This window comes from Bradyrhizobium ingae (genome assembly GCF_055791185.1).
Window position 1 is genome coordinate 57,672 of the sequence record NZ_JBVUBB010000032.1, and the last position, 46,052, is coordinate 103,723.

The window sequence follows — 46,052 nt, forward strand, 5'->3', positions numbered from 1 at the left end:
GGTCGGCATCTCCTTCATTGCGGCGACGACGGCCTTGCCGTCCTTGGCGCCGCCGGCCTTGTCGACCGCCTTGAGGTAGTGAATGACCGAGACATAGACGCCGGCCTGCATGTCGTTCGGATAGGCCTTCGAGGGAATCCGCTCGGCGAAGCGCTTGGCGAACGCGCGCGTGCCGTCGTTCAGGTCCCAGTAGAACGGATTCATGATCTGCGCGCCCTGCGCAAAGTTCAGGCCGAGCGAGGGAAGGCCGTTCATGCCCAGGATCAATCCGACCAGTCTGTGGTCCTTGGTCAGCCCGAACTCGGCGGCTTGCTTCATCGAGGTGATAGTGTCGTCGCCGGCATTGGCGAAGCCGATCACGTTCGCGCCCGAAGCCTGCGCCTGCAGCAGAAACGAGGCGTAGTCGGCCGTTCCGAGCGGATGCCGCACGCTGCCGAGCACCTCGCCGCCGGAGGCTTTCACGGCCTCCGCGGCCTGCTTCTCCAGATCATGACCGAAGGCATAGTCGGCGGTGATGAAGAACCATTTCTTGCCGCCCTGCTGCACGATCGCTTTCCCGAGGCCGCGCCCATAGGCATAGGTGTCGTAGGTCCAGTGCACTGTGTTCGGCGTGCACTTCTCGCCGGTCAGCAGGACCGTACCGGCGCCAGATCCGACGAACACCTTGTTTTTCTCGGCGCTCATGCCGGCGACCGCGAGCGCGATCGACGAGTTCGGAATGTCGAAGATCGCATCGACGCTCTCGTTCTCGTACCAGCGCCGGGCGATGCCGATCCCGATGTCGGTCTTGTTCTGATGGTCGGCCGCGACGACCTCGACCGGCTTGCCGGCGGCCTTTCCGCCGAAATCCTCGACGGCCATCTTGGCTGCGACGACCGAGCCGGTGCCCTGATAGCTTGCAAACGGACCCGACTGGTCGTTCAGGATGCCGATCTTGACGACATCCTGCGCGAAGGCTGGTACCGCGACGACCAGCATCAGGGCCAAAATGCACAATTTGTGCAGGAATTTACTGTTCATTGTGTCCCTCCCATGTGCGCTCTTGCATATGCGGTCTTGGCGCCGCTGAATAATAGTTATATTTTATAGCTATTTTTGAGAGTGTCAATTCGCCCCGTCCTGGATTGAGGATCATGAGCTCGAAACCGGTAAGATCCGGAGCTAAGTCGGCCCCGCAGTCGGAGAGGTCGCTGGATTTGCACGCGCTGCAGCGGACCCCCGGCTTCATGCTGCGCCTTGCGCAGCTGAAATTCTTCGAGGGCTTCTACGAGGAATTTGCTGCCCTCGGCCTGACGCCGGCGACCTATGCGATCTTCGCCGTCGTCCGCGATAATCCCGGCGTGCCGCCGAGCAGCCTCGCCAGCCTGCTCCGGCTGCGTTTGCCGAACCTGATCAAGATCCTGAACGAGCTGGAATCGTCCGGCTTCATCAGGCGCAACCGCTCGAAATCCGATCGCCGCGCGGTCGAGCTCATGCTGACGCCGAAGGGGGCAAAACTCATTGCCGAGGGGGCAAGGCTGACGCAGCCCTACAATGAAAGGATGCTGGCGCCGCTCAGCGAGGTCGAGCAGCGCACGCTGCTCGATCTGCTGAACCGCATCCTGCCGCTTTAGGACGGGTCCAGCAAGCTGGATGTAGCGATGCCCCGCCGTCGATACGGGGCCGCCGGGCTCGGGCCTTACGGGGTGGTCCAGGGCTTTCGTTTGCAGGCACGCGGGTGGCCGAACTCCTCGACGCCCGATGCGACGTCTGACGTCGTGGCCGTTCCGCGCGCTGAGAGTGCCTCCGTTTCCTTCGCGGTGCGCTCCCCAGTGAATTGAGCTCTTTGCAGTTCAATGCTTGCTGAGCGCTCTTGCCGTGACGTCCTCGGGACGAATGCCCACAAGCTTCCGATAGAGCACCGGATCAGTCGCCCCCTCGGTATTGATCAGGAAGACGGATGAATCTGGGCCGAGCCCGATCTCGGCACGCAGCGCCGGCTCACCCGCCACCTTTGCCAATCCAGCGAGACCGACGCCGCCGCTTTCGCCGGCGACGATTGCCGGATCGCCGTCGACGGGATACGCGAGATCCTTCATCGTCGCGATCGCCTCATCGTCCTCAACGGTCATGAAAGCATCGGCAACGCGGGAGAGAATTCGCCAGGCAACCAGGGATGGCTCGTAGCATTCGAGCATCGCCATGACCGTCGGCTTGTCATGCGGAATCTTTAAGATGTGGCCGGCCTTGGCACTCTCAAAAAGGCAGGCGGCTCGCGCCGGGTCCACCACAGTGAGGAAAGGTCTGTCATTCCCGAAGACGAGTGCAAAATGTGCCGCAACTGCCGCAGCAATCCCGCCGACACCTGCTTGAACAAACACGTGGGTTGGAGGCTTCGGTAGCGTTGCAAGCGCCTCACGAAGCAGTGCCGTGTAGCCCTGCATGACAAGGTGCGGGATGCGTTCATAACCTGGCCACGATGTGTCGGAGACCACGATCCAGCCCCGCTCGCTGGCGACACTCGAAGCCGTCGCAACGGAATCATCGTAGTTGCCCTCAACATGCTCGATGCGAGCACCATAGCGGGCGATCGCTCGGCATCGCTCGTCACTAACGCCCGCATGGACAAAGATGACGCAGTTTGCGCCGACCAGTTGCGCGCCTTGTGCCACCGACCGGCCGTGGTTGCCGTCGGTAGCACAGGTCACCGTTAGTCCCGCGGCGACTGCGGCCACCTCAGGTGAGCGCCACTCGGAAACGTCGACCGGACGGCCGAGTTGTTTAGACGCTAACTCGAGGACAAGCTGGATGACGGCATAAGCTCCTCCGAGCGCTTTGAAGCTGCCGAGACCAAGGCGGTGTCCCTCGTCCTTGAGGTATACGGACTCGACACCCAAGCGACGCGCAAGAGCCGGAAGGGAAACCAGTGGGGTCGGGGTCGCCCCCTCTCGATGTTGGAGAAAGCGCTCCACCGCTTGAGCCGCCTCAATGCCGAGAGCGTCGGCATCGGAAGGATCGAGTGCAGAACGATAGTCACTGAGAGTATTGCGGAGCAACATGGCGTCATCTTCCGTTGAGCAAGTTCATCATAGATACCGTCCTCAATGTGATCACGGCGCTACAATTTCACCCGGATATCGCAGAAATCCCTCTCGCTCACGCCCTCAAATGAGCGTTTCGCGTCGGCGACGTTCGAGGCGTGCGTCGGGTCAAGCGTTGAACCCTCTTACTCATTGGCTCAGCTTCCTCGCGACATCGAGAAGGACGTTTGCGCCCGCGATCAGCTCATGATCGGCCGTGAACTCTGCGGGGTTATGACTAATCCCGCCCTTCGATGGCACGAATATCATTGCCGCCGGCGCAACGCGCGCTATCATTTGCGCGTCGTGACCTGCGCCTGACGTCATTCGCCGGCAGAGTAGCTGCCGCTGGCCAGCGGACTCCTCAACGGCGCTCACAATTTCAGGCGCGAATATCACCGGCTCAAAGCGAGCCAAACGCTCGGTCCTTACCTCGTAGCCTTCGATGACAAGTCCGTCCAAGAACCTCTGAAGCGCCGCCTCCTGAGATTTCAGCCGATCCTCGTCGGGATTCCTCAGGTCGACGGTGAAAATAGCGGCTGACGGAATCACGTTGATCGCGTTCGGTTCGAATCGGATGGTGCCGACCGTCGCCACGGCGTCCTGCGTTCTTCGCGCTAGGTCATCAAGGAAGGCGATAACTCGTCCCGCTGCAACACCGGCATCGCGACGCATCACCATGGGCGTGGTTCCTGCGTGGTTCGCCGTGCCGGTTATTGACACCCTTTGCCACGAAATGCCCTGGAGGTTTTCGACAGCACCGATAGGCAGGCCTTCGGCTTCCAAGACAGGGCCCTGTTCTATGTGAAGTTCGACGTAAGCATGGGGTCGCAGGAATCCCGGTTCTCGGGATCCGGCGTAGCCGATACGAGCAAGCTCTGCACCAAGGGTGGTTCCGTCGGTCCCGATGGCAGAAAGAGCATCGTCGGTAGCGAGTCCTCCGGCCGCGACGAGGCTGCCCATCATGTCAGGAGCGAAGCGTACGCCCTCTTCGTTGGTGTAGGCGACTACGGCGAGAGGCCGGGCCGGTCGAAGGCTCGCTTGCTGCATTGCTTCGATCACTGCCAAACCCGCCAGCACGCCAAAGCAGCCATCGTAGATGCCGGCGTCGATGACCGTATCGATATGGGATCCCATCACGACCGGCTCACCTGAAGCATCTTCCGGCTCCCAGATGCCATAGATGTTACCAATGCGGTCGACTTCGATCCGCAGGCCTGCCTGCTTCAACCATTCACAAAGAAGGTCTCGCCCCTCGCGATCGGCATCGGTGCCGGCAACACGGCAGAGGCGACCAGCTTCGTCTCGGCCGGTCGAGCCCAGTTCTTTGATACGCTCGGTGAGGCGAGCTGCGTCAATCGCAATAGTCATTGTCACCCATCCATGGAGGCCGCCTTCAGGCAGGTTTGTCAGCTGCCGCGACCCGTTTTGATAATCAGATCTGATCGTTCGTCATGTCTCGAGTTGCTCGACAGAAGGTCAATGCTCTCTGAGAACTTGCCCCAAGAATAGCTTCAGGCGATCCCTCCTCGGCTGACCGTACACGGCATGCGGGCTGTCCGACCCGACGATTTGCCCGTGGTCCATGAAGACGACGCGATCGGCAACGGGAGCGAACGTGGTCGGCGCTCCACCAGCGCCACGCGGGCGTTGTAAGTGTTCATCAAAGATTGATCGAGGCAGGTTGCAGCTCCGCGTTATGTTGCTGGTAGTCGACGCCGCGTGATTGCGACATGGAGCTTGGTGCCGGTAAGAAGCCCCTCGTCGTTGAAGTCGTAGCTTGGGTTGTGCAAGGGAGCAGAGTTCGTGCCATTGCCTACGAACAGAAAGCAGCCCGGCACGTGCGCCAGAAATCGTGCGAAGTCTTCCGATCCAGTCATAGGTTCACGTGCGGTCGCGACATTCTCTGGCGGAGCGACGGTATGTGCGGCGGCAAACGCCTCCTCGACGAGGGCAGGGTCGTTCAGGAGCGGCACAAACTCGCGCGTATATGTAACCTCGACGGCAAGATTGTAGGTGCGGGCGGTTCCTTCAGCAATCGCACGCATCTGGGCCTCGATCTCCGCGCTGACTTCGGGGCGGAAGCTGCGTGCATCGCCCAGGATTCGTGCCAGTCCTGGTAGCGCGTTTCGGGTACCGTCGGTAATGAGCTCGGTCACCGAGACAACACCGATATCGGTCGGGCTCAGCCGCCGAGACACTATCGACTGAATATTCATGACGGTCGCGCAGGCGGCCACAAGGGTCTCTTTGCCTTGATGAGGACGGGCGGCGTGGCCGCCGATGCCCTTCAGTACAATTTCGAAGTTGTCCTCTGCCGACATAATGGGCCCGACACGGGTTTGCACGTGCCCGACCGCAAGACCTGGCATGTTATGGAGGCCATAAATTTCCTCGAACGGAAACCGTTTCATCAAACCATCATCGAGCATCGCGAGCGCGCCTCGGCCCCATTCCTCGGCGGGTTGGAAGACAAAGCGCACGGTGCCATCGAACCCACCTCCTTCGGACAGAAGCTTGGCGGCCCCAAGAAGCATCGCGGTATGACCATCATGCCCGCACGCATGCATAACACCGGGATTGAGCGACCGATGGTCAATCTCCCCTTGCTCAGAGATGCGCAGTGCGTCCATGTCGGCGCGCAGCGCGATGCAGCGATTGCCCGTTCCGCGCCTTAGCGTGCCAACCACTCCCGTACCGCCGACTCCCTCAGTAACGTCGTCCAAACCAAATTCACGGAGCTTTGCCGCCACGAAGGCTGCTGTGCGGCGCTCCTCGAACCCGAATTCTGGATGCCGATGGAGATCGCGTCTCCACTCCGTCATTTCGCGGTCCAGCGTCGCAAAGTGGGTCATTGGCGTGCCTCCTTGGAAAGTGCGTGCGTACGTGTTGCGCGTGGCATTCCGGGTGGAGATCCACCCGGAAAGTGATCATCGTGAAATGTATCTCGTTGCGATCAACGCATCGGCGGGGCGTATTGCGCGCCGCCATCTTTCACGAGGCGGTTGATGCCGCGGGGAATGCCCAGCGGTACAATATTGCGATCCCAGATCTCGGCGAAGTTTCCGACCGCCTTAACTGCGTTCACAGCCCACTGGGTGTCCAAGCCCAAAGCCGCACCGAGATTGTTCGTCTCGCCCATGAAACGCTGAATTTGGGGGTTGGCGCTCTTACGGAACGTTTCTATGTTTGATTGGGTAATGCCGAACTCCTCGGCGGTGAGCAGCGCGACATGCGTCCAGCGGACGATGTCGAAAAAGCGTTGGTCACCTTTGCGGACGAAGATTCCGAGAGGCTCTTTCGATATGATTTCGGGTAGCACGACATAGTTGTCGCCCGCGGGACCCAGCGTCGCCTTGAACGCACCCAGTTGCGCACTGTCATTCGTGTAGGCGTCGCAGCGGTCGCTCGTCAGCGCGTCGCGGATCTGTTCTAGCTTCTCAATGACAACAGGTTTTAGTTCAAGCTTATTGGCTCGAAAATAGTCGACGAGGTTCACCTCGCCGGTCGAGCCAGGCTCCACACAGACGGATGCGCCGTTGAGATCCAGCGCACTTTTTGCACCAATGCTTTTCTTTACGAGAAAACCTTGGCCATCATAGAAGTAGACTGCAGCGACCTCCAGACCGAGACTGGCCTCACGGGTGAGAGTCCAGGTCGTATATCGCGCAATGAGGTCGACTTCGCCAGACTGCAGTGCGGGGAAGCGTGTAAGACTAGTCAAAGAAGTGAAGCGCGCCTTCGCGGGATCGCCGAAGATTGCGGCTGCGACGGAACGGCAGAGGTCAACATCGAGCCCCTGCATGACGCCCTTGCTGTCGGCGAAACTAAAGCCGGGCTTGTCCCCCGAGATGCCACAGATCAGATATCCGCGGGCCTTGATGGCACCGAGCGTGTCTACTGTACCGGCTGCTGCGGGTGAGTTCTGTGCCTGAGCTTGAGCGGCCAACGGCGCGATCGCGAACGCTGCTGCGCAGATCGTCGTGCGCAGGGCCCGGCGCAACACGTCGTGGCGTTTCGCGAGCGTCGAACAGTACAAATCCGAATGTCGCATAGTGCAGTCCTCCTTCAAAGGCAGTGCGGTTGCTCGCGTTGATCGTTCCCGGTCTCTTCATCTTAGGACGGGATCTGCGCTGGCTAGGATGCGTTCGATCAGGCGAGTTGCGTCAATCGCAAGAGTCATTGCCATCCATCCATAGAGCCGCCTCCGGGACCAGCCCCTCGTCGAGCCGCGGCCTCCCGTTGTGCCAATCAAATCCGTCGATTCGGTATTTCCCGAGGTGGCCCATCGGAAGGTCAGTGCTCCCTAAGAACCTGACCTAAGAATAGCTTGAGACGATCGGTCCTTGGTTGGCCAAACACCGCCTGCGGACTTCCAGATTCGACGATCTGGCCGTGGTCCATGAACACGACGCGATCGGCAACTTCGCGGGCAAATCCCATCTCATGGGTGACGCAAATCATCGTCATGCCGTCCCTCGCGAGCGAAACCATCGTATCGAGCACCTCTTTGACCATCTCCGGATCGAGAGCCGACGTTGGTTCGTCGAACAGCATGATCTTAGGCTTCATGCACAGGGCGCGGGCGATGGCGACGCGCTGTTGCTGTCCGCCCGAAAGTTGTCCCGGAAACTTATTGGCTTGATCGGGAATGCGGACGCGCTCCAGGTAGGCTCTAGCTTGCGCATCGGCGTCTGCACGAGCGATGCCGCGCACGAGCATAGGTGCGAGTGTGCAGTTTTCGAGTACTGTCAGGTGCGGGAACAAATTGAAGCTTTGGAATACCATCCCGACTTCCCGTCGAATGGCATCCAGATGAGCGACATCGTTGTCGACCTGTATGCCGTCCACGAAGATCTTACCCTGCTGATGTTCCTCGAGATTGTTGATACAGCGGATAAGCGTGGACTTGCCCGAGCCCGAAGGCCCGCAGATCACGACCCGTTCGCCGGCTGCCACGTCCAGATCGACGTCCCGAAGTACGTGCAGGCTACCGTACCACTTGTTGACCTTCTGTATCGAAACGGCAGTCGCCTTTGTTGGCGAACTGGCCTCGGCGATCGCTGGCTCGATCACTTTAAGTCCCTTTCGAGTCATCTGGGGTCTCTCGCAGGAGGGGCGGTTCAAGAACTCGCCCGGGGTGATTAATGACTAGCGGTGTCTATGCATGTTGAGGCCGATCTCCAGCCATTGGCTGTATCTCGACATTGCGAAGCAGAAGGCGAAGTAGATCAGGCCGGCAAAGATGTAGGTTTCCACTCCGAATCCTTGCCAAGCTGGCTCGGCGACGGCGACCTGCGCCGAGTGCAGAAGGTCGTATAGACCGATGACCAGGACCAGCGAGGTGTCCTTAAAGAACCCGATGAAGTTGTTTACGAGCGGCGGAATGACGGTCCGCAAGGCCTGCGGGAGCACGATCCGTCTTGAAGTCTGCCAATAGGAAAGCCCCAACACGTACGCAGCCTCGTACTGCCCCTTCGGAAGCGCTTGCAGACCGCCGCGCACGACTTCCGCTAGATACGCGGCAAAGAACAGGATGATGGCAATCTGGGCTCGAAGTAGTTTGTCGAGATTGACGCCTTCGGGCATCAACAGCGGAAACATTACGCTCGCCATGAAAAGGAGGGTAATCAGGGGGACGCCGCGAATGACTTCGACATAGGCGACGCAGAGCCATTTGATGAACGGAAGGTCCGAGCGTCGGCCGAGCGCTACGAAGACTGACAACGGAAACGCGATCGCCACCCCGATAGTCGCAATGATAAGCGTGAGTGCCAGGCCGCCCCAGTTCACCTGGGAAACGAATGTGAGCCCGAAAATGCCGCCCCACATGAGAAGTCCAATCAGGAGGAGCGTAAGCATCCACACTGCTGCGAGTTCGATGCGCCAGAACCGCTTCATTGCTGACACGACGAACAATCCAACGAAGAGTGCAATAACGACCGTTGGTCGCCATTGCTGCTCGAACGGATATAGTCCGAAAAGGATGAAGCGGTACTTCTCCCCGATGACTGCCCAGCAAGCCCCACTTCCTAGCGCTCTGCAGCTATCCGTGATGGGACCCTGTGGACCGGATGGAACTTGCCAGACGGCATTCACGAAAGCCCATTGGAACAGCGAGAGGCCTGCCTTCGCCATGACCGCGAGCAAGATCAATGTCGTGAGCGAGGAAAGCCAGGAGTAGAAGAGATTTTCCCGCGCCCAAGCGAAGAACCCGCCACCGATCAATTCCGGGCGTTCGCGCGCTTCAATGAGGGTCGGATTGACGATGTGTTCAACGAAAGCGGCCATCATCAGCGCTCCACCAGGGCCACGCGTGCGTTGTAGATGTTCATCAGAAGACTGATCGAAAGACTGATCGTCAAATAGACCGCCATGATGATGCCCACGAGTTCGATGGACTGACCCGTTTGATTCATCGAGGTCGTCGCGACGGACACAATGTCCTGGTAACCGATCGCGACGGCGAGGGAGGAGCCTTTGGTCACATTTAGATATTGGCTGGTCAACGGAGGCACGATGACGCGCAACGCCTGCGGAAATACGATCCACGTCAGAATGTTTTTCGGATGGAGCCCAAGGGCGCGCGCCGCTTCGTGCTGCCCACGACCCACCGATTCGAGGCCCGATCGAACGATTTCGGCGATGAAGGCGGCATTGTAGACGACGAGACCTACAAGAAGTGCGAAGAATTCGGGAGATACAGTGACGCCGCCGCGAATGTTGAAACCCTTCGGCTGCGGCATGTCGATGTCTACGGATGCGCCGAGCGCGACTGCCACGACAAGGGGGATGACGACCAGAAGGAGCGTGGCTACGGGCCAGAGCGACCTTGCGCGGCCGTCCTCCAGTTGCCTGCGCGACGCTCTCTTCGCGTACAGCGTCGTTGCCACCAGGCCAAGCACAAAGGCGAGCAGCGTCCAACTATGCGCGGTTTGCCAATCGAGAACGGGGAAGCTCAATCCACGATTCGACAGAAAAACACCGACGACGGGATTTAGAGCTTGCCGCACCGGCGGCAATTTCTGGAGGATAGTGTACCAAAGAAAGAGCTGTAGCAGGAGCGGGACATCGCGGAATAAATCGACGTAAATGGAAGCAAGCTTGGCGAGCAGCCAATTCTTCGAAATGCGCGCGATGCCGATGGCGGTGCCGAGAATGGTCCCAAGAATGATAGCCCAGGACGCGACCCACAGCGTATTCAGCGTCCCTATGAGAAGCGCGCGGAAATAGCTGTCTGCCGGCGTGTAAGAGATCAAGTGTTCCGCAATAGGCAGGCCCGCTTCGCGAGTAAGGAAGCCGAAACCCGAGGAGATGTTGCGCGCTGCGAGATTGTGATGGAGGTTGCCTGCGAGCCAGAAGACGCTTCCAAACAAGGCGAGCGCCGCGAGCGCTTGCCAACCAAATCTACGAACGGCGACGTTTGAAACAAACGAGCCCAGCATTGTTGCCCGACGATTGTGCGTCTGTATGCCGTTGTTGAGTGCCGTCATGTCGCTCTGCCACGAACTGCAAGAAGTGGGTCAAATTGAGGGTACATCTCCCCAGGAGAAGACGAGAGGATCGCCGGAAGGCCTTCCTCTCGCCGCCGCTCGCGAGCGGTATCAACGCATCGGGGGAGCGTATTGAAGGCCACCATCCTTCGCGAGGCGGTTTACGCCGCGCTGAATTCCCAGGCTGGCGATGGTGCGGTCCCACAACTCGGCGGTATTGCCGACGGCCTTGACCACATTGACGGCCCATTGTGGATCCAGGCCTAGGGCGGCGCCCAGATCGCCGGTCTCGCCCATGAAGCGTTGATTTTGCGGATCGCGCGTCTTCCGGAAGGTGTCGATATTGCTTTTGGCGATACCGAGCTCCTCGGCGGTCAGCATGGCGATGTAAGTCCAGCGAACTATGTCGAAGAAGCGCTGGTCGCCCTTGCGCACGAAGATTCCCAGCGGTTCCTTTGAAATGATCTCGGGAAGAAGAATGTATTCGTCGCCGGCCGGTCCCATTGCAAGCTTCAGGGAGCCGAGTTGCGAGGCATCGTTCGTATAGGCGTCACATCGGTTGTTTGCCAACGCATCGCGAACCTGTTCGATCTTTTCGATGACGACAGGCTTCAGTCCGAGATTGTGGGCGCGGAAGAAGTCGACCATGTTGGCTTCGCTTGTCGTGCCCTGCGTCACGCAGACGGTCGCACCGTCGAGCTCCAGCGCGCCTTTTACGCCGAGGCTCTTCTTTGCCATGAACCCCTGGCCGTCATAGAAATAGACCGAGGCAACGTCTAGACCTAGGCTGGCTTCGCGAGTGAGTGTCCACGTGGTGAAGCGAGCCAACATGTCGACTTCGCCTGATTGGAGTGCAGGGAAGCGTGTCAAGCTGGTGAGGGAGGTGAAGCGAATCTTCTCCGGGTCGCCGAAGATCGCGGCCGCGACCGAGCGGCAGATGTCCGCATCCAGTCCTTGCATCACGCCTTTGCTGTCCGGGAAGCTGAAGCCCGGCCGATCGCCTGCCACTCCGCAGATCAAGTACCCGCGTGCCTTGATGGCTCCGAGCGTGTCGACCTTGTCTGAAGGAGGGGTACTCTGACCGCTCTGGGCTTGGGCTCGGGCGCAAAGCGGGGCGATTACCATCGCTGCTACCAGGGCAACAGCACTAAGCTCGACCGCGAGTTTTGAACGCGGCCTGCCAGCTCGAGCGTGAGCATATCCTAAAGTCACCATGGTCGTCCCTTCCTGTTTTGGATGATGTTTTGCTTTTATTGTCTTGGGCGACGCCTTGCGGCATCACCGTTTGTTCTACGAAGCTTGGCGAGGACCAGCTGGCGTCAGGCACTCGCCGACGCTACGGGGTGCCCGTCTTGCAATCGAGCCTCTCCGAGGTCCCAGAACAGACCGGTCATGATCTGCATTCCTTCTTCCACCACGGTGACGAGCATGTGCTCGTCCGGTGCGTGCTGAGAGCAGGAAGGATAGGAGTGCGGGATCCAGAGGGTCGGCATGCCGATGATCTCGGCAAAGACTTCGTTCGGCAGCGATCCGCCGAAGTTGGGCAGCAAAGATGCTTCACGACCGAGCGTCGTTTCCATCGACGAGAGAGCGAATTGAACCCAACCGTTGTCGAGGTCGGTCCGGGTCGCAAGGTAGAAGTCTTCTTTGATTTCCTCGATCGTCACGTCGGAGAAACCTCGCGCGTCCAAATGGGCGCGCAGTGCGGGGAGAACCTTCTCCGGATCGACGCCAACGACATAACGTAGTTGGCAGGTCGCGTTAGCAGTCCCCGGCACGGCGTTGACAGGGGCGTCAGGCCGGCCGCAGACGAAGGCCAGGACCTCGAAATTGCACCAGCCATAGACCTGTTCCGCGCCCTCCAAGCCCGGCTCACCCCAGTTATCGTCGATCTCCGGGTCATCGGGGCCGGTTTCGAGGACGATTTTTTTTAGGGCTGCGCGGACCTCGGGCGGCATGCCGTCCGGAGTCCATTCCGGAATCGCGATGCGGCCGGTCGGATCGGTAATGGTGGCAATCGCATGCGCAAGCCTGATGCCGGGATTCACGAGCAGGCCACCCCAGTTTCCGGAGTGATATGCTCCGTCGCGGATCTCGCAGGTCAGACGAAAGCCAACGCTGCCTCGACCGCCGAGAAACAGGGTCGGCGCGCCTGCGGCCAAGCGGGGGCCATCGGAAGCGATAAGGCAGTCTGACTTAAACAGATCGCGGTGGTTTCTCGCGAGGTCGGCCAGCCCGAGCGAGCCGGTCTCTTCGCCCATCTCGATGAGCACTTTCGTGTTGAACCCGAGATGACCGCGTCGCTCCAGCACGATGCGCAAGGCGGCCAGGTTGATTGAGTGCTGACCCTTGTTGTCCGCAGTGCCTCGGCCGTAGATGCGTCCTCCGGCTTCATCCAGTATCCAGGGATCGCGGTCGTCCTTCCAATCGCCACTCATGCCCCACAGAACGTCGCCGTGGCCGTAGATCAGAATGGTGGGGCGTCTCGGATCTTCGATCCGCTCGGCATACATCGCCGGTAGGCGCTGCTCGACCGGGTTCTCGAGGAGCTGGCATGCAAATCCCATCCGCTCCAGGAGCGGACGCATTTCCTTGTTCAAGTAGTGAAGGTTATCATTGCGGCAGTCGTCCCGAGGACTCTCGCTCCGGATGGCAATACGAGGGGCCATCTCGGCCGAGAATTTTCCATCTAGGACATAGCTTCGCGCGGCGGCGATCGCATTTTCCCTCATGGTCTGGGTAACGTTGGACATCAGAACTCCGGAAAGGAAAAACCGCCGACTTCGAGCCCAGGCCGCCGCTCTCTGCGTCGCGGTTCTTGTGCCTTAAGAATGTGCATATTCAGACGTGATCAGTATTGCGGCGTCGCCGAGTTGTGCGCTCGGATTCAAGCTGCCGAATGCAATCTTTCCTCGTTTTCTCGGCACCGGCCGAACGAATTGTGGTGGTTCACTCGAAACCGCTCGGAGCGCTATTTCGGGGGGAGTGCCGCAAGCTCGGGTCGGGGTTATCGACGAAAGGGGAGCGGCGAGAGGACTGAGATGCGGGAATTCTCGTCGAAAAGATATTGCGCGCGGGCTCAAAAAAGCTTTTAGCTTGAGAGGCTTACTGGACGATGGAGGCGTTGATGCCGAAGAAGCTCGGGGTGGACGACCTCGATCAATATGATCTAGCAATCCTCGAAATTCTTCAGCGCGACAACACGACTCCGCAACGCACTGTCGGAGACATGGTCAATCTGTCCGCTGCGGCCGTTCAACGCCGGATCAGCAGGCTTCAGAAGGGCGGTGTCATCGAAAGCAACGTCGCCATCCTCGATCCGGAGACCGTGGGTCTACCGATCACGCTCCTCGTGGAAGTCCACATCGAGAGCGAGCGTCTTGATCTACTCGAGGCTGCCAAGAAGGCGTTCATTGCCACCCCGGAAGTCCAGCAATGCTACTACATTACTGGCGACATGGATTTCGTGTTGGTAATTACCATTGCTTCGATGCGAGATTACGAAGACCTTACGAAGCGGCTGTTTTTCGAAAATCACAACGTCAAACATTTCAAGACCATGGTGGTCATGGATCGCGTCAAGGCGTCAATGGGCCTAAAGTTGCCCACCAACAAGACGACGACGTAGATCGCCCGCTTCGATCAATCGTCGAGCGCCATTGCCAGCACGCGCGCGACGTGAACGGCTTGTCGGGCGGCTCCGTCCCAGATCTGATGGCGACAACTTGTGCCGTCCGCGACGACGAGATCTTCCGGATCTGCCTGGCGAACGGCGGGGAAAAGAGACAATTCGCCCATGGCCATCGAGATATCGATCGTGGCTGCCGCGTAGCCGAATGCCCCGGACATGCCGCAACAACTGGACTCGATAGGCTTGACGTCGAGTCCCGGGACAGCCCGCAACGTTTTCTCCACCGCTCCCATCGCGTCGAACGCTTTTTGATGGCAATGACCATGCAGATGGACGGTCCGTCCGCCTTGGTCCCGGAAAGACAAGGTTGTAGCACCTGTGGCGAGATCGTCGGCCAGCAATTCTTCGATCAGCCTTGCCGCCTTGGCCAATGGCGCTACTTCGTCCTTCGGCAGAAGGGCGGCGAACTCATCGCGGAACGTCATCAGACATGAAGGTTCGAGCCCGACGATCTTCGCTCCCCTGGATACGAATGGCGCGAGGGCTTCCGCAGTCCGCCTCGCTTCCAGGCGGGCCTCCTCGACAAGGCCTGCCGAAAGGAAGGTTCGTCCGCAGCACAAGGGCCGGCCGCCGTCCTTTGCTGTGACATGATGCATCCGGTATCCGCCGGCCTGTAGCACTCTTTCAGCCGCTTCCAAGTTTTCGCGTTCGAAGTACCGGTTGAAGGTGTCGCCGAAGAGTACCACATCGCGCCCGTCTCCCACGACGTCCGATGGCGAAGCTCGATGACGCTTGTCGTGCCAGGGGGCGCGCCACACAGGCAATGTACGTCGCGCCGAAAACCCCAGCCAGCGTTCAGTTAGCCACGCCAAGCCAGGTATGCGGTCGCGCAAATTCATGAAAGGGGCGAGCTTTGCAGCAAGTGGTGCATAGCGCGGCAAATATGCGATCAGCCACTCCTTGAGCGGCAGACCGTGCCGACCATGGTAGTGGTGCAGAAATTCGATTTTCATCCGCGCCATATCGACGCCTGTGGGGCAGTCACGCTTGCAACCCTTGCAGGAGACGCAAAGGTCAAGCGTTTCCTTCATCTCTGGAGAGGTTAGGGCTTCCGGGCCAAGTTGTCCGGAGATCGCGAGCCGCAACGTATTTGCCCGGCCTCGGGTGAGGTGTTGCTCTTGCTGCGTGACTCGCCAGGACGGACACATCGTGCCTCCCGCCATCTTCCGGCATGTACCGTTGTTGTTGCACATCTCGACGGCGCCGCCGAAGCCGCCCCATTCGGACCAGTCGAGAGCCGTCTTCGCGGGAGCAAAGGCGCGATACTCCGGCGGAAAGCGCATCAAGCTGCGATCGTCCATATGATAAGGTCGGATGATCTTGCCCGGATTGAGCCGGTTTCCGGGGTCGAACGCGTCTTTGACCTCCTCGAAGGCGCGTGTGAGCGATCCGCCAAACATCGGCTCGACGAAATCTGAGCGGGAGATGCCATCTCCGTGTTCGCCTGAGAACGACCCTTTGAATCGTCTCACCAGTTCGCAAGCTTCTTCGGCGATGGCTCGCATCGCCTTGACGCCCTTTTCGGTCTTCATGTTCAAGATGGGACGCACATGGAGGCAGCCGACGGACGCGTGGGCATACCAAGTTCCGCGCGTGCCGTGCTTCTCGAATAGGGCCGTCACCGCATCCGTGTAATCGGCCAGGTGCTCCAGAGGAACGGCACAATCTTCGATGAACGAGACGGGTTTCCCGTCCCCTTTCATCGACATCATGATATTCAGACAAGCTTCTCGAACTTCCCAAACTCGCTTCTGTCGCTCTGGTTCGACGACCTCGACCACAGCACCCGCAAAGCCGTGGTCGGCCATGCATTGATCCAGGCGTTTCAGGTCGCTTTTCAGTTGGGAAAGATCATCCCCAGCAAACTCGACCAAGAGCAGGCAGTTCGGTTTTCCTCTGGTGATATCGTTGAGAGTGCGGATGAAGAGCGGGATGTCCGCGCCGAGAACCAGAACATTGTTGTCGACAAGCTCGACCGCCACGGGATTGAGCGCGACGAGATGTTGGGTTGTCTCCATGGCAGCACGAAAGCTCGGAAAATGGCAGACGCCCATGACGCGATGCCGGGGCAGCGGCGAGAGAAGCAGTGTCGCTTCCGTCGTGATTGCAAGAGTGCCTTCCGAGCCGACAAGCAGGTGCGAGAGGTTGGGCGGCACCGCCAGCAATTCATCGAGGTTATAGCCGCCGACGCGACGCTGGACCTTCGGAAAGATGGTCTCGATCTCGGATCGATGGCGCTCGGCCAGCGCAAGCATCCGGTTCATCAAATCGCGGGTGCGCGAAGATGAGTTATCGCCGATCGGTCGATCACTTAGCGTGAAGGATTCGCCGTCATCGAACATGGCCTTGAGTGCGATGATATTGTCGACGGTCTTGCCGTATCTGAGTGAGCGCGCTCCGGAAGAATTGTTGCCTGTCATCCCGCCGATCGTGCAGCGGCTCGCCGTCGACGGCTCGACGGGGAAGAACAGGCCGTCTTTCTTGACGAACGTGTTGAGTGCCTCGAGAACGATCCCGGGGGCGACTGAGATCGAACGGGCTGCGGGATCGTACTCGCGGATCGCATTGAAATAGCGGCTCAGGTCGAGCACGAGGCCATTGCCGATCGGTTGGCCATTCTGAGAAGTGCCGCCGCCACGCGCGATCACGGGGATTCCGTGTTCGGCTGAAATTGTCAGTGCCGCCGCGATGTCTGCCTCGGTTTTTGGGAAGGCGACGCCTTGGGGCATGATCTGATAGATCGAGGCGTCCGTCGCATACCGTCCGCGGGTGAATGCATCGAAGCGGACCTCACCCTCCAATGCGCGAGAGAGCTGCCTCTCGAAGGCGACATCGTACCGGTAGGGGCCTGCATAAGCGGTCTGGTTCATGTCGCGCCTTCATCATGGAGCCCCAGAGACGAAGGAATGGGTGATCACCGGCGGGATTGGCCTGTCTGGCCTCGGTCCCCCATCCGCGCTACCCGTGTCCGTCCCTGTTGGGTTCGGTTCCGCGCCGGCTTACGATCAGTCGGCGCGTCGGCAGGACACTAGAATGAAAAAATTTTGCATGCAATATTGAATTGGACTTCGCAAAATATGCCGACACAATGTCGGATATGGGCAAAATGCTCGACGCGAGGGCGCCCTAAACCTGCCCTTGGGCGGCGTTTCGCTTGTTTCTGAGGTGGGCGAACAGAATGTTGGCTAATTCGCCTCCGGAACGGCGGCGGAGCGCGTCCAAGATGGTCTCATGTTCGCGCATGGCCTCACCCCAGCGATCGCGATCTCTGGCCAGATTGGCTGTATAGCGTACCCGGCGGATCCGGCCAGACAGGTTGGCGTAGGTCGCCGTTAGGCTGGGATTTCGAGCGGCCGCCAAGATCTTTTGATGGATGGCCTGATTGCTCCGGAAGTATTCGTGCATGTCCCGCCGAAGATAATGGCGGTACATGTCGTGGTGAATCTGCTCGATTTCGGCGATTTCCTCGTCCGTTATGCGCTCGCAGGCCAGTCGACCTGCCAGCGCCTCGAGACCTCCCATAAGGTCGAAGAGGTTCCGGATATCGTCGGGGCTCAAGGCGCGGATGCGCGCGCCGCGGTTGGGGAGCAGCTCGATCAGACCTTCGGCGGCCAGCACCTTCAGGGCCTCGCGCAGCGGAGTCCGCGAGATGTTGAATTGCTCGCACAGCGCTCGTTCGGGAACGCGTGCTCCGTCGGCGAGATTGCCCTCGACGATGAAATCCCTAAGCTTACCAAGCAGTTCGTCGTGCAATGAGGCGGGGCCTTTGTCATCCCCGTGAGCTGCTGAGGTTGCCTGATCTTCGGAGCGTTCAAGCGCTGTGTCGGTCATCTCGTATCGGTAAGCCGACAGGGAGAAGTTGTCGAGGCTGCGCACTCATATTTTGAATACCAATACTGGATTGACTCTAATGAAAATGAATGCAAAAAGTGAGCGGCGTACCGCTAGGGAGCGTTCTAGCCCCGTTTGGAGGAAGTCATCATGCAGGGTCGCCACTTTTTGCAGATTCCCGGACCTAGCCCGATACCCGACCGCATCCTGCGCGCGATCGCGATGCCCATCATCGATCATCGGAGCGCCGAATTCGCCGAGTTGGGGAATCGCGTGATCGAGGGCTGCAAGGACGTTTTCAAGACGAGGCAGCCCGTCATCATTTTCCCCTCATCCGGCACGGGCGCCTGGGAAGCTGCTATCGTCAATACCTTGTCGCCGGGCGACAAGGTTCTCATGGTCGAGACGGGGCATTTCGCAACGCTTTGGAAGCAGATCGCTACGCGTTTCGGTGTTGAGGTCGACTTCGTTCCCGGCGACTGGCGCCATGGCGCCGAGCCAGCAGCAATCGAAGCAAAGCTGCTGGAGGACAAGTCGCACAGCATCAAAGCCGTGATGGTCGTGCATAACGAGACCTCCACGGGAGCGACCAGCCGTGTCGCCGAGATCCGCAAGTCCATCGATGCAGCGAAACATCCCGCATTGTTCATGGTCGACACCATCTCCTCGCTGGCCTCGGTCGACTACCGCCACGATGAATGGAAGGTCGACGTGACGGTCTCCGGATCTCAGAAGGGATTGATGCTTCCTCCTGGATTGGGCTTCAACGCGATCTCCGAAAAGGCGTTGACTGCGTCGAAGAACAACAAGATGCCACGGTCCTACTGGGACTGGCAGGAGATGTTGAAGAACAACAACACTGGGTTCTTTCCGTACACTCCCGCCACCAACTTGCTCTACGGCCTGAAAGAAGCGCTCGAGATGCTGAAGGAGGAGGGGTTGGACAACGTCTTCACCCGACACAAGCGTCTCGCGACGGCGTGTCGCGCCGCAGTCGAAGCGTGGGGACTTGAGGTGCTCTGCCAAGATTCCGCTGAACAGTCGCCCGTTCTGACCGGGGTCTTGATGCCTCCGGGCCATGACGCCGACCGCTTCCGCAAGATCACGCTCGAGAAATACAACGTCTCGCTCGGCTCCGGATTGGGCAAGGTCGCAGGCAAGGTTTTCCGCATCGGTCATCTCGGCGAATGCAACGAGCTCAGCCTGCTCGGGGCGTTGTCCGGAGTGGAGATGGGCCTGGCGGCTGCCGGCGTGCCCCACCGCGGCGGAGGTGTCGATGCTGCCATGGCCGTTTTCGAGGAAAAGCAGCGGATCAATCGAGCGCAGCAATAGTCGTCGGCACGCGCTTGCTTGCGGCAGAGATTCTCGCGCTCGTTTCCATAATCGAACCGCATCTCGCAAGGCGGCTTTGTGACTTGCGGCCCCATTTTGCAACATTCTTGCAAAATGGGCGCGCATTTAGACGCCTTTCTCACCATCAAACGCAATACCGATCGGTACGGATAGCAACGCGCTAGGCTGTTGAGAGAGCAAATGCAGGCGATCCTTGGTACCCAGGCGGCGTTTTCCTGGAGAGCTGTTTCCTCCCAAACTTGCCGGGGCTCGTGCCCCGGCGTCTTTTTTTGGGGACAGTCGAGGTGCGGCGGCCGCTGGTCAACGGATGGCAAGGAGCTAACTAGTCGGCTGCGATCACTCGGCTCGGATCTGAGAGATCCGAGGGAGATGGGGTGGGTAAAACTGCGAATCGTACCGGGCCGGTGCTGACATGAGAAGTTTCGAATTGCCGGGACGTTCTGAAGCATTCGGCGTCAATGGAATGGCCGCGACCCCGCACCCGTTGGCCACGCTGGCCGCAATCGACGTGCTGCGCGAAGGCGGCAACGCCATTGATGCAGCCGTGGCGGCTGGAGCTGTGCTTGCTGTCGTTGAGCCAACCCAGACCGGCGTGGGTGGAGATTGCTTCGTTCTGCTGAAACGGGAAGGGCAGCCGATCATCGCGCTCAACGGATCCGGAGCGGCGCCGTCGGCCGCGAGTGTCGAACGGCTCGCAGAAGCCGGCGTAACGACGCTCGACCCCGAGAGTGCGCACGCAGTTACTGTTCCGGGTGCCGTGCGAACGTGGGCCCGGCTGGCCGAGGATCACGGAACGCTTGATCTCGCGCGTCTCCTTTCACCTGCCATCGCCGCTGCGGAAAATGGCTATCCTGTCGCTGAGCGGCTGGCGAGGGACTGGGCGAGGCAGATGCCGAAGCTCTCTCGTCTGGCTGCTACGACTTCGGTCTTTCTCCCCCGCGGCGAAACGCCAGCCCCCGGCGATTTGCACACGCAGCCTATGCTGGCCCGCACCCTTCGGGATGTCGCCGCAAAGGGTGCCGACGTTTTCTACGAGGGATGGATTGCGGAGAGCATCGTAAAGGCTCTGCGCTCGCTCGGTGGTTTTCATACCGTCGAGGATTTTGCCGCCTTCCGGCCGCGCTACGAGAAGCCAATATCCGCGTCCTACCGTGGTTTTGAACTGTGGGAATGTCCCCCGAATGGCACAGGCGTTGCCGTTCTAGCCATGGCAAGTCTGCTCGACCGTTATAGCGTCGCGGACTTTGCTCCCGTATCGGTGGAGCGCTACCATCTCTTGGCCGAGATCGCGCGCATTGGCTATGCAGAGCGCGACGCCTTCGTCGGCGATCCTGATACCGGGCATGTGCCGGTCGAGCGCATGACTTCGTCTCCCCGTGCCGACATCCTCTCTCACCGGATATCATTGAGCGGGCGGCTGAGCGACGTCGCGCCGATCACAATGCCGGAACACAAAGATACGGTGTTCCTGTCAGTCGTGGACAAAGATCGCACCGCGGTTTCATTTATCAACTCCGTCTTCGATGATTTCGGCAGCGGCATCGTGGCACCCGAATGTGGTGTCTTGCTGCACAACCGCGGCTTCGGCTTTGTGCTCGACCCCGGCCATCCCAACGTGCTCGCGGGTGGCAAGCGACCAATGCACACCATCCTGCCTGCCATGCTGACGCGAGGCGGCGAATGCGTCTTGTCGTTCGGCGTGACAGGAGGGCATTTCCAGCCCATTGGACAGATCCAGGTCCTGTCGAACCTACTCGATCACAAAATGTCGGTGCAGGAAGCGATCGACCAACCGCGCATCTTCGCACGCGGCGACGTACTGGACGTCGAAGCGACCGTTCCGGCTAAGATCGTCGAGGGGCTTCGTGCGTTGGGGCACCTTCCTACGCGAGCGTCAAATCCACTCGGAACGGCCCAGGCGATATGGATCGACCGTAAACGTGGACTTCTCAGAGGTGGGGCTGATTCCCGTCGGGATGGCATCGCCCTTGGCTATTGAAATCAGATGCCGAAAATCTTCTTACACTGCTGATCAGGCAGGATAGGTCGGGTCAACAGAGGCGAGAAACTGGATATCTTTTGCAAAAGCGCGGCTGCGAGGCGGCGCGGAGATGTCCGTTTGCGGGAGACCGTTTGCAGCGGTGCGCCAATAAGAGTCAGCGGCGCCGATACGAGTTGCGCATGGTCTCCGAAGGAGATTCTCCGAACGCTTCTCGATAAAGTGCCGCGAAACGTCCCTTATTTGTGAATCCCCATTTTTCCGCGACGTCGGTCACCGAAAGCTGATTATCCGGCCGCGATAGCTCGATGCGAACAGTCTCCAACCGAAGATTTCGCAGATAGGCGAGCGGGGTAGTGTCATAGTGCTTACGAAAGCCATCCTGGAGAGATCTCCCGCTCACTCCAACCGCGTCGGAAATCGCGCCCAGTGTCAGCGGCTCGTGCAATTTCTCCCTCATTAGGTCGGCTGCGGCTTCGATGTAACGCGGTCCGACGTCGATAACCCGTCCCTCGCAAAGACCTCTCACTTCACGTGCATTGTTTCTCAGCACAATTCGCAGCATAGTCTCGGCGATCAGCGCTGCGGCGGTTGACGATCCATCCTGAGGAAAAGCTCCGCAGGATAACGACTTGGCGAGAAATTTGACGAGTTGGCCAGCATCGTCCTTGAGCTCGAAAAGCGAATTGAGCGGGAGGTGCTGCCGTGCCTGGACGCCATAGATACTGCGCATGCTGCTGCGAACATCGACTATGTCCCATTGTATCATGATGTGAGCGTATACGCCGTCCGTGCGGCCGATCATCTTCCTCACTTCGCGGTTTCCGACTAGCAGCGCGTGGTGCCCGCCTGCAACGAAATCTCCGCCATCCAGCGTCGCCTCGAGAACCCCGGCGGTGGGTATGAAGAGCGCCAGCCTTTCGCCTGCATAGTTCGACACGGCGCGCCAATTCTGGTCGCCTTCGACGTCAAGCAACTTCATTCCACCTACGAGAGCAAAATTGGAACGCAGCATGAGTCCATTGGGGCGCTCGACTTCGAGCCTTGCCGATGGATTGAGTTTCGCGAGCTGTGACAGATGCTCCTCGAAGGAGACCAGATCCGGCGCCCGCCGGGTGGCCCTCTGCTTCTCCAGATTCTCGGTCTGATCCCGCCTAGATTTCAAGGATTTGCTACAAGTGGTTGAGATGAGGTCTGATGCAATTTCGCCCGCCCTGGCCGACGGTGACGCGCAGCCAGTGCCGGTTAGTCGTTTCAGCCAGCCCGCTCGGCGAGTCCTGCCTCCTCGGAAGGCTTTGTTAGGCCAGCGACTACTACAGCAAATTACGCAAAAACGCTCCGGCTAACCTCTTTGCCGTCGGATCAATCAGGCGCGCCCGGTTGGGCAGCTTGTTGGCCGGGACCATCGTCTCTTGTAGAGCATTCCGCAATTATTTTCGCACGGCGTGGGGGATTTTGTACGAAATGCATCGGCATGCGCACGAGCTGCGTCAGGGGAGACCGCGAAGCGATCAGACTTACGCTTGGCTGGCGAGAAGACACGCGCTTGCCGCGACAAGGCGCTTATGTGCGGCGGAGGCCGATGCGGATTCTTCGAACCTCGAGTTATCCTCCTTCTAGGCGGTCGCATTAGGTTGATGCAAGTGACCCTCAGATTGTCGACGCGCGCCTTGGATCCATCGACGACGATGTGTCTCGACGCACAACATTCGCGCAGGGACTTGCTGCGGCTCGAAGACGACGGCTCTTATGCGCAAGTTGAGGAAAAGTCGGCTTCAGCATTGGTTTGCCTGTCCAGTTTGCGAAGAGGCTGTCCGGATTCCGCGAACGACGCATTGTGGGTAATACTTCGTTCAATTCCCTCCGTTTTTTTAGTTACATGGAACGTCCCACAACGTGACGACCAACAACGCTTCCTATGTATATGAAGAGAAATCGATGGGAACAGCTATTCAACTTGAGGGATACACGGGTCAAACTGCGAAAAAAACGCCTCTCCGGTCTAGACTCCGCACCGAAGCGGAAAAGCTCAAGGGAGCGACCTGGCACTGTGAAGTTCTGCTCGAGTCTATCGGCGCTCTGCAGCTTGGACTTGATGCGCTTGATCGTCTGCAATCTGTGTCTCCCCAGTCGATTGACCACGTGCTCGTAGAGCGTTTGATGTCACTAAAATCGCAGATCGCGACCCACCGCGTTTCGCTCTCGAACCTCCTTCCCGATCTTCATGGTGCCGCCGAGCAGATATCGGAATTAGAGATCTCCTTGGATGTGATCTGCCAAGTTGGATGACGAGGCATTCCGTCGGGTTTCACCCATTCGGCGCAAACCCGGCACATAAGGCACTAAGCCCGTAATTCCACGGGGCGCTCTCGTTCTTTACGGAAAACTAGGTCGGACCCGATAGGACTATTTCGTGGAGCGGGACAACGTCATTTCTACGGCACGGTGGCCGCCTTGGCTGAACGCGATCGTGATGCTGATCGCGAGCTCGACCACAATCGCGGCGCTGTCGTTGCAGGTTCGTCCAGGCACGGACGTTGTGGCGGTTGCCTTTCCTCCATGGTGGAGCGTCCAGCAGGTGTTCGCTGCTTCGGCGTCGGCAAATTCCGTCATTGTTAGGACGACAGCGTTCTCGTCGGTTCTGGTCGTGCGACCAGATGAACGAGACGGGCTGGCACGACTGCGTCAGGCTGGCGTCTGGCTCACCTTTGATCCACAGGCGATCGCCGCTTGCTCTTCGAATTAGCAACGAGTTCGCCGCGATTCACATTTGGGGGTATGAGAATGGATATCGAAAGCGACGACCTAGGACGTCTGCGCCACCTCACCAGCAAGATTTTAGTCGCGGTAGTCTGGCTGCATACACCGATTGTAGCACTCATCGGGCTAATGCGCGGCACAGATTGGCTGGCGTCGACCCTCGCCATGGCTGTCATGGCTATTGCCGTTACCATATCCTGGCGTGCCTCAGGCAACGGGCTTTCAACCCGCCTAACCTGCGCTGTCGCCCTGATGGGTGGGGTGTCAATGCTAGTGTTCGAGCTCTCAGGGCACGCTTGGCAGCTTGACCTACACATGTACTTCTTTGCGGCATTGGCCTTTCTAGTGGCCTATTGCGACTATCGGCCGATCGTCGCGGGCACGATCGCGGTCGCTCTGCATCATCTGGTACTGAATTTCCTGCTCCCAGCAGCGATCTATCCTGGCGGCGCCGACTTCGGTCGCGTGATTCTGCATGCTGCAATTCTATTGATCGAGGCAAGCGTGCTCGGCTGGTTGGCCCTTACCTTGTCGCATCTATTTGCGATGGCTACGCACAAGACGGCAGAGGCGGAAGCCGCGCGTGCGGCTCATACATGTGCCAACCAGGAGCGCGCGGAAGCCGCGCTGAGAGCCAAGAATGACAGCGATTCGGCCAGGCGCGATCTCGCTGCGGGATTCGAACGGAAAGTTGGCACCATCGTTGAGGCGGTCACGGTGGCAGCAAGCGAGATGCAGCGTCTGTCCGCCTCGATGAGCAGCAGCAACTCAGAGACAATGCAAAGGACTGTTGCCGCAGCCAACGCATCTCTCCGGACCTCATCGAACGTGGAAATGGTGGCATCGGCGACGGAAAAGTTGTCGGTTTCGATCAGCTGCATTTCGGAACAGGTGACGCGTTCGGCCGGGATCGCCGCTAAGGCCGCACAGGACGCTCGGCTCACGAATGCGGTCGTCGAGAGCCTCGCTGTTGGCATGCAGAAGATCGGCGAAGTCGTGACGCTCATTCAAAGCATTGCGAACCAAACCAATCTGTTGGCTCTCAACGCAACCATTGAGGCTGCTCGGGCCGGCGAGCATGGCAAGGGATTTGCTGTTGTCGCAAGCGAAGTTAAGGCGTTGGCCAACCAAACCGGGAGAGCCACGGAAGAGATATCAGCGCAAGTTCAGGACATTCAAAACGCGACGAATGAGGCGGTCGCCGCCATCCAGGTAATCGGCGGCACGATCGCGGAAATCGATCAGGTCTCCAACGAGATCGCAATTGCCGTCGACCAGCAGGGCGCCGCAACGCGCGAAATCGCGAGCAACGTGCAACAAGCCGCCAACGGAACACGCGAAGTCAATAGTAACATTGGCAGCGTCAACCAGGCCTCCGAGCAAGCGAGTGAATCGGTCGCAAGAGTACTTGATGGCGCAAGCAACCTTTCATCTCAGTCCGAACGACTGCGGGCCGAGGTGCATGACTTCCTTTCCTCTTTGAGCGCCGCATAATTTGCGAAGGGAGCCGCCGATCTGCGGCGGCTTTAGGGAAAATAGTCGAGCCGGTCGCCCTGTTGCCTGGAACATCAATCGGCTTCGTTCACCCTGACCAGATGCCCCTCCGACACTTCCCGGTACTGCCTTGCGGGTGGTTCATATCCGATCGGTCGGACCGGGCTTTTCAATTCGTCACCGGCGATGCCCCGCCGGATCCTGCGCCGCGCAGGGTCCGGCACTGGTGCCGCCGCCATGAGCTTTCTCGTGTAGGCATGTTGCGGGTCCTCGAATACAGCCGCGCGTGGCCCGATTTCAACGATCTCGCCGAGATACATGACCGCAACACGGTGGCTCACCCGCTCCACGACGGCCATGTCGTGGGAGATGAAGAGGAACGCCAAATTGAGGCTCTGCTGCAAATCGAGCAACAGGTTGCAGACCTGCGCCTTGATCGACACATCGAGTGCCGACACCGCTTCGTCGGCAACGATGACTTTCGGGTCCAGCATGAGCGCACGGGCGATCGCGATCCGCTGGCGTTGCCCGCCGGAGAATTCATGAGGAAATCGCCGCATCATATCTGGCGACAACCCAACCTTTTCCATCAAGGCTGCCGCCTTGTCGCGGGCTTGTACGCCCGTGCCAAGCCGATGTTGAATAAACGGCTCGACCAGCGCCGATCCGATGCTCAGACGTGGGTTGAGCGAGGCATACGGATCCTGAAACACCATCTGGATCGAGCGTCGCATTTTGCGAAGTGCGGAATGGTCAAGCTTCATTACGTCCTGACCATCGACCACGACACTTCCGCCGGTTGGCTTCACCAGTCGCGTAATTGATCTGCCGGCAGTGGATTTGCCGCATCCCGACTCCCCTACCAGCGACAGCGTCTCGCCCTCGAACAGGTTGAAAGACACGTTTTCAACGGCATGTACCGCCCCGGCTTTGCGGCTGAACAGCCCGGAGCGGATATTGAAGCGCATCGTCAGGTCTTTGACGTCGAGGATCGGCGCCTTGCTTCTAGCGACAGTATCGGCGACGTCCGGAAGCACCTGTTGTTCGCCAGTCTTCGTGTCCAGGATCGGGAAGCGCAGCGGCAGCTTCCGATCGCCCATCGAACCGAGGCGCGGTACGGCCGAAAGCAGCGCGCGCGTGTATGGATGCTTCCCACGGTGGAAGATGTCGGCCGTCGCGCCAGTTTCGACCGCATCTCCACGAAACATGACGATGGTTCTGTCAGCCAATTCCGCCACGACACCCATATCGTGGGTAATGAAAAGGACCGACGTTCCTTCCTCTTCCTGCAGGGTCTTGATCAGGTCGAGAATCTGGCCCTGGATGGTCACATCCAGCGCTGTCGTCGGCTCGTCGGCGATCAGGAGTTTCGGCTTCGACGCGAGCGCCATCGCGATCATCACGCGCTGGCGCATGCCTCCGGAAAACTGATGCGGATATTCGTCGTATCGACCCTTGGCGTTCGGAATCCGAACCTTTTCAAGCAGCCTGAGGACCTCGGCCCTGGCGTCGGCCTTGGAAATATCCTTATGGACAGTGAGTGCTTCAGCGATCTGCTTGCCGATGGGAATGATCGGGTTGAGCGAGGTCATCGGCTCCTGGAAGATCATCGAAATCTCGTTGCCGCGGATCTGGCGCATATCCTCTTCCGGAAGAGACAGCAAATTTCTTCCGGACAGCAGAACTTTGCCGTCCACGCGGCTCGATTGGGGCGCCAGCAAGCGCATGATCGAGAGGGACGTAACGGATTTACCCGAACCTGATTCACCGACGATCGCCATCGTCTCTCGTGGCGCGATGTCGAACGAAATATTGCGAATGACGGCTTTCCAGCCATCATCGACCTTGAACGAGGTCGTGAGATCGCAAACGGAAAGGACGGGGGTTGCGGATACTGCAATTTTCTCGGCGGCGGCCTCTTGAATGGGCGACGTCATTGCGCGCTCCTTGTTTTCGGGTCGATCGCATCGCGCAGCGCGTCACCAAGAATGTTCAGGGCGAGTACGGTCAGGAGGATCGCCAGCGAGGGAAAGACAACCAGCCACCAGGCACTCAGGATGTTCTCGAAACCCTCACGGATCATGCCACCCCATGTCGCGGTAGGCGGTCGAACGCCGAGCCCGATGAACGCCAATGACGCTTCGGTGCGAATGGCGGACGCCATCCACAGCGAAGCGACAACGACAATGTCGGACAGGATGTTCGGAAGGATATGAACCCCCATGATCCGGGACGGCGAAAAGCCAAGCGAGCGACCCGCCTCGACGAATTCGCGCCGCTTCACGGCGATCGTCGGAGCTCGCGCCACACGGGCAAATGGAGCGGTTTCCGTGATGGCAATCGCAATGATCAGATTTTCGAAGCTGGCGCCGAGCATTGCCGCGACCATCAGACCCAACAGCAGCGTCGGAAACGACAGCATCACGTCGACGATACCCATCACGATCTGATCGAACACACCGCCGATATAGCCCGCCAGGATCCCGAATGCTGACCCGACCACCATTGCGACCAGTACGGAAAAGAAACCGATCGACAGCGATATGCGTGCTCCGTAGAGCAGCCGCGAGAGGACATCGCGTCCGTAGCTGTCCGTTCCCAGCCAGAACTGGGCGGACGGCGGGCTTAGTCGATGAAGAATATTCTGCTTCAACGGATCGAAGGGTGAGACAAGCGGCGCGAAAACGGCGAGCAGAATGATCAGCGTCAGAAGGCCGATGCCGAGCCACGAAAAGCGGTTGCGACGAAATGCCGTCAAGATCGGATTCGGCTGCCGCTTCGGTGCGGCCTGAGAGACAGTAGCGTCGGTCATTGGGCAAGACCCACTCTGGGATCGACGAGGGCGTAGATGAGATCGGTGACGGTGTTTACGATGATGACGAAGGTTGCGAAGACCACCATCAGTCCTTGAAGCATCGTGTAATCACGGGACTGCAGAGCACCCAGGATGAGCTTGCCAAGTCCCGGACGCGTGAAAACGATCTCGGTGAGCACAGAATTGCCGATGAGGGTCCCGAAATAGAGGCCAACCACCGTCACGATGGGAATAAGAGCATTGCCAAGAGCATGCCGCAAAATGAGGTTTTGCGGGCGAACACCTTTTGCACGGGCCGTACGAATATAGTCTTCGCCCATGACGTCGAGCATCGAGGAGCGTGTTACGCGCGCGATATAAGCGGTCATGATCAGCCCCAGGTTCAAGGCGGGGAGCAATAGATTCCGAAGATGATCGATAGGGTCGCTGGTGGCGCGGCTCATGACGGGTAGCCAATGCAGCCAGACCGCAAACGCCAAAAGCATCAGGATCGCCGAGACGAAGCCAGGGAAGGACAGGCCTACGAGAGATAGAATGCGGCTGAGATAGTCGGGCCATTGGTCTCGACGGACAGCGGCCATCACGCCTAACGGAAGACCGAGTAGTGTTCCGATCAGCATCGCTGCTGCGGCGAGTTCTAATGTATAGGGAAGGACGAGGGCTACTTCTTCGAGCACTGTGCGACCGCTCACCATCGAGCGACCGAAATTTCCGGTCAGCATGTCCGACAGAAAATGTAGGTATTGGACCCCGATTGGTTGGTCGAGGCCCAGCTGCGCCCTCAGCGCCTGAAGCGCCGCGCCGCTTGCTCGGTCACCGAGCATGGCAACGGCGGCGTCGCCGGGAACCAGGCGCACCAGTACAAAAACCATGGTGAGCATGGCGATCAACGTGGGGATCGCGAGCAGAAGTCTTCGGATCGCATAACCTATCATGCGGCAACCCTTTCAACGGAGACGCGGCTTGCGCAGAAGGCGTCGAGATTGTGATTGGTGTGACCCTGACAGATCAGGTCGGCGACGACCCGTCCGACGGATGGAACGAGCTGAAACCCATGCCCGGAAAAACCGAAGACATGTATCAAGCCCTCAGCTCGCTGAGAAAAGCCGATAACTGGGCGGTGGTCTGGGGTCATCGCTTCCATACCCACCCATGTTCTGACGATCCGCACGCCTTCCAGTTCGGGAAATACGCGGACCGCCGCTTGCATTGATGCTGCCAGCGCGACGACGTCGACGGTGGCCGATTGCCGATCCGCTGCCAGTTTTCCTTGAGAGCCACCTCCAATGAGAAAAGTCCCCTGAGAGGTCTGTTTCAACGACAGCTTCTTGCCGAATGATCCAACGACGGGCTTGATTCTGGAGGCGGAACGTTCCGTTACCACCATCATAGAGGTGCGGATCTCATGCTGTAGCGGATCACCTGCAAGGTGAGAAACATGATCCGCCCAGGCACCCGCCGCGTTGACGACTATCTCAGCCTCGAAGACGCCACGTGACGTCTCGGCTCGCCAACCGGTTGCGGATCGGGTCAAGGCCGTCACGAGGCATTCTTCTATGATATCTACGCCGGCCCGGATGGCTGCGTCTCGAAAAGCCCTGATGGTTCGATGCGGATCGGCCGAACCGTCGCTGGACACCCATGCACCACCCAGGCAATGGGCGGATATACCTGGCAGAAGGTTTCGTATCTCATCGGGGCCGACCATCTGCTCACGGAAATGGCCCATGGCTTGGAGCCGCTTGATACGCATCTCAATCTTCGTCAGCGACAGCTCGTCTTCGGCAACTTGCAATTGGCCGCAGGCGACGAAGCCACAGTCGTCGCCGACGAGACTCTCCATGTCATGCCAGTCCCTGGCAGCCTCGAGGCTGAGAGGCAGTTCGGCAACGTCTCGACCGAGGGTGCGCACACCGGCGGCTGTTGCGCCCGAAGCATGCCGTCCGAGAAAGTGTCGCTCGACGAGCTGAACACTCGCACCCCGACGCGCGGCGTGAAGGGCGGCGGAAAGGCCGTGCAGTCCGCCTCCTATAATGAGGACATCAGCGTTCATCCCGCGCCCTCCGCGTTTTCCAGCGACGCGATCTCACCGAGAGTGACCGGCTTCAACGGCGGACGAATATGGAAGAAACGGACCTCGCTGACCGGAAGATCATGGACCTCCGCGAGCAGCGCCTGAACCGTGTAGCCGCACTGGCGCCCTTGGCACGGACCCATTCCGCAACGTGTCGCAGCCTTTACCGCGCTGGGATCGGCGGGGCAGTTGCGTGCGGCGGCACGAATGGCGCCAGCTGTGACTTCCTCGCAGCGACACGCGATGACGTCATCGGCGAGCCGGGTCCGCGGAGGGGGATACATGGCATCGAGGAACGGCCGCAATGCGAGCGCTCGCTCACGGCGTCGGTCGAGATGCGCCCTCTGTCGAAGCCTGTCCGTTTCGGAGGAAATCCCAAGGCGGCCGGCGATGCCGAGTGCCGCGATCTCTCCGGAAATGGTCGCTGCCAGCCAGCCGCCGATTCCGCTCGCATCACCGGCCACGAAAAGGCTTTCGCGACTGGTTTCTCCCCACCGGTCGACCTTCGCCGCCAGATATCCCTGTTCGTCATTCCAGTGATGGGCACAGCCGAGCGCCAGCGTTTCGTGAATGCGCGGCACGACACCCTCGTGAACCAACAGCAGGTCCGCTTCGACACGATGGCGTTTTCCCTCCACCTCCCAGGTTAGATGCTCGAGGCGCTCGTCGCCTTCAGCTCGCAGGTGTGAGAAGCCCCGCACGATCATGCCGCTGCGCTTGATCCCGCGAAGCCACCGCAGGCCTTTGAGCAAGCCGCCAAAGTCACGCCAGGCCCCGGGGAGACGGCTCAAGGCGGACAGGCGGGGAGGTGTCGAGGTGTCGAGAAAACCGGCAATGCGACCACCGAGGTTGAGGAGCTGGGTTGCATAGAGAAGCGGCAAGGGGCCTGCTCCGGCAATCCAGACCTTGCCCTCCGGCAACATCCCACCCGACTTGAGAAGGATTTGCGCCGCCCCCACGGTCATCACGCCCGGTAGGGTCCAGCCTGCGAATGGCACTGGCCGTTCCTGGGCGCCGTTGGCAAGCAATACCGCGCGAACTGCGATACGCCGGGCTTTGCCCTCGGCAGTCAGAAAAAGATTCCAGCCGTCTTCAATCTGCCAGACCTGTGTCGACGGCAGGTATTCAGCGCCGGACACCCGAAAGGCAGCCGCAAGTGCCTGTCCTTTCTGATAGTCTTTGCCGAGCGCCGGGAAGACGGGACTGCTGGTATTCCGCTCGATCCCCCTGAATATCTGCCCGCCCGGCGAAGGTTGTTCGTCGATGACAACCACCGAAGCGCCGAGCTCGCGCAGGCGAATAGCAGCGCTCATACCGGCCGGGCCCGCACCGACGATCGCGACATCGTAGCTCATCGTGAGATATCCCGCGGACCGCGCTGGGTTTCAATTCGCATCCCGGGGCGGACCGGAACCAGACATCCTTGAGTGGAAGCAATTCCGTCCACGATCGCCAGACACTCGAAGCAAACGCCCATCTGACAGTAAGGTAGCCTTGGCGTCCCGCTGACCGGCGACCTACGGCCAGCACCGGGAACGCGCAGAAGCACGCTGGCAACTGTCTCGCCGTCCCAGGCGGGCGTCTCCACGCCATTCACGAGCACGGTCATGTCGGACCGTTTGCCCAGCTTTTCACGCACACTTTTGAACATCGAATCTTCCATTTGAAAAAGCGGGCAGGTCGGTCGACAACCTCCCTTCAAGCATCGCTGGAGCGACGATCGCCGCGTGAACCGCCGCAAGCGTCACCCCTGAGTGGCAAGCGGCAGCAAAGAGACCGGGATGGGCTGCGGATTCGGCGTAGATCGGCGAACCATCAGGAGGCAGGACCCGAAAGCCGCTCCATTGACGCACCAGCCGCGCCGATGCCAATGCTGGAATAATTCGCGTCGCCCGAAGGGCGAGCGTCGTCGCCGAAGCAACGGTTACTCCCCGATCGGTGGTATCTTCTTTCGTCGCGCCGATCATGACGGTACCGTCGGCCGTCTGCCGCAAGCCACTGCCGGGATAGGGCAGGAATGGCTGAAGCCGTTCGGTGACGAGAAGCTGACCGCGCTCGGAGCGCAGCGGGATTTTGAAGCCGATAGGGTCGGTCAGGGCAGGCGTTGTGAGGCCTGCGGCAACGACAACGCGCGGCGCGGCATAGGTGCCTAGAGCCGCCTTCACGGTAAATCCGCTTGTTCCGGGCTTGATCGATTCCACGGCGTTGCGAAAAAGGATCTTTCCACCCGCGGCGACTATGCCGCGCTGCAGGGCGGCCAGAAGCTGCAATGGGTTCACGTGGCCATCGGCCTCACAATAACTGGCGCCGACAACCTCCGGACCGAAGCCGACAGCCGGCATCATTCGTTCGAGCTCGCGGCGATCGACCATTCGCGTGTCGTTCTGCGGCGAGTAGTTGTGCGTCCGCTTGTTGAGCGCTTCGCGAGCTTCGTATTCAGTCTCGCTCAAGCAATAAATCATGCCGCCAGGTCGGGAATAGTCGACCTGCATCCCGATCGTTTCGGTCAATTCGCGAAGAAAGGCCGGCCATAGGTCCGCACTTTGACGGCTCAGTTGATGGTAAGCGGGCGCGTTCGATCCCTTTCCCTGAACCCAAACAAGACCAAAATTAGCCCGTGCCGCGCGCATGTCCTGATCTTCTCCATCAAGGACGATGACTTCTTGTCCCCGCTTGGCGAATCCATAGGCAAGTGCGGCTCCAACAACGGCTCCCCCAATAACGATAACGTCCGCGTCCACCCTTATCTCCATTGGTTATTGTCGAGCCTAGGAAGCGAGTGTAGAAAGTCAAAGTCGTTTAGTTCGATGGCGTATTCGCTAGGGTTATAACCAATGAGGGATCCGAGCCTGAGGCAACTCGAGGCACTCATGGCTGTCGTCGAAAGTGGTACCGTCAGCCGCGCTGCCGAGGTCCTAAGAATCTCGCAGCCAGCAGCAAGCAAGCTCATCCAGGATCTGGAAGCAGATACTGGGCTGCAGCTGTTCGAGCGCGAGAGTGGCCGACTGGTGCCGACCGGGCGCGGAATGCGTCTGTATGAAGAGGTCGAGCGCATTTTCGGCGGCGTGCACCAATTGGCTCGAGCCGTGGATGCAATCCGGCGCGAGGAGCATGGCCACCTGCTGATCGGCACAATGCCGGCATTGTCGGGCCCATTCATCACCCGCGTGGTTGCGGGATTCAAAATGCGGCATCGGGATGTTTTTATTTCCATCGAAGCTCGCAGCTCCCAGTTTCTGACGGAAGCCGTCCTGCTTCGTCGTGTCGATTTGGCTCTCGTAATCAGCGGCCTGGAACATTCGTCCGTTCAGGTCGACTGCGTAAAATGTCCGCCGGCCGTGGTGGCGCTCCCTCTGGGACACAGGCTTTCCGATATGTCAGACCTGTCTCCGATCGATCTCAAGGATGAACCCTTCATCGCATTCGCGCCGACGGGAACGATGCGCAGTAAGGTCGATGCCGCCTTTGAAAGGTTCGGCCTGAGGCCAAACATCGCCATCGAGGCAACGACCGCCCCGAATGTCGCCGAGCTGGTCGCGGCCGGATTGGGCGTGACCGTAGCCGACCCTTTGGCCCTAGAGCACGTTGCCGGTCGGATCACATCAAGGCCGTTTACGCCGGTCATCGACTTCGACTACGTGCTGATCCGTCCGATCCGTGCGAGAAAGAGCGATCTGGTCGCTGATTTCGTGGCAGAAGTACATGCCGCAGCAAAGACGCCAAAACTCACAGCATAGAGAAACCCCGCAATATCGGACTGCCTCCGGTCAGGTCAGACGGGGAAAACCGGTCAGCGGTTGATCGTTGTTTGCTCGGTAATTGGGGGCGCCAGGTTCAAGGAGCCCTTGAGTTCGTAACCGTAGTTTAGACTTTTGCTATGGACCCAGACCTGCATCAGGCTGAACAGAGGCACGCCGCACACCTGGTCGTAGATTTTCTTCTGAGCGGCGGACCAAAGTTTCAAACGTTCTTCGTCCGTCGTGGCTTTTCGCGCGGCCGTGATATCGGCATCGCCGGCGTTGCAATGTGCGAAGTTCGTCACCGCAGTGGGCTTTCCGATCGACGCATCCGAGTGGTAAAATTGGCTCAGATAGCTGTCTGCGACGGGATAACGGGCGGCGCCGTAAAAGACCACATCGCTCAGATCCTTGCGGATTTGTTCGTGATAGGTCGGATGATCAACGATCTGCATTTGCAGGTTGATCCCCGCTTCTGCCAACTGGGCCTGAATGACCTCCATGATAGGCTGCTGAGCGGAGTTGGATGAGACGACCGCCGACAAGGTTAAACCGTTCTTGAAGCCGGCCTCCGCCAGCAGTTTTTTCGAAGCTTCAGGATCGTAATTGTAGCTCCAGGTGCAGTCTTCGCCGAGATAGTCGTTCGGCACGACCGAGCAGCCCTTCAGGGCCACCCCTGCGCCGACGAACTGGACGATCTGGTCTACATTAATAGCGTGAGCGATCGCTTCACGGACCTTGACGTTATCCAAAGGCTTGCGGGCCCTGTTTATGAAGACGGTGCGATATTCGCCTGGGGCGAAAATATCGACCGCGACATTGTCCCAGGCTTTCGCCTGATCGACCCAGCGCTGTTCGCGCTTACCGAAAATCAGGTCGAGCTCGCCTGATCTGAAGGCAAGTTCACGGCTTGAATCCGAAGGAATCAGATCGACCCTGATGTCGTTGATTTTTGGGGCACCCCGGAAATAGCCAGGGAATGCTTTGAGATAGACTGACTGCTGCGTAACAGCCTTGTCGAACATGAACGGGCCCGTCCCGATCGGGTTTGCCTTGAATTTGGCGCCGAGTGCTTCGATGGCTGTTTTGCTGACAATGTTTCCGCCATGGTAGTTGGCGACGAGGCCCAGGAAGCCAGCAACGGGCTCGCTCAGCATGATGCGCACGGTCAACGGATCAATCGCCTCGATTGATTTGAAGGCGGCATAGTCGCTCGAGTAGGACGAGGTTTCGGGGTTCTTCGCACGCTGCAAGGAGAAGACGACATCGTCAGCTGTCAACGTACCGTAGTCGCGGTGGAATTTGACATCCTTGCGAAGCTTGAACGTCCAGACCAGGCCGTCATCGGAGCTTGTCCAGCTCTCCGCCAGATCGGGTTCGATCTTGGTCGGGTCGGCGCTGCCGGGAACGAAGCGGACGAGGCCGTTGAAAACCCAGGATACGATCGTCATGTCCTGGGTGTTGCTCGCCCTCGCAGGATCGAGCGTTGCGATGTCAGCGGCGCTTACCCCCACCCGGAGCGATGCCGCGTCAACTTTTCCCGTCGATGCGAGAGCCAAAAGCGCCGAAGCTGCCAATACAGCAAGCATGCTTTTCCCAATCTTGTCGGCCAAGTTCCCCTCCATTCCTTATTTTTCTGACCGAGTTAATTGGAGTCTCCTATAAGTATCAAAGTCGATATTTTTGTAGGTGTATTCTGATGGATTATAGTTCGCCCTTGACCAGCATTCGGACTGCACCTTTTGGAGAGAGCGCTCGGGGCCTCGCAGGGGTCGCGCTTCCAGTCCGGATGGGACAGGAGTGCTCGCTGCCCGGTCCCGAGGATATCGGTGAACTCGCAGCTGGCTCGGGACCGACGAGGCGAAAATGCTGAAGCAAAAAGAGCTCGCCCCCTAGCCGCCCATTCTCGCGACCAAGACTCCTCCGCGAAGAAGGCGTCGGACCATCACCTCGGGGGGCGCGCTTGCATCGGCATGCGCTGGATCGTTGTCGCTCCGTGCGCCGAGGTGGGCGTGCAGATCATGACTTTGGCGTCGATGGTCGCGCGGCGTGCGTCTGATCGAATCATCGGAGGCCAGAAACAGACAACTCTCGCGATCTCATCAACGGCGCCGCTGCGGTGCATTGGAATTTGGGCGCGCACCTGGGTCTTTCGTCTGCTCGATCTTCTCCGGCGCGAAGCACCTTGAAGGTTGCGCAACAGGGTCCACCGGAGAGCGCCGATGCGTCTCCGGACGCAAGGGCGCTCGCGCGCGAGGCCTAAAAACGCTTCCGGCGTTTGCAAAGAGGATATCGACGCGGCCAGTGTCACACGCTCGGCCTCGATCACTTCGCGACCTTAGAACGAGCAAAAACTGCTGCTCGCGCCGGCTCGACCAGATGAAGCCGAAATGGATGATCGACAACTGCGGCCTCGCAAACCGCGAGAAAGATCCAGAGGCCATCCCACTGCAGCTCAACGTTCACTCCCCGGGTTGGTCCAAGCCATCCATTTCTGTATGCCGACATAGGAAATTAGACGATTGCTATTCTGTCTGTCCAAGGCAAAAGGAGCGCCAGAAATGGAGGAAAGCAAATCAAGCTCCATGAATAGTGCGGTTCACATCGGGTACGCCAAAGGACGAAACAGGAGACGAAATATGGGTAAGCTAGGCGGCAAGGTCGCTGTCATCACCGGCGGCAGCGATGGAATGGGACTGGCGACAGCCAAGCTGTTCGCACGCGAGGGCGCGAAGGTCATCATCACCGGGCGCGATCAGGCGAGGCTCGATGCCGCGGCGCAGGGCATCGGAAATGGCGCCGACGCGATCGGCTGCGATATTTCGAAGATGGCGGACATTGAAGCACTGCGTGCGTTTGTCGAGAGAAGGCACGGCCGTGTCGACATCATCTTCGCGAACGCCGGTGCGGCGCGACCGAACATGTTTGAATATATGTCGGAGGAAGAATTCGATTTCACGATCGCCTGTACCTTCAAGGGAACGTACTTCACGGTCCAGAAGCTCCTGCCGCTGATGACGTCCGGCGGCTCGATCGTCCTCAACACCACGACCCTGACCACAAAGGGCATGCCCTATGTCAGCGTCTATTCGGCGGGCAAAGCTGCCGTTCGCTCGCTGGCGCGCTCGCTCACGGCGGAACTCATCGACAAGGGCATACGCGTGAACGCCATGGCGCCTGGCTACATCGACACCGACCAGGCGCGCAAGTCGGGTGTGAGCGAGGAGATGATCCAGCAGACCAAGACCCAGGTGCATGCCCAAATTCCGATGCACCGCAGCGGCACCGTCGATGAGATCGCAAAAGCCGTCCTGTTCCTGGCCTCCGATGACTCATCCTATTTGACAGGCAGCGAACTCTGCGTCGACGGCGGCTGGAACCAAGTCTGACAGTTTCTGCGACCAAGCATGACAAGGTCATCCGCTCTAGGCGAATGACCTTGTGCAATGGATTTGACCATCGCTCATTAGGATAGGCGTGTGATCGTATGTCTGAAGACTCTGTGCTGAAACCCGGGAAAACCAGTCTTTGGGTTCTGCGTGGCCTCATGGCCTTTGTTTTTATTGCTACCGGTGCGATGAAGCTGGTGGCAACGCCCATGATGATTGAAGATTTCAACCATCTGGGCCTGGGCCTCTGGTTTATGTATTTCACTGGGGCTTTGGAAGTTATCGGTGGGATTGGTGTTCTAGTGCCGCGTTTCTCTCCGTGGGCCGCCCTACTGCTGCTGCTGGTGCCGATCGATATCGCAGCCTTCATCCTGCAGTTGACGGTCTTTCATCACGACTGGATTCATCCAATCGTCTTCGGCCTGATCCTTTTTGGGATCATATATCTTCAAAGGAGCGTTCTCCGCTCGAAGGCGAGCTGATCGGAGAGAACGATCCCTGACCGTCGATGACTCGTCCTATCTAACAGGCACCGAACTCTGCGTTGACGGCGGCTGAAACCAAGTCTGACAGCCGCGAGAAAACACAGGATGTCATTCGCCTGCAATATTGCAGGCGAATGACACTCCTTTGCGCCAACGACCACCTAGGTCGTTTCTAGGCTCTGGATTCGACGACGGCCCTGTCAGCCCCGTGCACCGGTTTCTCGAAGCCCGATTTGAAGAGGCCTCCTGCCGCCAATCCATTCGCTCTCGCCAGGCTGATATTGGCGCGGCGTCAGCCCGAGGTACGGACCGACTTTGGTCGACGAAGTGAAGCGCTTCGGATTGTCGATGGCCGCCCTGAATGCGCGGGCCGTCATCGTGCCAATGCCAGGCCTGCGGCGCAGTGAAAGATCGATCGAGGCGACGCTGTCCGCCACTCGCGATAGCCATTTTTGTCGATCCGCACCTGATTGCCCAAACCATCACAACAGTGATTTACGGAACGGTACCGGCTTTCTGCCAACGGGTCGTGTCCGCTGCCGCGCGCGCCGAGGCCGAAAGACAGCTCACGATTATGTTTCGTTCTTACCTTATCGCGAGCCGCAATGCAGAATAACGGAAGTTGCCGTAGAGAGCCGGGATACAGGCAGGGTTCGGTCGGTTCGATACGCATATTGTACCCACTGGATACCCGCCAAGAGCCGCAGCGCTCTCAGGCACCGATGGATGCCGCCGATTCCTTGAGGCATTCTCTGAACAAGCGTGCTGCAGGTGTCAGCAAAGACGAATCGCGCATCACGATTGATACGCGGGCCTTCGGTAGCTGCTGGGTATTCCCGAGCGGAGTTAACCCCCGTGCCGCCGCTCGGTTGCGAAACAACCAACCCGACACGATTCCTACCGCGTCTGTCTGCCGTACAAGTGGCAACAGCACAGCCAGTGTTTGGCAAACCATAATATCTCGAGGCGGCGCTCCCTTGCTGGCATCAAAGACACGTCTCAGCACCTCAGGTCCATAAGTGGGTACGACCCACATGCTATTGGCCAGCTGGAGGACCGAACGTGTTCGAACAAGTGGATGCTTGGAGCGTACGACAATGGTGAGCGGCATCTGAAACAAAAGCTCTCGCTCCCACTCGTCGGTTGCATCGCCCACCTCGTTGACAACGGCAAAGTCAAAGAAGCCGTTCCTCCAGCGCTCATCCGTCGCAACCCACGTCAACTCGTGAAGCTCTATTGCGACGCCCGGCCGCAACTTCCTGAATGCGCTCACCGCCGGCGCCAATGCGTAGGTTGCCGCTGCCGAGCTGACCGCAACGCATAGCTGGCCTCCGGTGCCATCACGCAGTTGAGCAATCTCATCGTGCGTGCGCTGCACTTCAGCAAGAACCAGGTGAGCGCGATGGAGCAATGCCGTACCTATTTCGGTAAGGCGCACGCCCGCGCTGCTGCGTATGAACAGTGCTGTACCAAGGCCGCGCTCAAGCTCTCGGACCGCGTGCGTAACGGCCGGCTGGGTCAGTTGGAGCGTGCGCGCCGCCTCGCGGATACTACCGGCCTCTGCCACGGTTTTGAACGCCCGCAGTTGACGGAGGCTCATCTGCATAGAGGGTTCTTTCATGACGTGTCTCCGAAAAGTGCCGACAAGGTGATAAAGGAAATTTATACCGGTGCCTCGAAGTTTGTCTTTATCTTATATTCGGCTCCCCTTATGTCTCGATGGAGATTGAACGTCCTTACCCCTCGGGCATCCATGAAACCTCGGCATCGACTTTTCGCACTCGCTGCGGCCTGCCTTCTGACTAGCAGTGCTGCGAGCCAGGATGCGTCCGCGGCCTCTTCTGCACTGGCGCAGCAGGCACTGGCCTTGGCCGATGCATCCGAGGCCCAGGTGATCCAATGGCGACGCCATATTCATCAGCACGCCGAGCTTTCGTACCAGGAGGTACAGACTGCGGCATACATTGCGGAGGCCCTCGCGAAGATGCCGGGCATCGAGATGCAGACTGGTATCGCGAAGACCGGCATCAAAGCAGTGTTGCGCGGTGGCAAGCCAGGCCCGGTGGTTGCGTTGCGCGCCGACATGGATGCGCTGCCAGTCGAGGAGCGTAGCGATGTGCCCTTCAAGTCCACTGCCCGGGGCGACTACCTCGGCAAGCCGACGCCGGTCGCTCATGCCTGCGGACATGATACGCACGTCGCGATGTTGCTTGGTGCTGCTCAGGCCCTGTCCGCGGTGCGGGCTGAGCTGCCTGGCACCGTCGTCTTTCTATTCCAGCCGGCTGAAGAACTGGGGCCCGGGCCAACGCCTAGCGGGGCATCTGCCATGGTCGAGGCCGGCGCACTCGACAACCCCAAGGTCGATGTCGTGATGGGGCAGCATATTAGTGCCGCTGCGCCATCGGGAACGATCGGCTACCGACGGGGTAGCCTCATGGCCAGCATCGACATCTTCAGGATTTCCCTCAAAGGCAAGGGTGGGCACGGCGCAATGCCTTGGCTCTCCAAGGATCCGACCCTGGCCGCTGCTGAGATCACCTTGGCCCTGCAAAACATCGTCAGCAATCAGACCAACCCGTTGGATGGATCGATTGTGGTGACGGTAGGTCAACTGCAGGCCGGGAATCGCTTCAACATCCTGCCGGAGACTGCGGAGATCGCGGGTACCATCCGGTCGCTTTCGATAAACAATCGAAAAATTGCGCAAGAGAGCGTTCGCCTCAAGGCTCAAAGGATTGCCGAGAGCTATGGAGTTACTGCCGAGGTGACCATCGAGAGCAGCTCTGGCTATGAGGTTCTGGTGAGCGATCCAGCCGCAACCGAGGCCGTGATCCCGGCGCTCGAAGCGGCAACAGGTCCCGGCAAGACCAGCGAGATTCGTCCTACCATGGGCTCCGAAGATTTCGGCTCGTTTGGACAGAACATTCCGGTGGTGTTCTGGATATTAAACGCCTCGCCCTTTTCAGATCGTGCTGGAGCTCCCAATCATGCACCGGAGTTCGCCATCGATGAAACCGCCTTGCGGGTTGGCGTGCGCGCACTGGTGGGAAGCGCCATGGCATACATGCTTCGGCCCGCGAACGCGCCGACGTCGGAACGCCTCCAGAGATAGTGCGGTGGCGAGGACATCCACGTCGTAGGCCTCGATCAAGATCGTAACGATGCGCTGCCCACTATTGGTCGGAATGTCCGAGATCGCATTGATGCGTCTGCAACGGCAGGGTGTGACTGGCGTGGAGGGGCGGTTCGGGAGCAAGGGGATAATTTGGAGCGGATACCACGTTGTCCTGCCGAGCGCCGGCTTGTCGAAGATTTTATTGCTCTAAAAGTGAATTCCTGCGCGGGCGAACGCGCACGAGTCCCTCATAGAACTCTAGATCAGTCGCGCCCTCGGTATTGATCAGGAGGGCCGATACATCTCAGCCAAGCCCGACCTTCGCACGGTGATAGCTTGGGCGCTCACCTCGGCCAGGGTCCGCGCAAGTAGGCTATCTGACGCTACCTCCATTGCTTCTCCTCCAGAGTCCACATTGAAGCAGGCAATGGACCATCTTTTGCAAACGCGTCGACGACGTTCGACAACAGCTGCGAGATATTGTTGTCGAAGTTGGCGTAGGGCAGTGCTTGGCCGAAGGCGATGGACCCGGTTGAGAACACTGCGCCTCCGTTTGTCGATGTGAAAAAAACCATGTCGGCGCGGATGCGATAGTCGTAGGTGCCCATGAGCCCCGGGTAGGGATAGAGAACCTCCTCCACAACCGTTTGGTAATTATCTGTGTGGCCGCCCGAAGACGCCACGATGAGAGAGTGTGGCGGTGTTCCCAAGGCAAGATCGTAGCGATCGATCTCGATGCCGCCGGCCGCACCGTGCGCCAGCCCGAAGTCGCCAAGGATTTCGCCTTCAATGCCTTCGAACATCCAATCGACCCGACGATGCCAGCTATCCGGCATCCGTCGAAATGGGCGGCAGGCATCAAAACCTTCCGATATGATACCGACGCCGACAACCTTTTGTGGCGGTCGCCCGAGATCCTTCCAGAGTCCGCTCTTCTGGCCGGAAGTCGCAAGATGATATTCGCCGGGGCGGGCCTGCCATGCCCGCATTCCGGAATTGAGTTTGCGCACTTCCAGGCACCACGGCTCATCCTTGCGGTAAGCGACGTTCCAATAATAGCCGTTGCCGCCCGTATAAATCAGCCGTCCGCCCGAGGCGACGAAATCCTCGGTTGCGTCCAGGATCTGTTCGGAGATGTATTCCGGGTGGGTGCCGGTAAGCACGAGGCGATACGGCGTGAGGGCGTCCAGACCTTCACGATGAACGTCTTCGTCGGTCAGGATGTCGTAGTCGTAACCCCTGTGCTCCAGCCAGGCGATGATCGAAAGATCGGCGGGAAACTGCCACGTGATTCCCATACCCGCTATTCGCGTTTTCGGGCGCATGTTGAGGATCGGACGACGGTAGGAGCTGTAACAGACGCCCGCGCCATCATCATGCGAGTCGTAACACGACAGACCGAATTCGCGGGTTTGGTAGAGTTCGATGTCGATCTCTGAAACGATCGGGGATTGTCCGGCCAGCGGCTGCATGATTTGTGCGTCGAAGCTCAAATGTTCGTTGGCGTAGGCAAGGTAGCTGCCCGTCGGAACCAGGAACGCAATCGGAGCTTTCGGCTGTCTCGGCCGCACAAAGAACACGATGTATTCCTCGCGCAGCCCCTTGCCGTCGCCAAGACGGAGCCGGATCGCGTATGCCCCACTCTTCAAATCCGGAACGATAAACTCTTTTGTTTTCTCCCAATTGCAATCGATCACGGCATCGGCGTGGAACTCGATGCCACCGAACTCGGCCGGCGCGATGCGGAAGCAGTCATTGTGGCCGTTCCAGTTGAATCCGGTCTGTCCGCGAACGGGGCGATTGTATCCGCGTGCCGTCAATTCGTGCGGACCGATGTCAACGACATCGTCGCCAATGCCCTTGTCGGTGTACCCCTTCGACGTATCCCAGAGCGCGACGACTGCATCGCTCGGATATTCAAGCTTCGTGCGATAGGCGTCGAGCTCGGCCTGCGTCAACACGCGATTGAAGACGGCGGGGCGGTCAATCTTGCCGTTGAAGCACTGGGTGACGAAATGGCCGCGCAATTCGTGAAAGTCCCGGGCGCCTCCGACGATGAAGGGTACGTCCAGAGGATTGTCGGGGCGAAACCGCAGGCTCTCGCGGACGTGAGAGCGAAAATCGAGGCCCGCCACCTTGCCGAGCAGGCTGTTGTATCGATTGGCTGCGCTCTCCTGATGGATCGTTGCCCGTCCGGTTTTCGGATCATATGAGGCTGCAATGAAATACCAGTTGTTCTTGAGCAGCGGGACTTCGGTCACCAGGTAGTCGACCTCCTTCCCGTCGCCGTACCCGAATTCGATGACGCCGTCGCCGTTGATCCAGATACCGTATCCCTTGTTGTTGAAGGCATCCCATCGACCCAGTAGGCAATTGCGCGTCGAATGTCCGGGCTTGTTCGGATAGACGAACGCACAGAGCGTGAAAGGGCCGTCCAGCGCGAGCCGGCGCTGCGGATCGTCGACAGTTAAGAAAGAGCCGACCTGAGTGAATTGCTTTCGCACCCTCCAGGTGCCGTTGATCGGCGAGGTTACCTCCTCTTCGATATAGCCCGGGCCGGAAGGGTGGGCGTCGCCATGAATCAACCGCACCAGCTGCGCCTCCGCGGCATTGGTGCCGTCCGCATGAACGAAGAACGAGATGGTGTCTCCCGGTTTGACGGATATCTTGTCTGCGTAACCAAATATTTTCAGTTCGGCCATGGATCAGGATCTCGCTTTCAATAGCTTTAGGATTCCATCAAATCTTGGACCCGACGCAGGAACAGCGCGTGATACGCCTCGTTAGCGGTCGGGTAGGTGCGATCTTCGACGACCCGCGGTGGCGTGCCGCGGCGCCCGGAGAGCCCGACGATCCGGTAGGCCTTGAAATCTTCCAGCACCATCATCGCGTATTTGTCGACCTGGGTTTGACCCCGGAAATAGATGAGCAGCCGCTCGAGCGCTTCGCTGTGCTGACCAAGCGGACGCGCTCGATGTTCTTCGATCACTGTGTCGGTGACCAGACGCTTCAGGAAATCTCGCTGGGCCTTGTCGAAACGGCGCCGGTAGACTTCGTCCTTGTTATCGATCTCGGTTGCTTCTTCCGGTAACATCTCTCCACCTTTTTCTGCTCTCGACGAACGGTTTTCGCTTCGCTTCTTGGCCCGCCAGATCCTGAATTGGGTTTTGATTCCGAAAATCCCGCCACGAAGAAACAGAACGACGCCAAGCATGATCGCGCCAATCAAGACGTAGCGCAGCGGCCCGATGCTGATCATCACGCGATCGATGAACACCACGATGACTGTGCCCAGCACCGCGCCTTCGGATCGACCAATGCCGCCAATGACCAGCATCGAAAGAGAAAGCAGCACGGTGTCGAATGAAAACAGATTGGGCGATGCGCCGCCAAAATGGATTGCGTAGAAGCCGCCGGCAAAGCCCAGGAAAGTCGAGGAGATCAGAAACACGTTGATGCGGGCGCGATAGAAGTCGATGCCGCAAGCTTCGGCGAATGCCTCCTTCTTCTCGGGCGCCATTTTCAAGAGCCGCCCCAGTCTTTTGCCGTCGACGAAACGGTAGACGAACAACGCGATGATCATCAGGGCGAAGGACGCGTAGTAGAGCGTCATCTGCCGCAGCGACGGCGATAGCCAATCGGGTACGTAGCTTGGCGCGCCGAACAGGCCCCCCGTGGCCGAGCCCAATTCGCTGGACTGAATCACGTAGACGCGGCACAACTCGACGATGCCGAGGGTCAGCAGCGCATAATAGAGCCCGTCGAGTTTCAGCGCCGGAAGTGCGATGACCACGCCGAACACCAGGCCGATCACGCTGCCGAGCAGCGGTAACGACCACCACGGCAATCCGAGTTGAATGGCGGCATAGGTCGTTGCATAGGCGGCCGCGCCGACGACGGCGTAACTGGCAAGGGAAAATATTCCCGCCGTGCCGATGATTAACATCCAGGCGAGGTTGATCGAGCCGTAGATGCACATCAAGGCCGCCGCCGAGAGCACGGTGTTCCATGTATCCTGCGGAAGGATGAAGGGAAGGACCGCAAACAGCGCGAACGCCATCGCCCACCAGATCGGCCGCTTGTCGACGATCGTCTTTTCCCGACGGCTGGTCTTGCGGTTGTATCCACCGCGAATGTCAAGCACGCGCCTGCGCGTCGGCCAGTACCGTGTGCGCCACCACAGCCTCGAGCCATGTCCCGGCCATTTGTAGTAATATCTGAGCCGACCGATCCGATGCAGCTTTGCCTTGAACGAGGTGGTCTCGTCCCACGTCACTTGCGGCGGAAGAAACGCGTTGGTAGGCGCTGAGCGCGCGTCAACCTTGGTCTCGTAGCCGCCGAGCGGGTCGATCCAGATCGGAGTGGTCTCTGACACGTCTTAAGCCTCGCGCGCTCTGTCCAGGATGCCGGCGATGCCGCGCGGGCGCAGGATCAGGATGAGAATGATCAAGAGGAACTGGGTGATCAGAACGTACTGGCCACCGAGTAAAGCGGCAGTGAGAGCTTCGTTGACGCCGAGCAGCAAAGCGCCCGCGACCGCTCCGGGCACGCTTCCCAGCCCGCCGACAAGTGCAATGCTGAGGCCCTTGATCATGGGTGTGATGCCGCTGAAAGGGGAGATCCAGTAGGTCTGTGATGGGGTGGACGCCCCCCTCGACGGCATCAATGTGCCAAGATGGTGGTGTTGAAACAGCCACTGCAGAGAAGGAGCGTCCGCCATGGAAGTTAGCACGATCGGAATAGATTTGGCGAAGAAT

Annotated in this window: 36 protein-coding genes and 1 pseudogene (1 of these 37 only partly in view); 11 read left to right on the forward strand and 26 right to left on the reverse strand. The window is 59.2% G+C overall.

The annotated features are described in order from the left end of the window. Window positions 1–1,020: the 5' portion of an ABC transporter substrate-binding protein gene (locus tag ACV1FX_RS32165; RefSeq protein ID WP_473121559.1), read on the reverse strand. The gene continues 192 nt to the left of window position 1, outside the view; 1,020 of the gene's 1,212 nt are visible here — the first part of the coding sequence; its start codon is at window positions 1,018–1,020; its stop codon lies off the left edge, out of view. Window positions 1,021–1,133: 113 nt separating this feature from the next. Between ACV1FX_RS32165 and ACV1FX_RS32170 the strand changes: the two genes are divergently transcribed. Then, entirely contained in the window at window positions 1,134–1,613 is a 480-nt protein-coding gene (locus ACV1FX_RS32170) for a MarR family winged helix-turn-helix transcriptional regulator (protein ID WP_473121560.1), read from the forward strand. A gap of 219 nt (window positions 1,614–1,832) precedes the next feature. On the opposite strand, the gene ACV1FX_RS32175 is transcribed toward ACV1FX_RS32170, so the two are convergent. The 9 genes from ACV1FX_RS32175 to ACV1FX_RS32215 form a co-directional block, all read right to left on the reverse strand. After that, window positions 1,833–3,038, reverse strand: coding sequence for a diaminopropionate ammonia-lyase (locus tag ACV1FX_RS32175; RefSeq protein WP_473121561.1), 1,206 nt, complete (start codon window positions 3,036–3,038; stop codon window positions 1,833–1,835). 171 nt (window positions 3,039–3,209) lie between these two features. Continuing rightward, window positions 3,210–4,430 (reverse strand): allantoate amidohydrolase, encoded by a 1,221-nt coding sequence (locus tag ACV1FX_RS32180; RefSeq protein ID WP_473121562.1) that lies wholly within the window; start codon window positions 4,428–4,430, stop codon window positions 3,210–3,212. Between the two features lie 326 nt (window positions 4,431–4,756). Then, window positions 4,757–5,914, reverse strand: a complete 1,158-nt coding sequence (locus ACV1FX_RS32185; RefSeq protein ID WP_473121563.1) for a M20 aminoacylase family protein — start codon at window positions 5,912–5,914, stop codon at window positions 4,757–4,759. A gap of 101 nt (window positions 5,915–6,015) precedes the next feature. Beyond that, window positions 6,016–7,065 carry an amino acid ABC transporter substrate-binding protein gene (locus ACV1FX_RS32190; protein WP_473121594.1) on the reverse strand — a complete coding sequence of 350 codons (1,050 nt, stop codon included), beginning with the start codon at window positions 7,063–7,065 and terminating at the stop codon, window positions 6,016–6,018. A 290-nt stretch (window positions 7,066–7,355) separates the two neighbouring features. Then, window positions 7,356–8,156: an amino acid ABC transporter ATP-binding protein gene (locus ACV1FX_RS32195; protein ID WP_473121564.1), complete on the reverse strand. Its 801-nt coding sequence runs from the start codon at window positions 8,154–8,156 to the stop codon at window positions 7,356–7,358. 54 nt (window positions 8,157–8,210) lie between these two features. Beyond that, window positions 8,211–9,353, reverse strand: a complete 1,143-nt coding sequence (locus ACV1FX_RS32200; RefSeq protein WP_473121565.1) for an amino acid ABC transporter permease — start codon at window positions 9,351–9,353, stop codon at window positions 8,211–8,213. Then, a complete protein-coding gene (locus ACV1FX_RS32205; RefSeq protein ID WP_473121566.1) occupies window positions 9,353–10,552 on the reverse strand; it encodes an amino acid ABC transporter permease in 1,200 nt (399 codons plus the stop codon). The genes ACV1FX_RS32200 and ACV1FX_RS32205 overlap by 1 nt, the downstream gene beginning before the upstream one ends. A gap of 111 nt (window positions 10,553–10,663) precedes the next feature. Continuing rightward, window positions 10,664–11,560 (reverse strand): amino acid ABC transporter substrate-binding protein, encoded by an 897-nt coding sequence (locus ACV1FX_RS32210; RefSeq protein ID WP_473121567.1) that lies wholly within the window; start codon window positions 11,558–11,560, stop codon window positions 10,664–10,666. A 311-nt stretch (window positions 11,561–11,871) separates the two neighbouring features. Further along, window positions 11,872–13,305: a M20 family metallopeptidase gene (locus ACV1FX_RS32215; protein WP_473121568.1), complete on the reverse strand. Its 1,434-nt coding sequence runs from the start codon at window positions 13,303–13,305 to the stop codon at window positions 11,872–11,874. Between the two features lie 374 nt (window positions 13,306–13,679). On the opposite strand from ACV1FX_RS32215, the gene ACV1FX_RS32220 reads away from it, so the two are divergent. Next, on the forward strand, window positions 13,680–14,180 hold the full coding sequence (locus ACV1FX_RS32220; protein ID WP_473121569.1) for an Lrp/AsnC family transcriptional regulator: 501 nt from the start codon (window positions 13,680–13,682) through the stop codon (window positions 14,178–14,180). A gap of 14 nt (window positions 14,181–14,194) precedes the next feature. On the opposite strand, the gene ACV1FX_RS32225 is transcribed toward ACV1FX_RS32220, so the two are convergent. Continuing rightward, window positions 14,195–17,113, reverse strand: a complete 2,919-nt coding sequence (locus ACV1FX_RS32225; protein ID WP_473121570.1) for an FAD-binding and (Fe-S)-binding domain-containing protein — start codon at window positions 17,111–17,113, stop codon at window positions 14,195–14,197. A 256-nt stretch (window positions 17,114–17,369) separates the two neighbouring features. Beyond that, complete coding sequence (locus tag ACV1FX_RS32230; protein WP_473121571.1) at window positions 17,370–18,074, reverse strand: GntR family transcriptional regulator; 705 nt, start codon at window positions 18,072–18,074, stop codon at window positions 17,370–17,372. A gap of 150 nt (window positions 18,075–18,224) precedes the next feature. On the opposite strand from ACV1FX_RS32230, the gene ACV1FX_RS32235 reads away from it, so the two are divergent. Both ACV1FX_RS32235 and ggt read left to right on the forward strand, forming a co-directional pair. Next, window positions 18,225–19,406 (forward strand): pyridoxal-phosphate-dependent aminotransferase family protein, encoded by a 1,182-nt coding sequence (locus ACV1FX_RS32235; RefSeq protein WP_473121572.1) that lies wholly within the window; start codon window positions 18,225–18,227, stop codon window positions 19,404–19,406. A gap of 433 nt (window positions 19,407–19,839) precedes the next feature. Then, window positions 19,840–21,426, forward strand: coding sequence for a gamma-glutamyltransferase (gene ggt / locus ACV1FX_RS32240; protein WP_473121573.1), 1,587 nt, complete (start codon window positions 19,840–19,842; stop codon window positions 21,424–21,426). 157 nt (window positions 21,427–21,583) lie between these two features. Here ggt and ACV1FX_RS32245 read toward each other — a convergent pair whose 3' ends face one another. Next, the gene (locus ACV1FX_RS32245) at window positions 21,584–22,591 is read right to left on the reverse strand and encodes a helix-turn-helix transcriptional regulator (RefSeq protein ID WP_473121574.1); all 1,008 of its coding nucleotides are present in this window, start codon (window positions 22,589–22,591) and stop codon (window positions 21,584–21,586) included. A gap of 731 nt (window positions 22,592–23,322) precedes the next feature. On the opposite strand from ACV1FX_RS32245, the gene ACV1FX_RS32250 reads away from it, so the two are divergent. From ACV1FX_RS32250 to ACV1FX_RS32260, 3 genes are all read left to right on the forward strand, one after another. Continuing rightward, the gene (locus tag ACV1FX_RS32250) at window positions 23,323–23,715 is read left to right on the forward strand and encodes a hypothetical protein (RefSeq protein WP_473121575.1); all 393 of its coding nucleotides are present in this window, start codon (window positions 23,323–23,325) and stop codon (window positions 23,713–23,715) included. A gap of 124 nt (window positions 23,716–23,839) precedes the next feature. After that, window positions 23,840–24,172: a hypothetical protein gene (locus ACV1FX_RS32255; RefSeq protein ID WP_473121576.1), complete on the forward strand. Its 333-nt coding sequence runs from the start codon at window positions 23,840–23,842 to the stop codon at window positions 24,170–24,172. A 38-nt stretch (window positions 24,173–24,210) separates the two neighbouring features. Next, on the forward strand, window positions 24,211–25,680 hold the full coding sequence (locus ACV1FX_RS32260; protein ID WP_473121577.1) for a methyl-accepting chemotaxis protein: 1,470 nt from the start codon (window positions 24,211–24,213) through the stop codon (window positions 25,678–25,680). Window positions 25,681–25,754: 74 nt separating this feature from the next. On the opposite strand, the gene ACV1FX_RS32265 is transcribed toward ACV1FX_RS32260, so the two are convergent. Genes ACV1FX_RS32265 through ACV1FX_RS32295 form a run of 7 tightly spaced genes read right to left on the reverse strand, consistent with a single transcriptional unit; the run spans window position 25,755 to window position 33,310 of the window. Then, window positions 25,755–27,617 (reverse strand): ABC transporter ATP-binding protein, encoded by a 1,863-nt coding sequence (locus ACV1FX_RS32265; protein WP_473121578.1) that lies wholly within the window; start codon window positions 27,615–27,617, stop codon window positions 25,755–25,757. Beyond that, window positions 27,614–28,492, reverse strand: coding sequence for an ABC transporter permease (locus ACV1FX_RS32270; RefSeq protein ID WP_473121579.1), 879 nt, complete (start codon window positions 28,490–28,492; stop codon window positions 27,614–27,616). Before ACV1FX_RS32270 ends, ACV1FX_RS32265 begins: the two co-directional genes overlap by 4 nt. Beyond that, window positions 28,489–29,430 (reverse strand): ABC transporter permease, encoded by a 942-nt coding sequence (locus ACV1FX_RS32275; protein ID WP_473121580.1) that lies wholly within the window; start codon window positions 29,428–29,430, stop codon window positions 28,489–28,491. Before ACV1FX_RS32275 ends, ACV1FX_RS32270 begins: the two co-directional genes overlap by 4 nt. Continuing rightward, window positions 29,427–30,548, reverse strand: a complete 1,122-nt coding sequence (locus tag ACV1FX_RS32280; RefSeq protein WP_473121581.1) for an NAD(P)/FAD-dependent oxidoreductase — start codon at window positions 30,546–30,548, stop codon at window positions 29,427–29,429. Before ACV1FX_RS32280 ends, ACV1FX_RS32275 begins: the two co-directional genes overlap by 4 nt. Continuing rightward, window positions 30,545–31,924 carry an FAD-dependent oxidoreductase gene (locus ACV1FX_RS32285; protein ID WP_473121582.1) on the reverse strand — a complete coding sequence of 460 codons (1,380 nt, stop codon included), beginning with the start codon at window positions 31,922–31,924 and terminating at the stop codon, window positions 30,545–30,547. The genes ACV1FX_RS32280 and ACV1FX_RS32285 overlap by 4 nt, the downstream gene beginning before the upstream one ends. Next, window positions 31,921–32,232 carry a (2Fe-2S)-binding protein gene (locus ACV1FX_RS32290; RefSeq protein WP_473121583.1) on the reverse strand — a complete coding sequence of 104 codons (312 nt, stop codon included), beginning with the start codon at window positions 32,230–32,232 and terminating at the stop codon, window positions 31,921–31,923. The genes ACV1FX_RS32285 and ACV1FX_RS32290 overlap by 4 nt, the downstream gene beginning before the upstream one ends. Beyond that, window positions 32,201–33,310 (reverse strand): NAD(P)/FAD-dependent oxidoreductase, encoded by a 1,110-nt coding sequence (locus tag ACV1FX_RS32295; RefSeq protein WP_473121584.1) that lies wholly within the window; start codon window positions 33,308–33,310, stop codon window positions 32,201–32,203. Before ACV1FX_RS32295 ends, ACV1FX_RS32290 begins: the two co-directional genes overlap by 32 nt. Before the next feature lie 93 nt (window positions 33,311–33,403). Here ACV1FX_RS32295 and ACV1FX_RS32300 point away from each other — a divergent pair, with 93 nt between their 5' ends. Continuing rightward, complete coding sequence (locus tag ACV1FX_RS32300) at window positions 33,404–34,306, forward strand: LysR substrate-binding domain-containing protein (RefSeq protein WP_473121585.1); 903 nt, start codon at window positions 33,404–33,406, stop codon at window positions 34,304–34,306. 53 nt (window positions 34,307–34,359) lie between these two features. On the opposite strand, the gene ACV1FX_RS32305 is transcribed toward ACV1FX_RS32300, so the two are convergent. Next, entirely contained in the window at window positions 34,360–35,919 is a 1,560-nt protein-coding gene (locus tag ACV1FX_RS32305; protein ID WP_473121586.1) for an ABC transporter substrate-binding protein, read from the reverse strand. 1,026 nt (window positions 35,920–36,945) lie between these two features. On the opposite strand from ACV1FX_RS32305, the gene ACV1FX_RS32310 reads away from it, so the two are divergent. Next, a complete protein-coding gene (locus ACV1FX_RS32310; RefSeq protein ID WP_473121587.1) occupies window positions 36,946–37,695 on the forward strand; it encodes an SDR family oxidoreductase in 750 nt (249 codons plus the stop codon). A gap of 98 nt (window positions 37,696–37,793) precedes the next feature. Beyond that, complete coding sequence (locus tag ACV1FX_RS32315) at window positions 37,794–38,177, forward strand: DoxX family protein (protein ID WP_473121588.1); 384 nt, start codon at window positions 37,794–37,796, stop codon at window positions 38,175–38,177. Window positions 38,178–38,380: 203 nt separating this feature from the next. Here ACV1FX_RS32315 and ACV1FX_RS32320 read toward each other — a convergent pair whose 3' ends face one another. Together ACV1FX_RS32320 and ACV1FX_RS32325 are read right to left on the reverse strand one after the other, a co-directional pair. Next, window positions 38,381–38,617 carry a transposase gene (locus ACV1FX_RS32320; protein WP_473121589.1) on the reverse strand — a complete coding sequence of 79 codons (237 nt, stop codon included), beginning with the start codon at window positions 38,615–38,617 and terminating at the stop codon, window positions 38,381–38,383. Between the two features lie 275 nt (window positions 38,618–38,892). Continuing rightward, window positions 38,893–39,801, reverse strand: a complete 909-nt coding sequence (locus tag ACV1FX_RS32325; protein WP_473121590.1) for a LysR substrate-binding domain-containing protein — start codon at window positions 39,799–39,801, stop codon at window positions 38,893–38,895. 246 nt (window positions 39,802–40,047) lie between these two features. Between ACV1FX_RS32325 and ACV1FX_RS32330 the strand changes: the two genes are divergently transcribed. Then, window positions 40,048–41,292 (forward strand): M20 metallopeptidase family protein, encoded by a 1,245-nt coding sequence (locus ACV1FX_RS32330; RefSeq protein ID WP_473121591.1) that lies wholly within the window; start codon window positions 40,048–40,050, stop codon window positions 41,290–41,292. Window positions 41,293–41,678: 386 nt separating this feature from the next. Here ACV1FX_RS32330 and ACV1FX_RS32335 read toward each other — a convergent pair whose 3' ends face one another. The 3 genes and pseudogenes from ACV1FX_RS32335 to ACV1FX_RS32345 all read right to left on the reverse strand — a co-directional run. Next, window positions 41,679–43,997, reverse strand: coding sequence for a N,N-dimethylformamidase beta subunit family domain-containing protein (locus tag ACV1FX_RS32335; RefSeq protein ID WP_473121592.1), 2,319 nt, complete (start codon window positions 43,995–43,997; stop codon window positions 41,679–41,681). Window positions 43,998–44,023: 26 nt separating this feature from the next. Next, complete coding sequence (locus ACV1FX_RS32340) at window positions 44,024–45,355, reverse strand: branched-chain amino acid ABC transporter permease (protein WP_473121593.1); 1,332 nt, start codon at window positions 45,353–45,355, stop codon at window positions 44,024–44,026. A 318-nt stretch (window positions 45,356–45,673) separates the two neighbouring features. Next, window positions 45,674–46,052: pseudogene (locus tag ACV1FX_RS32345) on the reverse strand (hypothetical protein); the annotation flags it as partial.

What these genes read in the sequence shown, in the direction of transcription:
- ACV1FX_RS32170 (WP_473121560.1), top strand. Translation starts at nt 1,134, where the DNA reads ATGAGCTCGAAACCGGTAAGATCCGGAGCTAAGTCGGCCCCGCAGTCG.
- ACV1FX_RS32175 (WP_473121561.1), bottom strand. Translation starts at nt 3,038, where the DNA reads ATGTTGCTCCGCAATACTCTCAGTGACTATCGTTCTGCACTCGATCCT.
- ACV1FX_RS32180 (WP_473121562.1), bottom strand. Translation starts at nt 4,430, where the DNA reads ATGACTATTGCGATTGACGCAGCTCGCCTCACCGAGCGTATCAAAGAA.
- ACV1FX_RS32185 (WP_473121563.1), bottom strand. Translation starts at nt 5,914, where the DNA reads ATGACCCACTTTGCGACGCTGGACCGCGAAATGACGGAGTGGAGACGC.
- ACV1FX_RS32195 (WP_473121564.1), bottom strand. Translation starts at nt 8,156, where the DNA reads ATGACTCGAAAGGGACTTAAAGTGATCGAGCCAGCGATCGCCGAGGCC.
- ACV1FX_RS32200 (WP_473121565.1), bottom strand. Translation starts at nt 9,353, where the DNA reads ATGATGGCCGCTTTCGTTGAACACATCGTCAATCCGACCCTCATTGAA.
- ACV1FX_RS32205 (WP_473121566.1), bottom strand. Translation starts at nt 10,552, where the DNA reads ATGACGGCACTCAACAACGGCATACAGACGCACAATCGTCGGGCAACA.
- ACV1FX_RS32215 (WP_473121568.1), bottom strand. Translation starts at nt 13,305, where the DNA reads ATGTCCAACGTTACCCAGACCATGAGGGAAAATGCGATCGCCGCCGCG.
- ACV1FX_RS32220 (WP_473121569.1), top strand. Translation starts at nt 13,680, where the DNA reads ATGCCGAAGAAGCTCGGGGTGGACGACCTCGATCAATATGATCTAGCA.
- ACV1FX_RS32225 (WP_473121570.1), bottom strand. Translation starts at nt 17,113, where the DNA reads ATGAACCAGACCGCTTATGCAGGCCCCTACCGGTACGATGTCGCCTTC.
- ACV1FX_RS32230 (WP_473121571.1), bottom strand. Translation starts at nt 18,074, where the DNA reads ATGACCGACACAGCGCTTGAACGCTCCGAAGATCAGGCAACCTCAGCA.
- ACV1FX_RS32235 (WP_473121572.1), top strand. Translation starts at nt 18,225, where the DNA reads ATGCAGGGTCGCCACTTTTTGCAGATTCCCGGACCTAGCCCGATACCC.
- ggt (WP_473121573.1), top strand. Translation starts at nt 19,840, where the DNA reads ATGAGAAGTTTCGAATTGCCGGGACGTTCTGAAGCATTCGGCGTCAAT.
- ACV1FX_RS32260 (WP_473121577.1), top strand. Translation starts at nt 24,211, where the DNA reads ATGGATATCGAAAGCGACGACCTAGGACGTCTGCGCCACCTCACCAGC.
- ACV1FX_RS32265 (WP_473121578.1), bottom strand. Translation starts at nt 27,617, where the DNA reads ATGACGTCGCCCATTCAAGAGGCCGCCGCCGAGAAAATTGCAGTATCC.
- ACV1FX_RS32270 (WP_473121579.1), bottom strand. Translation starts at nt 28,492, where the DNA reads ATGACCGACGCTACTGTCTCTCAGGCCGCACCGAAGCGGCAGCCGAAT.
- ACV1FX_RS32275 (WP_473121580.1), bottom strand. Translation starts at nt 29,430, where the DNA reads ATGATAGGTTATGCGATCCGAAGACTTCTGCTCGCGATCCCCACGTTG.
- ACV1FX_RS32280 (WP_473121581.1), bottom strand. Translation starts at nt 30,548, where the DNA reads ATGAACGCTGATGTCCTCATTATAGGAGGCGGACTGCACGGCCTTTCC.
- ACV1FX_RS32285 (WP_473121582.1), bottom strand. Translation starts at nt 31,924, where the DNA reads ATGAGCTACGATGTCGCGATCGTCGGTGCGGGCCCGGCCGGTATGAGC.
- ACV1FX_RS32290 (WP_473121583.1), bottom strand. Translation starts at nt 32,232, where the DNA reads ATGGAAGATTCGATGTTCAAAAGTGTGCGTGAAAAGCTGGGCAAACGG.
- ACV1FX_RS32300 (WP_473121585.1), top strand. Translation starts at nt 33,404, where the DNA reads ATGAGGGATCCGAGCCTGAGGCAACTCGAGGCACTCATGGCTGTCGTC.
- ACV1FX_RS32310 (WP_473121587.1), top strand. Translation starts at nt 36,946, where the DNA reads ATGGGTAAGCTAGGCGGCAAGGTCGCTGTCATCACCGGCGGCAGCGAT.
- ACV1FX_RS32315 (WP_473121588.1), top strand. Translation starts at nt 37,794, where the DNA reads ATGTCTGAAGACTCTGTGCTGAAACCCGGGAAAACCAGTCTTTGGGTT.
- ACV1FX_RS32325 (WP_473121590.1), bottom strand. Translation starts at nt 39,801, where the DNA reads ATGAAAGAACCCTCTATGCAGATGAGCCTCCGTCAACTGCGGGCGTTC.
- ACV1FX_RS32335 (WP_473121592.1), bottom strand. Translation starts at nt 43,997, where the DNA reads ATGGCCGAACTGAAAATATTTGGTTACGCAGACAAGATATCCGTCAAA.
- ACV1FX_RS32340 (WP_473121593.1), bottom strand. Translation starts at nt 45,355, where the DNA reads ATGGCGTTCGCGCTGTTTGCGGTCCTTCCCTTCATCCTTCCGCAGGAT.